Below are 48679 nucleotides of genomic sequence, written 5' to 3'. Positions count from 1 at the left end.
TTTCTGGAGCGATTCAGCACCTTGCCGGAATGTCGAATTCGAAAGTGATTGTGGCGATCAACAAAGACCCGGAAGCTCCGATCTTTGAAGTAGCGGATTATGGCATCGTCGGTGATCTCTTTGAAGTAATTCCTAAGCTGACAGAAGAATTTAAAAAAGTAACAACGTAAAGCAGTTTTAACAGAAGGAGCCATCCCAAAAGCAGCCTGAGTCATAGGATGGCTCTTTTTTTGTACTGTAGGAAAGTATAACTTTTATATTGGTAAACAGTATAAGCAAAACTACGGCATTCTCATAAGGACTCGGCGATATGCCGTAGTTTTCTAATATGGAACGGAACGAGACGAATCCGGCTTTAAATATTTCCTCGTTTTGCGCAGTACACGTTTCTCAATTTTATCAGCATAGACAAACTGCCGTTTCTGGTACCCTTCCTTTCTCATAAGGTAAGACATACCAAACTGTAGAAAGGAAGGGATAGCATGTTTGGTTACAAAATGATACAAACCGTGCGTTCAAACGGTGCAAAATTAGATCGGCCGTTAAAAGATGAAATTTTGCAATTGTATGAACCTTTTAAAAGTATGCCTTGTTTTCTGCATAACCTCACTGAAAAATATATAAGTAAATGGAAGCAGATGTCAGTAATCATTGAATTTGGTCAGGATCATTATCAAACGGGCTATGATGAAGTTTGCCGATTAATTAATGGAAAAAGACGATGCGGAGTAAGAAAAGAATTTTCCATTGTATCTTGCTGCAGTGCGGATGTGACCCCGGGAATCATGGCTGAAATGCTAGAGACGTGCAATCATATTAAAAAAGTATATTTAAATCGTAAAGTGACAGCTTTATTAGATACCGCGGTAACAGCTGCAAATGCAAGAAGAATAAATAGAAATGATAAAGAACTAACAGGGAAAGGGACAACAGTAGCCGTTGTAGATACAGGAATATATCCGCACACGGATCTGGCCGGTCGCATTATCGGCTTTGTTGATTTTATCGGAGAAAAATCAGATCCCTGTGATGATAATGGACATGGAACACATTGTGCCGGCTGTGTGGCAGGCAATGGGTCGGCGTCCTTAGGCCAATATAAAGGACCCGCTCCAGAAGCGAATCTCATTGGAGTAAAAGTGCTTGATAAGGCAGGATCTGGTACTCTGGAAACAGTTATGCAAGGAATTCAATGGTGTATTGATTACAACAAAGAAGAAGGAAATTTCATTGATATTATAAGCATGTCTTTAGGAAGTGCTGCTCAGAGACATGAAAGTGAAAAAGATGACCCAATGGTTAAAATGGTAGATAAAGCCTGGGATTCTGGCATTGTTGTCGTTGCTGCTGCCGGTAATGAAGGACCTGAAGAGCAGACAATCGCAAGTCCTGGTATCAGCGGAACCATTATAACCGTTGGAGCGTTAGATGACCAGGAAACAGAATTAAGAGATGACGATGAGGCAGCTGATTTTTCCAGTAGAGGGCCTACCATATATGGGAAGTCAAAGCCAGATATTTTAGCACCTGGAGTTAATATTACTTCGTTACGTTCTCCAAACTCTTTTATTGATAAAACGCAAAAAGCTAATCGTGAAGGAGAAGATTATTTTATTCTATCTGGCACCTCTATGGCGGCTCCAATCTGTGCAGGTGTGATTGCTTTACTGTTAGAATATGATCCACAGCTTACTCCCAACAGAATAAAAAACGCATTAAAAGAGGGAACGGATCTGTGGATTGACAGAGACCCGAATATATATGGAGCAGGTTATATAAACGCCAAAAACACAATTTCAAGTATTTAAAAGAAGGCTGGTACATCCTGCTAATTTTTTTGAAAGCACTTATTTAAAAGAACAGACGTTTACAATTAGAATAGGCAGGGTACATTAATCAAAGCAATATATTAGCAACGAATTATCCCAAATGCTATAATAGCTATGAAAGATTGAATGCAAGCTTAAAGGAGGACTTTTTTAATGGCAATTGTAAACGTATCAGATCAAAATTTTGCTGATGAAACATCCCAAGGTGTTGTGCTTGCTGACTTTTGGGCGCCATGGTGCGGACCTTGTAAAATGATTGCTCCTGTATTGGAAGAAATCGATTCCGAAATGGGAGAGCAAATCAAAATTGCGAAACTTGATGTTGATGAAAACCAAGAAACAGCAGGTAAATACGGGGTAATGAGCATCCCGACACTGCTTGTTTTTAAAGACGGTGAAGTAGTAGAGCAAGTAGTAGGATTCCAGCCAAAAGAACAGCTGGTTGAGCTTTTAAATAAGCATCTTTAAAAAGGATGAAAAACTGCTGAACATAGAGTCAGCAGTTTTTTTATGAAAAGCATATCTTTTTTGATGGGAAACAGTATAAGCATAACTACGGCATTCAACGTACAGGACGTACTTCCACACGATGTGGTGACTTCTGCGTTGCACACTCGTCGCCAAAAACGCCACGTCCTGTGTGTCATTGGCGACATTAGCACATCCTGTGCGTCGACGTTCGCGAATGTAGCATAAGTTCCTTTAACTTAGGCGGTTTCCTTTAAATTGCGATATACCGAGTTTTTCTTCTACAAACAGAAAAGTAAAACGAGTGTCACAAAGGCATAAACTTCTAATTCTAATGGAATCGCGAGGGAAGATATATGGCGGTTGTGATTAAACGTATATATGAAAACAACTCAAAGGAAGACGGCAAACGAGTATTAGTAGACCGAATTTGGCCCCGCGGCATTTCTAAAGAACAAGCAGCTCTGGATGACTGGGTAAAAGAGGCTGCTCCGAGTTCAGAATTACGTAAATGGTTTAATCACGACAAAGAAAAATATGAATTATTTGCCAAAAAATATAAAAACGAACTACAATCAAACAATAAAAGCAAAGAAGCTTACAATGAACTTGTAAACTTGGCTTTTTGTGGAAAAGTTACACTTTTATATGCATCAAAAAATGAAACATATAACCATGCCGTGTTATTAAGAGACTGGATAAATGATGATATCAGAAAAAAGCAGACAAAACGTGAGGTGTAAGGGTTGAGTCAAATAAAAGAAAAGTTATCCGTTCTCCCTGCCCAGCCTGGTTGTTATTTGATGAAAAACAAACACGGCACCATTATTTATGTGGGGAAAGCAAAAGTATTAAAAAACAGGGTGCGTTCTTATTTCACAGGCACTCATGACGGGAAAACCCAGCGGCTCGTTAGTGAAATCCAGGATTTTGAATATATTATTACGTCATCAAACGTAGAAGCTCTTATATTAGAAATGAATCTTATAAAAAAGCATGAACCGAAATATAATGTTCTTTTAAAAGATGATAAATCTTATCCTTATTTGAAAATTACCAATGAAACGCATCCCCGTCTAATTACTACGAGAAAAGTGAAAAAGGATGGCGGAAAATATTTTGGCCCTTATCCGAATGCAGGAGCTGCCAATGAAACAAAAAAACTGCTTGACCGTCTTTATCCGCTTCGAAAATGCCGTACCCTTCCAGACCGAGTCTGTCTTTATTATCATATAGGACAGTGTCTTGCTCCTTGTGAATTCGAAGTGACACAAGAGACCAATAAAAATCTAGTGGGCGAAATGGTTCGTTTTTTAAACAACGGTCATCAAGACGTGAAAAAAGAGCTTCAGAAAAAAATGGAAGAAGCCTCAGAGGAGTTAAATTTTGAACGGGCAAAAGAGATGAGGGATCAAATACAGCATATCGATGCGGTCATGGAAAAACAAAAGATGACTATTAATGACCAGGTCAGCAGAGATGTCTTTGCTTACACTTATGATAAGGGCTGGATGTGCGTTCAAGTATTTTTTGTAAGGCAGGGCAAGTTAATTGAAAGAGACGTATCTATTTTTCCTTTTTATCAAGCTCCAGAAGAGGATTTCCTTACATTTTTAGGGCAGTTTTATTTAAAAGAAGAACATATAAAACCAAAAGAAGTTCTTCTTCCAGAAGGTTTAGATCTGAAATTAGCGGAGCATTTACTTGAAACAAAAGCGATACAGCCGAAAAAAGGAAAGAAGCGGGAGCTGGTACGTCTTGCCGAAAAGAATGCAGTACAGGCTCTGAAAGAACGTTTTGAGCTGATTGAAAGAGATGAGAAGCGTACAATTAAAGCAATCGAAGATCTTGGCGAAGCGCTTGGAATTGATGTGCCCCACCGTATTGAAGCATTTGATAATTCGAATATACAAGGTACTGATCCGGTAGCTGCAATGGTTAGCTTTATGGATGGCAAGCCTTTTAAAAAGGATTATCGAAAATACAAAGTGAAAAATGTTCAAGGTCCTGATGATTATGCTTCTATGAAGGAAGTTATCCGCCGGCGGTACGTTCGGCTGCTAAAAGAAGGTTCCCCCCTGCCGGACTTAATATTAGTCGATGGAGGAAAGGGCCAGCTGAGCGCAGCAAAAAGTGTTTTAGAGGATGAACTGGGTTTATCTGTTCCCGTTGCAGGGATGGCAAAGGATGAAAAGCACAAAACATCTGAGCTAATTATGGGGGATCCGGCGCAAATTGTTCCTCTCAAACGAAACAGCCATGCCTTTTACCTACTGCAGCGTATTCAGGATGAAGTCCACCGTTTTGCGATTACTTTTCACCGCCAGACGAGAAAAAAGAATATGTTTACCTCTGTACTTGATGAAGTACAAGGCATTGGAGAAAAAAGAAAACGGCTTCTGCTCAGACATTTCGGATCCATGAAAAAAATAAAAGAAGCATCATTAGAGGATTTCCGAAAGATTTCTCTTCCGGACCAGGTGTCAGCAGAACTTATAAAACGATTAAATGAAACTGAATAAAGCATCCGCTTTGAGCGATTGTTTCAAAGTGGATGCTTTTTCTTTGCACAGTTAGAATATAAATATTTTATTAGTGAACAGTATAAGTAAAATTAACGGCTTTTCAACCGTACAGGACGTACTAATGCCATGCTGCAGCCGGACGCGTGGCCTGTTTAGAAAGTTTCTTTTTAAAATGCAATAAGCAAAGTTTTTCTATTAATTTAGAACGGAAGTATATTGTTATCTGTCCCAATGGACTTCAAAGGTTATTTGTTTCTTTTTTTCCATTATGTATGTTTCTGCTGTTTTTCCTTTTAATTTCTCGATTTGCTCTGCTAGAAATCCTGCTTCCAGATGCCGGTCCATTTCTTGGTGCTCCTTCGCTTGTGGAAGCTTCAAATCAAAGTGAAATTCTCTTCTCTTTTCTTTTGCTGCTGTAAGTTCTCCCCATCCTGCTTTTTGAAAAAAAGTAAGAATATCTTCTATGTTTTCTGCTGGATATTTTCTTGCTATCGTTTTGCCGCCCCAGTACAAAATGTCAGCTTCTTCCTGTCCTAATAGCTCAGGGATTAATGTGTTGCGAAGCAGTGTATAGCTGAAATTAGAATTATTGTTTTCTTTTTCTTCCATTCTAACCGTCCTTTCCCCAATAGTATTATACCGTTTAAAATTAGAAATCTCTATAGCTTCCGCATAATAGAAATGATATACTAAAGCCCGAATTCTTTCGGAGGTAAGCGATATGAAAAAGGGATTAGAACATTTTATGACTCCTTTTAGGATGATCATTGGTTCATACATACTATCTATGTTTCTGTTCAGCTTTTTGCTGTGGCTCCCTTTTTCCCAGCAAAGCGGAGTGAACTTAACATATATGGAAGCACTATTTACGTCCGTTTCAGCCGTAAGCGTTACTGGTTTAACGGTGATTAATGTGTCTGAGACACTAAGTTATACAGGCGTTTTTTTTCTGGCTCTTGCTATGCAGCTGGGCGGAATTGGGATAATGTCTCTTGGTACCTTTGTTTGGATGTTATTTGGACGAAAAATCAATTTATCCAAACGTCTTTTAATCATGGTAGACCAAAATCAATACCAGTTTTCCGGAATGGTTAAACTGATGCGGGGGATTATTCTCCTTGCATTAGCTATAGAAACCGTAGGAGCTCTTATTTTGGGAACCTACTATCTTCAATATTTTGATACTCCGGCGGAAGCTTATTACCAGGGGGCCTTTGGAGCATTAAGTGCTTTTACAAACGCAGGCTTTGATGTTACCGGGCAGTCATTAATTCCGTTTGCAAACGATTATTATGTTCAATTTATCATTCTGCTTCTTATTTTTGCGGGTGCGATTGGCTTTCCTGTTTTAATGGAAGTTAGAGAATACTTCATGACAAAAGGAAATCACTTTAAATTCAGCTTATTTACTAAAGTAACCGTAACAACGTACTTTTTAATATTTATTCTTGGAGCGGTAGGAATATGGGTGCTTGAAAGAAATTTATTTTATGATGAAATGGCCTGGCACCAGCAGTTTTTCTATTCTATTTTTAATTCTGCAACTGCAAGAAGTGCAGGCTTAGTGACGATGGATGTGGCGGATTATACGCTCCCAACGATGTTGTTTATCTCTTCTTTAATGATTATCGGAGCGAGCCCATCCAGTGTAGGCGGCGGGATCCGGACCACTACTCTTGCCGTGATGTTTCTTGCTATTAGAAGCTTTGCACTGGGAAAAAGTGATGTGAAGGTTTTTGGACGAGAAATTCATCCTGAAGATAAGCAGAAAGCGTTTATGGTTCTTTCATTTTTCTTGTTTGGATTATTTGCGGCAGTAACGATGATAAGTGCTTTTGAACAAGGAAATAAAAATGTAGAATTAATTGAAATCATATTCGAGGCCAGCTCAGCCTTTGGTACGTGTGGATTATCGACCGGTGTGACGCCGGATTTGTCGCACAGGAGTCATGTTTTGTTAATGGCATTAATGTTTATCGGACGTGTTGGTATATTGGTTTTCTTGTTTTCTGTTAAGAAAAAAGAGACAAAATCACATTATAAATATCCGACTGAGCGTATGATTATTGGATAATAAAAAATAAAAGCAATAAGCCGGTTTCTTATGTCAGAGGCATAGGATGCCGGTTTTTTGGTTTGAAAAGCTGTATCCGTTTTCTTGACTAGCCATGAAACTGGGAGTACAATAAATTTGTCGGATTTATGAAAAGAAAGGGGAACAATGCTGATTCGTCAGACTAATCAGTCTCATTCACTTTTCTTTTTTTCATATTCTTTCTGTATAAATACAGAAGGGACGCAGATATCAGGATTAACTCCAAAGGTAAGGTGCGTTTTCTATACATATGCCAATTGTGGAAAAGAAAACAGTCTGTTCTGCATCGTTGATAAACAGCTGTTTTTCTTTTGTAATGATTTTTACGGGAATGCATAAGCCAAGCCTTTGGAAAAACGGGAGGTTGTTTGATCGGATAAAGGTAAGAGAAAAGCAATCACATCACAGGAAAATTTGGAAAAAAACTTTGGGGAGGAACATTAGCATGGCTGAAAACCGTGAATTTATGAATCGCAGGCTCCATTCCCTGCTGGGTGTTATTCCAATCGGAGTTTATCTAGTCCAGCACTTAACGGTAAACTTTTTCGCAACACGTGGAGCTGAAGCGTTTAACGCAGCTGCTCACTTTATGGAAAACTTGCCGTTTCGACTTTTTCTGGAAATTTTTATTATTTATCTTCCAATTTTGTTTCATGCTATTTATGGGCTTTATATTGTTTTTCAGGGGAAAAGCAATACAAAAAGGTATGGATACTTTCGAAACTGGATGTTTTTAGTACAAAGAATAACAGGAGTATACTTAGTCGTTTTTATTGCATGGCACGTCTGGGAAACACGTGTGCAGGCTGCTATGGGTGCAGAAGTAAATTATGATATGATGGCAGATATACTAAGCAGTAATTTTATGTTGATCTTTTATATAATCGGGGTTTTATCTGCTACCTTCCACTTTTCAAACGGACTATGGTCTTTCCTTGTGTCCTGGGGTATTACTGTTAGTCCTCGTTCACAGCAAATTGCCACTTATGCAACGGTTGCTATCTTTATAGCACTGTCTTTTGTAGGGATGGGAGCATTGCTTGCTTTCATCAATCCTGATTTAGCCAATATTTAAGGAGTGGGTCTTAAATGAGCAATGGTAAAATTATCGTAGTCGGCGGAGGCCTGGCAGGGCTTATGGCGACGATAAAAGCAGCGGAGGCAGGCAAGCAGGTAGACCTTTTCTCTGTCGTTCCGGTAAAACGGTCTCACTCTGTTTGTGCCCAGGGCGGCATTAACGGAGCAGTTAATACGAAAGGGGAAGGTGACTCCCCGTGGGAACACTTTGATGATACGGTTTACGGCGGTGATTTTCTTGCCAATCAGCCGCCAGTTAAAGCGATGACAGAAGCAGCTCCTGGTATCATCCATTTAATGGACCGCATGGGGGTTATGTTTAACCGCACAGCAGAGGGCTTGCTTGATTTCCGTCGTTTTGGTGGAACACAGCATCACCGTACCGCATTTGCAGGTGCGACTACAGGTCAGCAGCTTCTTTATGCTTTAGATGAACAAGTACGCCGTTACGAAGTAGCTGGTCTTGTAAATAAATATGAAGGCTGGGAGTTTACTTCAGCTGTTCTGGATGAAGAAGGACGCTGCCGCGGTATTTCTGCTCAAAATCTTCGTTCTATGGAGATAGAAAGCTTCCGGGCAGACGCAGTTATCATGGCAACAGGCGGACCGGGGATTATTTTTGGTAAATCTACAAACTCTGTTATCAACACAGGCTTTGCTGCTTCCAAGCTATATGAGCAGGGCGTTTACTATGCTAACGGAGAATTCATTCAAATTCACCCAACAGCGATTCCGGGGGATGACAAGCTTCGTCTCATGAGTGAATCTGCCCGTGGAGAAGGCGGTCGTGTCTGGACATATAAAGACGGTAAGCCTTGGTATTTCCTTGAAGAAAAGTATCCAGCTTATGGTAACTTGGTGCCGCGTGACATTGCCACACGCGAAATATTTGATGTATGTGTAGAACAGAAGCTTGGTATTAATGGCGAAAACATGGTTTACTTGGATTTGTCTCATAAAGATCCGAAAGAGTTAGATATTAAACTCGGTGGAATTATGGAAATTTATGAGAAGTTCATGGGGGATGACCCTCGAAAAGTTCCAATGAAGATTTTCCCTGCCGTTCACTATTCTATGGGCGGTATGTGGGTTGATTACGATCAAATGACTAACATCCCTGGCCTCTTTGCTGCAGGTGAGTGTGATTATTCTCAGCATGGTGCTAATAGACTTGGGGCAAACTCACTCGTATCTGCTATTTATGGCGGTATGGTGGCAGGTCCAAAAGCAGTTGAATATATAAGCGGATTAGAAAAAGCTTCAGAAGATCTTTCTTCTTCCTTATATGAAAATGAGAAGAAAAAAGAGCAGGAAAACTTTGAAAGCATTATGAAGATGGAAGGTAAAGAAAATGCTTACGTTCTTCATAAAGAGCTTGGTGAATGGATGACAGATAACGTAACGGTTGTACGTGAAAATGAAAAGCTCCTTCAAACAGATGAAAAAATTCAAGAGCTGATGGAGCGCTGGAAAGATATTAATATGACTGACACTGCGAGATGGAGCAACCAGGCTGCTTCCTTTACCCGTCAGCTGAAAGGTATGCTTAACCTGGCACGGGTAATTACGCTTGGAGCTTATAACCGTAATGAAAGCCGCGGAGCACATTATAAACCTGAATTCCCTGAACGTAATGATGAAGAATTCTTAAAAACAACCAAAGCGAAATATAATCCTGCAAAACATGGGCCTGACTTTGAATACGAGGACGTTGATGTTTCTTTAATTAAACCTCGTAAACGCGATTACTCGAAAAGTAAAACAGGGTCCAAGCAAGGAGCTGGTAACAAATGAGTGAAGATAAAAAGGTCCGTTTTATAATTACTCGTCAGGAAGGACCGGAAAGCAATTCCTATGTGCAGGAATTTGAGCTTGACCACCGTCCTAACATGAACGTTATTTCTGCATTGATGGAAATCCGCCGAAATCCGGTGGATGCAAATGGTAAAGAAACAACGCCGGTCATTTGGGATATGAACTGTCTTGAAGAGGTTTGCGGAGCTTGTTCCATGGTTATTAACGGTAAGCCGCGCCAATCTTGTACGGCGCTGGTAGATCAGCTGGAACAGCCGATACGTCTTGAGCCGATGAAAACATTTCCGGTTATTAGAGATCTGATGGTAGACCGAAGCAGAATGTTTGATTCACTGAAAAAAGTGAAAGCCTGGATTCCGATTGATGGTACGTATGACCTTGGTCCTGGCCCTCGGATGGCTGAAAACAAACGGCAGTGGGCGTATGAACTGTCTAAGTGTATGACTTGCGGTGTATGCCTTGAAGCCTGCCCTAACGTCAATGATAATTCTGACTTTATCGGCCCGGCTCCGCTGTCTCAAGTTCGTTTGTTTAATGCTCATCCAACAGGAGAAATGAATAAAGCGGAACGCCTGGAAACGATTATGGGCGATGGAGGACTTGCTAACTGTGGTAACTCCCAAAACTGTGTGCAGTCATGCCCGAAAGGCATTCCGCTCACGACTTCCATTGCAGCTTTAAATCGTGACACTGCTCTGCAATCATTCAAGAATTTCTTTGGAAGCGACAAAATGTAATATACTAAAACGATCCTGCAACGGTTCCTGTCGTTGCGGGATCGTTTTTTTTTAAGATTTATGATAAGAACGGATCGGGGAATCTTTCATATAATAAAAGTCCTCGGCTTTATTTGTTGTGCTAAGCCTGCCCTTTCACATTTTTAATTTTGAGCCTTTACATAAGGACTGATGGTAAAACAAGCTTCATTAATAAAATTAATAAAACAAATGATTAAAATCCCGTAATAGCAACATATGCCCGTAACAGTCTGTCTGCAGCTGGCATAAAATATGCTGACTATATTCTTTCCATACTCCGACCCTTTCGCCGAAAGGTAAAGGACGGGGGCAGCCTTGTCAGAAAGGGTGAAGCCATTGAGGGAGATGGACAGAGGCCACCGTACTTTGCTTACCAAGCGGGAACGGGAAGTCTTTGAATTGCTTGTCCAAGATAAAACCACAAGAGAAATAGCTGCCCAGTTATTTATCAGCGAAAAAACAGTCCGCAACCATATCTCAAATACTATGCAAAAACTGGGTGTGAAGGGGCGTTCTCAAGCTGTGATTGAATTAATCAGGATGGGAGAACTTACTATCTAGCCATTTACCGGCTTTTCATTTGAGGAAGGCCGGTATTTTTTCAGTACCACGTAAAAGGATTTTAAAAAATATGCTTGCTGATGATACAGGTAAATGTTATAATCTCCATGTAATTATGTACGCTGTTTTGTTTTAACATTTGCATGAAACCATAAACATTTACGTGTTACTGACACGATCAGGCATGAGTAAATGCAGGAGGAGGAAATAAGTACAATCTATTTGTATTTTTTCCCCGCCCTTTTGCATTTGCTCATGTTTTTTTATACTGTTAAGAAGTATAAAATATTATTGGTTAACTGTTTTAGAAAAATACCGGCACCTAATTATAAGCATTCGGGGAAAAACCGAGTTTTTCTAATGTATGCTTTACAGGTTAAAACAAAGCAGAAAGTGGTAACGTAAGATTAATACGTTGGTTTGACCTGGCGTATCGTTACTTAGTATGTTTATGTAAGCGATATAATAAATTGAAAAGGGGTAATGAACATGCAGGAAAAAACTTTCACCATCACAAACGATACAGGGATTCACGCTCGTCCGGCTACTCAGCTTGTCAACAAAGCAGGACAATTTTCTTCAGATATTACGCTCGAGTATAACGGTAAATCTGTTAACTTAAAGTCCATCATGGGTGTAATGTCCCTTGGCGTAGGTAAAGGAGCAGAAGTTTCCATTAAAGCAGAAGGCGGAGACGAAGAGGAAGCAATGCAAGCAATTGAAGAAGTAGTAAAAGAAGGGCTTGGAGAGTAATGATAAACACTTTGAAGGGCATTGCCGCTTCAAAAGGAATTGCGATTGCAAAAGCTTTTGTCCTTGAGCAACCGAACATGGACATTCAAAAAAAGACGGTGGATGATGCAGAAGCAGAAACCACCCGTTTTGATGAAGCGGTGAGAAAAGCAAAAAACGAACTTCAGTTTATTAAGGAAAAGACTCTAAAGGAAATGGGCGAAGATAAAGCTGAAATTTTTTCCGCTCACCTTCTCGTACTAGAAGACCCGGAAATTTTAGATGGGGTAACAGCTAAAATTAAAGAAGAGAAGTTAAATGCAGAGTATGCGATGAAAGAAATATCAGACATGTACGTGACCATGTTTGAAGGCATGGATAATGAATACATGAAAGAGCGTGCAGCAGATATCCGTGACGTATCCCAACGTGTACTATTGCACCTTCTCGGAATGGAAAATACGAGTCTTGCTACGATTCAAGATGAAACGGTTGTTATCGCAGAAGACTTAACTCCTTCTGATACGGCACAATTAAACTTAGATTATGTGCTTGGGTTTGCTACAGATATTGGCGGACGCACTTCACATTCAGCAATCATGGCACGTTCCATGGAGATTCCAGCAGTAGTTGGAACGAAAGAAGCGACTGCGTCTATTTCTACGGGAGATACGATCGTCATTGATGGTATGGAAGGGGAAGTACTTATTAACCCTGATGGAAATGTTATAGAGACATACAGGGAGAAATTAAATGACTATCTTCGTCAAAAAGAAGAATGGGCTAAGCTGGTTAATGAGCCATCCATAACAACTGATAAACAACAGGTAGAGCTTGCTGCAAACATTGGTACTCCAGAAGATATGGAAGGCGTACTCTCAAATGGGGCGGAAGGAATCGGCCTGTATCGCACAGAATTTCTCTATATGGGCAGAAACGAACTGCCAAAAGAAGAAGAACAGTTTGAAGCATATAAAGAAGTACTAGAACGTATGGAAGGAAAACCAGTAGTTATTAGGACGCTCGATATTGGCGGGGACAAAGAACTTCCTTATTTAGATTTGCCCAAAGAGCTCAATCCCTTTCTAGGGTTTCGTGCGATCCGTCTCTGTTTAGAAGAAACGGATATGTTCCGTACTCAGCTTCGTGCATTACTTCGCGCTAGTGCCTTTGGTACATTAAAAATTATGTTTCCAATGGTAGCAACAGTAGAAGAAGTCCGGGAAGCGAAAGCTATTTTAGAAGATGTAAAGCAGGAGCTTCTTACAGAAGGACATGCTGTATCCGATAACGTAGAAGTAGGTATTATGGTTGAAATCCCTTCTACTGCTGTAGCTGCTGATATTTTTGCAAAAGAAGTAGACTTTTTCAGTATCGGTACTAATGATTTAATTCAATATACATTAGCTGCTGATCGCATGAGTGAGAAAGTTTCTCACTTGTACCAGCCTTATCATCCTGCCATTTTGAGGCTCGTTAAAAATGTTATTGATGCAGCACATAAAGAAGGAAAATGGGCAGGAATGTGCGGAGAAATGGCTGGAGAAGAAACAGCTGTACCGCTTCTTCTTGGACTTGGCCTGGATGAATTCAGCATGAGTGCAACTTCTGTACTGCCGGTCAGAAGCCAAATCCGCCGCCTTTCTAAAAAAGAGGCAGAGTCCTTAGCTAAAGAAGCAATTCACTTATCGACTGCTGATGAAGTAGCAGAATTAGTAAATAAAAAAGGATTTATTGTGTCGTGAAATAACACCATGAATTTTTTTCTGCCGTGCTGGGGCTTCCTTGGCCGGCAGTTTTTTCATCTAAAATTAAAGGAAACACCTATATTTTCATGGGTAGTAGCGGATCATGGTCATTACCATAAACTAATAGAAGAAGACTTATGAACAACTTATGACGTTTCCCTTTCCGTACCTTGCAATGCTATTGAAAAAAAGAGAAAATAAAAGCATGAAGGATAACAGGGAGGAAAATCATGATTGATAACACCCAGGTAGCGGGGATTGAAAAATCTTTAAGGCATGTATCATATATTGTTAAACAAAAAGGACGGGAAATTTTGAACCAATTTCCAATCACTCCGCCTCAGTTTGTTGCACTGCAATGGCTGCAGGAAGACGGTGATATGACTATTGGTGAATTGTCTAACAAGATGTACCTTGCCTGCAGTACAACAACGGATTTAGTGGACCGGATGGAGAATAATCAATTAGTAGAAAGAATAAAGGATGAAAAAGACCGAAGAGTCGTCCAAATTCACCTTCTTGAAAAAGGTGAAAGTATTATCCGTGAAGTTGTAAAAGAACGACAAAATTATCTGCAGAATGTATTATGTCATTTTACCGCAGAAGAAGTGGAAAATATTGAAAAAAGTATGACGCTTCTACATGATAATATGACAAAAGAAGAACAGAATATTTAACCATCAAGAAATTCTAAAAGAAATTGAGGGACGTTTGGTGAATCGACCAATTGGTATTATTGACTCAGGTGTAGGGGGTTTAACGGTTGCAAGAGAAATTGCACGCCAGCTCCCAAAAGAAGAAATGATATATATAGGTGATACGGCGCGGTGTCCATATGGACCAAGGCCGGTTTCAGAAGTAAGGCAGTATACATGGGAAATGATTGATCGTCTTCTAGAAGAAAACATAAAAATGCTGGTAATTGCTTGCAATACCGCTACTGCTGTTGTGTTAGAGGAAGTGAGGTCACAGCTTCCTATTCCAGTAGTAGGAGTAGTACAGCCCGGTGCGATTACAGCCTTGAAAATAACCTCAAATGATTATGTAGCAGTCATTGGAACAGAATGTACCATAGCCAGCGGAGCTTATGTGAAAGCATTGCACACCATCAATGAAAATGTCACTGTAGACTGCTTAGCTTGCCCTCCATTCGTACCGCTTGTTGAACAAGGTATTTGTGAAGGCGAAGAAGCACTTTCGATTGTGAAACAAACATTAAGACCGCTGAAATCAAAACCTTTTGATACGCTTATTTTGGGCTGCACTCATTATCCTCTGCTTTATGATGTCATTCAAAAAGCAGTTGGAAGACATATTTCCTTAATATCTTCTGGAGACGAAACAGCAAGAGAAGTAAGTACATTACTACACTATAAAGGTATGCTTTCAACAATGAATATGCCTCCGAAGCATACTTTTTATACAACTGGTTCTGCACAGCGCTTTAAAGACGTAGCCAACCGCTGGCTCGACGGGAAGGCTGCTAATGTACAATCCATACAATTAGGGCAGGTTATATAGAAAATTTTTTAATTTTGTTTGCTTCACAAAGCAGGACATGCCAGTGTTTTTTCTTAAAAAATAAAAAGCCGGTCCATCTATGAAATATTTTGATATATTCTAAGGTCTATTTCTTTTCAGGGCTCGTATAAATGATAGTACAAACTGCTCTGGGAGGGAATGGAAGATGAAAACGAAATGGTTCATAGGGACAGCGGCATTCCTTACCGTACCCTTTATTTTGCAAGGCTGCGGTTTTGGTAATAATGAGGCATCCAACGAAATGGAGCTTCCTGAAGAAGCAACAGAAGAAATAGAATGGGAAGAATTTGAAGAAGCAGAAGGAGAAGCAGGCGAAACGGATGAAAATAAAGAAGCGCCTGCTGAGGAAGAAAGCCAGGAAGAAAGCCAGGAAGAAGAAAATGCGGCAGATGAAGATGGAACGACAGAGACAGCAGAGCGAGAGCTTTATTTAATTAATGAGGAAGGCATGGTAGTTCCGCATACATTTGAACTCCCGGTTGAAGAAGGGGCATTAAAGCAATCCCTTGAATATCTTGTTCAGGATGGCCCTTTAACCTCTATGATTCCAAATGGATTTCAAGCAGTTCTTCCGCCCGGGACAGAAGTGGATGTGAATTTACAAAAAGATGGTACAGCTGTTGCTGATTTTTCACCGGAATTCAGGGATTATGATCCAAAACATGAACAAGCCATTATACAGGCTGTAACCTGGACGTTAACTCAATTTGAAAACGTTGACCAGGTTAAATTTCAGATTAATGGGTATGATCAGGAAACAATGCCTGCGGAAAACACACCTATTGGTGATGCATACAGCAGAGAAAATGGAATTAACCTTGACAGCGGAAGTGTATCAGATATGACAAATAGTGATAGTGTCACGGTTTACTTTCTATCACAAACAGAAAAACAGTCCTATTATGTTCCTGTGACCCGGAGAGTTGATAGCTTTGAAGAATCAGAAAAACTGGATGTGACCATGCAGGAATTAATAAAAGGTCCATCTTCAAACAGCTCTCTGTACAGTGTACTGCGGGATGGGACATCCTTAGAAGATCAATCTGCTCTTAATGGAGACACCGCTTCTCTTTTCTTTAATGAAGGCCTTTTAACTGAACAAGAAGGTACAGCTGTATCGGATGAAGCCCTTCATGCCATCACTCTATCTGCCACAGAAGTGACAGGGGTGGAAAAAGTAGAGTTAAATGTAGAAGGAGCAGAAGAAGTGATTCAAGTATCAGGGGAGGCCCTGAATGAACCATTAAGCAGACCAGCATCGGTCAACGCAAGTCAATCTTAGCACTGAAAAGAAAAATTTGCTATAATCAATAGCGCTCCTATAAGGCGGCTTTGCTGCCTTCTTTTTATTGGCAGACAATAGGGGTATAATATGTGTGAGTAATCCCCCTCCAGTGCCTTAGTAATAATCATAAATGGCGCTTTAGGTTAACATTATTAAGGAGGATATATATGACAAGAGCAGATGGAAGAGAATTGGATGAACTGCGTCCGGTTACAATTGATACAGAATTTTTAAAGCACCCGGAAGGATCGGTTCTCATTACTGTTGGTGAAACAAAAGTAATTTGTACAGCCAGCATTGAAGACCGGGTGCCGCCTTTTATGCGCGGAAGCAAAAAAGGCTGGATTGCCGCGGAATATTCCATGCTTCCAAGGGCCACAGAACAACGAAATATAAGAGAGGCGGCAAAAGGGAAGCTTAGTGGACGAACCATGGAAATCCAGCGGCTGATCGGCCGTTCTTTGCGTTCAGTGGTTGATCTAACAAAAATCGGCGAGCGGACCATTTGGGTTGATTGTGATGTTATTCAAGCAGATGGAGGCACGCGTACTGCTTCTATTACGGGAGCTTTTGTAGCAATGGTAATGGCTTTGAAACAATACAAGGATGCTGAAAAGATAAAAACATTTCCTATCACAGACTATCTAGCAGCTGTATCAGTGGGAGTTGACCCTGAACAAAAAGAATTGCTAGACTTATGCTATACAGAAGACGCTTCGGCTGAAGTGGACATGAATATTGTGATGACGGGAAACGGAAAGTTCGTAGAGCTGCAGGGAACAGGGGAAGAAGCCTCTTATTCCAGGGAACAACTGAATCGCCTGCTCGATATTGGGGAAAAAGGAATGAAGGAACTTTTCCTCGTACAAAAAGCAGTTCTCGGGGAAACCGCCGAACAAATTGGAAGAAACACAGAAGAAAAGGAAGCTTAACCATGCAAAATATTATTGTAGCTTCAAAAAATCAAGGGAAAGTAAAAGAGTTCAAACACATATTAGGGGATGACATTAGCGTCCAGTCCCTTCTTGATATAACATTTGAGGATATCGCAGAAACAGGCAGTACCTTTGAGGAAAATGCTGCGTTAAAAGCAGAAGCCGTTTTAGAACAACTGGGGAACCCGGCTATTGCTGATGATTCTGGGCTGGAAATTGATGCTTTGAATGGCCGGCCTGGTATTTATTCGGCTCGTTATGCAGGTCCTGATAAAAATGATGAAGATAATATCAACAAAGTGTTAGAAGAGCTTAAAGGCGTGCCTGAAGAAAATAGAACGGCACGATTTGTCTGTGTCATTGCAGTGGCTGTTCCTGAAAAAACATATCTCTATCGCGGGACGTGCGAAGGAAGGATTGCTTTTTTCAAGTCTGGCCACGAAGGATTTGGTTATGATCCTATTTTTTATCTTCCTGAAAAAAACTCAACAATGGCTGAGCTTTCACCTGAAGAAAAAAACAAAATCAGCCACCGCTATGACGCCCTTCAACAGTTACAAAAAGACTGGCATAACATATTCAGCTAATGGATGAAGGAGAGGCTCTAATAATGAAATGCTTGATTTTAAGTGACAGCCATGGAAGTGAAAGAGAAGTAGAAGAAGTAATTTTAAGACATCGGCAAGAAGTGGACGCTGTCATTCATTGTGGAGATTCGGAACTCAAAAAGTCTTCTCCAATCCTGCGGGATACGTATACGGTAGAGGGGAACTGCGATATCCCCGGGGAATTTCCAGAAGACATCACAGAAGAAGTAAACGGAATACGCTTTTACGTGACCCATGGTCATTTATATAATGTGAAAATGTCTCATGTTCCGCTTTCCTACCGTGCAGAGGAGAATTCTTCACGTCTTGCATGTTTTGGGCACAGTCATGTGGCCGCTGCTTTTGAAGAAAACGGAGTCATATTTGTGAATCCCGGAAGCCTGCTGCTTCCTAGAAATCGTCCGGAACAAACATATGCGATGGCCTCTTTTGATAAAGAAGGAGAAGCAAAAGTGCAATTTTTCGAGCGGGCAAGCGGAGAAGAAATCCATACTCTTCACAAAATTTTCCCGGTTGATAAAGCTTAGACCGTGCAGCTAGGGTTTTTTCCTAGCTGATTTCGGATGCTTTTATTGAAAGAATTTTTATCTGAAAAGGCGGTTGACTTAGAACGAAGAATATAATATTATAATATATGTCGCTGAAAGACAGCACAAAATTTAATATGTCCCAGTAGCTCAGCAGGATAGAGCAACGGCCTTCAAGAATAGGAGCCTCTATAAGGAAACGAAACTTATAGAGTGGACGACACTATATCGGTGGAACCTTAACAGATCATGCTGATGGCAACACCGAGGAAACTTACGATCTCCGGAAACGAGTGATCATACCAAAATAAGGGAGATTTAGGGGTTTTAAAGGCTCAAGCTGATTAGATAATATGGCATCAACTATCTACTTGAGGGTAGAAGCCCTAAAGAATAATCAGGCAGCTGATTATCGTGAGGTTCCGTAGAGACTATACGTGTCGCACCTGAAATGGTGAAGATATAGTCCAGACTACAAACAACATATTTGTTGGTGGCGAAAGCCATAGTGGTAAGCTAAGCCGTTGGTCGGGAGTTCGAATCTCTCCTGGGACGCCATACCTTACATAAGCAAAGGATGTCTTCAAGTATGCAGTTACTTGAGGGTATCCTTTTTTTGTTTTAAGTTTCTTGACTTTGAACCCTGGGTAGAGTGCTGGAGCCTTACCGATATTGGTTGCACGAAACGTTCATAGTGCCCGAGCTTCCAGGTAATCGTCTAAGCGCGCAATTATGAAGCTAATATGGATCCCGATCTTTCAATGAATTGTCGTCCGAGGTAAGTAAGAAGGATATATGGATCCCGTTCTGAAAATAATCCATCGAGGAAGGGTATCCAAGGAAGGTTCATAATGCCCGATTGACCGTCACCGCTTTTCCAGCGGTAACCTTATGAATCCCGTTCTAATGATAAGTCGCCAAGAATGGTAACCAACCAGCTTAATGAATCTCGCTTGATCGAAACAGACTCGCCCCGGCAACCAAGGAGAGTTTCTTGAACCCTGCTATCTCATCCCATAGCGTCCGCTCATGCCGGCACTCATGAAACACTGAGGGAGCCAGTCCCACAAAGCAGCCAATAAATCCAACGTATACCATCACATGAATGTCACCTGGTTACGTATCATAAAGAATTGAGCAAACCAGCGTAGTTATTTTTAGGGTTATTTACGTCAGAAGACACTTGATAAGCTGTCATAAGAGAAGAATCAAGAGGAGTTAATAACGAGGTTAATTCCTCTGTATTTTGAACCGCAGGGTCCAGCCATACTTTTTCATTTGCTTTTGAAAGAATCACAGGCATCCGATCATGAATGTCACGCATAAACTCATTTGCTTTTGTCGTAATGATCGTACAGGTAAATACATCCTCTCCTTGATCATTTGTCCATTTCTCCCACAGCCCGGCAAATCCGAAGACTTTTTCATTTTTTAAGTAGATACGATATGGCTGTTTCTTTTTTCCATCATATTTTTTCCATTCGTAAAAGCCATCAGTCGGGATGATACACCGGCGTTTTCTAAAGGCTTGCTTGAAGCTGTTTTTTTGATGAATAGTTTCTCCTCTTGCATTGATCAGCTTATACCCTATTTTTTCATCTTTTGCCCAAACCGGGATGAGTCCCCATTTTAATGTACCAAGACGGTTATGTTTTCCATCGTTTACAATTGCCAATATATGTTGAGAAGGGGCAATGTTAAAGCTCGGTTCATAGTTATCGACGACGGTGTGGTCAACATCGAATCTTTTTTCTATCTCTTTTACGTCTTCCGATAATGTAAATCTTCCACACATAAAATCATCCTCTCCAAAAAAATCTTTCCATGTTTAGTAATATACTTTTTTCATAAGCGTCATACAGTTTAGCAGCAAATTTATAGTGGCTGAATAATCACTCATCTGCCTATTTTAAGAAATTTTAAAATGCTCTTATACCCTGTTTTATCTAAGTGTAAACGCATACATTAATTAGCGCATTAATTTGAATCGTCTAATAATTTTTAAAAAGTGGTTGACCGGAAAAGACAAACGGCGTATTATAAACGTCAAACACGTTTTTGTCGCCAACAGAAACACATTTGCCTTCCTGAAAAAAACATCAAAAATGCAGGCAGGCAGAACAGAGAGAGCTAATTTTAAGAGTACATCAGGGGTGATTAGAAGTGGGTGAGCAATGGATATATTTAAATGGGGAATTTGTAAAAAAAGAAGATGCTAAAATTTCTGTTTATGACCACGGATTCTTATACGGAGATGGAGTATTTGAAGGTATCCGTGTATACAATGGGAATGTCTACAAGCTAGAAGAGCATTTAATACGTCTTTACAATTCAGCTAAATCTATTATGCTCGAAATTCCTCATACGATGGAAGAAATGAGTGAAATCATTGTTGAAACCCTGAAAAAAAATGAACTGAACAATGCATATATCCGTTTGGTCGTTTCTCGAGGAGTAGGCAATCTCGGACTCGATCCTGCTTCCTGTGTCGCACCCCAATTAATAGTGATAGCAGAGGAACTGGCGATTTATCCGAAGGAATTATATGAAAACGGATTGGAGATCATAACGGTTGCGACAAGACGGAACCGGCCGGATGTATTGAGTCCGAAAGTTAAATCGTTAAATTATCTTAATAATATATTAGTAAAAATAGAAGCAAGCCTTGCAGGGGTAAGTGAAGCACTGATGCTTAATAATGAGGGCTATGTTGCCGAAGGCTCTGCAGACAATATTTTTATTCTCAGAGATAGTGTTCTTTATACACCACCTGGATATATAGGAGCTTTAGAAGGCATCACCCGTCAAGCTATTATTGAGCTGGCTGAGGATTTAGGGTATGAATTAAAAGAAGAGCCATTTACCCGTCATGATTTGTACACAGCAGATGAAGTCTTCTTGACTGGGACAGCTGCAGAAGTAATTGCAGTAGTGAAAGTTGACGGCCGTATTATCGGTGACGGCAAGCCGGGAACAGAAACAAAGCGGCTTCTCGATGCTTTCCGCCATAAAGTAGTGGAAGACGGAGTGAAAGTTTATCCTTCCGCTTCAGAAGTAGAAGTAGGATAAAAGAATTAATAAAAACCATGAAATATTGAGCAAAATTTGTTATTATTAAAAAAACACGCAGAAGAGGAAAAGTAATTTTCGGTATCAGGTTTCAACAGAGAGCCGTGTAAGCTGAGATGCGGTGTGACCGCCGGAAATGAACTCACCTCCGAGTGCTTTTGTGAAAGGACAGTCCAGTAGCAAAAGCCGGGTGCAGCTGTACAATCCACCCGTTATCAAAACAAACGGAGCAAAAAGATTCGTTGCTGAGGCGGCTTAACAGCCGTGAAGAAGGGTGGTACCGTGAAAAGCAAATCTTTTCACCCCTTCGGTCAGGTTATCCCTGGCCGAAATGGGTGGAAAGATTTTTTTTTACTTTTAAGAAATACAAAAGCCGTTACCGGTAATAAGGAGGAAGCAGAGATGAGTCCAAAAGTAAAAGAGGTAAATGGACGCGAATTGAAAGTGGAAAATCAAGAAATGACAGGATCAAGCATGCTCATTCAAGCATTGGCAAGGGAAAAAGTGGATGTCATCTTTGGTTATCCAGGGGGAGCCATTCTTCCTACCTACGATGAAATTTATCGGACCGGAATTCGGCATATCCTCGCTCGTCACGAACAAGGAGCAGTTCATGCAGCAGAAGGGTATGCACGGGTATCAGGGAAGCCGGGAGTATGTGTTGTAACTTCAGGGCCTGGAGCTACTAATGTTATAACCGGCATAGCTGATGCAATGATAGATTCCTTGCCAATGGTGGTTATTACCGGTCAAGTTGCCACATCAGTAATTGGAACAGATGCATTTCAGGAAGCTGACGTGGTGGGTGTCACTATGCCAATCACAAAACATAACTTCCAAGTCAGAGATGTTGAAGAGCTTCCAAGAATTATTAAAGAAGCTTTTCATATCGCAACGACAGGGCGTCCAGGGCCAGTGTTGATTGATCTGCCTAAAGATGTTTCCACAGCAAGCGGCTTTTTCAACTATGATCAGGAAGTAGATCTTCCGGGTTATCAGCCGACGGTTATGCCGAATAAACTTCAAATTAAAAAGCTTGCTGAAGCTGTCACGAAAGCAAAAAAACCGGTTATATTAGCCGGGGCTGGTGTTCTTCATGCTGGCGGAGCCAAAGAGCTTCTTAACTACGTTGAACAGCAGAAAATACCGGTAGCAAGCACATTGCTTGGTTTAGGAGCTTTTCCAGGAAATCATAATCTTTCTTTGGGGATGGCTGGAATGCACGGTACTTACGCAGCAAACATGGCCCTGCATGAGGCAGACCTTTTAATCAGTATTGGAGCCCGGTTTGATGACCGTGTCACAGGAAACCTCAAACATTTTGCTCCAGAAGCTAAGATAGCTCATATTGATATTGATCCAGCAGAAATCGGTAAAAATGTAGAAACGGCCATTCCGGTGGTTGGAGACGCTAAAGAAGCCCTTCGCATGCTTTATGATGTGAACGGCACTCCATGTGAGTGTACAGATTGGAAAGAACAGATTAACAAGTGGGAAACAGAATATCCTCTCTGGTATAAAGAAGAAGGAAATTCTTTAAAGCCGCAGAGACTTATCGAAATGATTTACGAAGAGACTCAGGGAGAAGCCGTCGTTACTACAGATGTAGGACAGCATCAAATGTGGGCTGCTCAATACTATAAGTTTGATAAACCAAACTGCTGGGTTACTTCTGGAGGACTCGGCACGATGGGATTTGGTTTTCCATCTGCTATCGGAGCACAATTTGCAGAGCCGGATAAACAGGTTGTAGCTGTCCTTGGAGATGCAGGCTTTCAAATGACAGCTCAGGAAATGTCAGTACTGCAGGAATTAAATCTTCCAGTCAAAATCATTCTTGTTAACAATGCCTCTCTTGGAATGGTTCGGCAATGGCAGCAGCTGTTCTATGAAGAACGGTATTCCAACTCGCTCTTCCCGGTACAGCCGGATTTCGTGAAAATGGCCGAAGCATATAACATCAAGGGTTGGAAGATTGAAGATCCAAATGAAATGCAAGGAGCTTTACGAGAAGCATTAAATTACGAGGGGCCTGTTTTAATGGACTGCCGTGTTCATAAAGATGAAAATGTGTATCCGATGATTGCTCCTGGCAAAGGTCATCATGAAATGGAGGGGATTAAGCCGTGAAGCGAACCATTATAGCGACAGTAAACAACACATCTGGAGTAATGAATAGAATAACTGGATTGTTTGCCCGCAGGCATTTTAACATTGAAAGCATTACCGTTGGAATGACGGAAAACCCAACTGTTTCAAGAATGACATTTGTCGTTAATGTCGATGACCACCGCGGTCTGGACCAGGTTATTAAGCAGTTGAACAAACAAGTAGATGTATTGAAAGTGCGGGATATTACCGATGATGCGATCGTTGCAAGAGAGCTGGCTCTTATAAAAGTTGTAGCTGCTCCGCAGCATCGCGGAGAAATATCCGCTCTCGCAGAACCTTTCCGCGCATCGATTGTTGATGTAGGCAGAGAAAGTGTAACCCTGCAGGTAACTGGTGACCAGCAAAAGGTCGAAGCATTAATAGACCTTCTGAAACCATACGGGATCAAAGAATTAGCCCGTACAGGCATTACCGCCTTTAAACGGGGAACAAAGAAAAGTGTTTTTGAAAGCCCCAAATATTCTATTATCAATTAAAAAATTAATTACATTAAAGGAGAGAGATGAATCATGGCAAAAGTATTTTATAACGGAGACGTAAACGAAGGAGTTTTACAAGGGAAAACAGTAGCTGTCGTAGGTTATGGGTCTCAAGGACACGCACACGCTCAAAACTTGAGAGAAAGCGGCGTAGAAGTAGTTATCGGACTTCGTCAAGGTAAATCCTGGACAAAAGCAGAAGAAGACGGTTTTGAAGTGTTAACAGTTAGAGATGCTACTGCAAAAGCAGACGTTATTATGATTTTGCTTCCGGATGAACTTCAGCCGACTATTTATAAAAATGAAATTGAACCAGAATTATCAGCTGGAAAAGCATTAGTATTTGCGCACGGTTTTAATATTCACTTTAACCAAATCGTACCTCCATCTGATGTGGATGTATTCATGGTAGCTCCTAAAGGTCCGGGACACATTGTTCGACGCACCTTTGAAGATGGCGCTGGTGTACCGGCACTTATCGCCGTTTACCAGGATGCAAGCGGTCAAACAAAAGATGTGGCACTGGCTTACGCAAAACAAATTGGTGCTGGCCGTGCAGGAATTATGGAAACTACATTCCAGGAAGAGACAGAAACAGATTTGTTTGGTGAGCAGGCTGTTCTTTGCGGTGGTACTTCTGCACTTGTGAAAGCAGGTTTTGAAACATTGGTGGAAGCAGGCTATCAGCCGGAAGTTGCTTACTTTGAATGTCTGCATGAATTAAAATTGATTGTTGACCTAATGTACGAAGGCGGTCTCGAAGGCATGCGCTACTCCATCTCTGACACTGCTCAATGGGGTGACTTCCAAGCAGGACCTCGTGTTATCACCGAAGATACAAAGGATGCTATGCGTGATATCCTTACTGATATCCAAACAGGCCGCTTTGCAAAAGGATGGATTCTTGAAAACCAGGCCAACCGTCCAGAATTTAATGCTACAAACGACCGTGAAAACAATCACTTGATCGAAGAAGTAGGCCGTGAATTGCGTGAAATGATGCCGTTTGTCAAAGGAAAATCAAAAGGAGTGGTGGGTAGTGCGAAAAATTAACGTTTTTGACACGACGCTTCGTGATGGGGAACAATCTCCTGGTGTAAATTTGAACCTTGAAGAAAAGCTTCAAATTGCTTCACAGCTGGAATGCCTCGGTGTGGACATCATCGAGGCCGGTTTCCCGGCTGCTTCTGAAGGAGATTTCCAATCGGTGAAAACAATTGCCGAAACGGTAAAAGGAAGCTCTGTTACTGGTCTTTCCCGATCTAAGAAAAATGAAATCGATGCGGCGTGGGAAGCGTTGAAAGGCGGAGAGGAACCAAGACTTCACGTATTTATCGCTACCTCTCCGATCCACATGACTCATAAACTTCGCATGACACCAGATCAAGTAATAGAAAATGCTGTAGATTCGGTTAAATATGCAAAACAAAGATTTCCTCACTTACAATGGTCAGCAGAGGATGCCTGCCGGTCTGATCTTGACTTTTTAGCCAGAATTATCGAAAAAGTCATTGATGCAGGGGCTGAAGTGATAAATCTTCCTGATACAGTCGGGTTTATCACTCAAGAAGAAATCCGCCACATGTTCACGTACTTGAGAGATACAGTTCCAAACATTGATAAGGCGGTTCTTTCAGCGCACTGCCATGATGATCTTGGAATGGCGGTATCCAATTCATTAGCAGCTATAGAATCTGGTGCTGGTCAGGTGGAGTGCACTATTAACGGAATCGGTGAACGAGCAGGAAACGCCTCACTAGAAGAAATAGCTGTCGCATTGAAAATAAGAAACGATTTTTATAAAGCTGAAACTGGATTGACGTTAAATGAAATTAAACGGACCAGCAGCCTTGTTAGTAAACTAACAGGAATGGTTGTTCCAAATAATAAAGCAGTAGTGGGAGAAAATGCTTTCGCCCACGAATCCGGCATTCACCAGGATGGTGTGTTAAAAGAAAAATCCACTTATGAAATTATTACTCCGGATCTCGTTGGAGTAAGCGCCAATCGAATGGTTCTTGGAAAACTTTCCGGGCGTCATGCTTTTAAAGAAAAAGTTCAGGCACTTGGCTATAACGCCACAGAAGAAGAAATTAACAAAGTATTTAAAGCTTTCAAAAGCCTGGCAGATAAAAAGAAAGAAATCACCGATGAAGATATTTTCGCTCTTATGACTGAGGAAAAAGCTGGAGAAGCGGTTAAATACTATGAAGTAGAAGCACTTCAAGTAAATTACGGTACAAACAATATTCCAACCGCTACAGTGACGATCCAGAATCCAGAGGGAGAGATTCTTCAGGAAGCAGCTACAGGATCAGGCAGCGTAGAAGCTGTTTACAATACCATTGAGCGGATTATCGGCGGAGAAATTAAACTTAAAGATTACCGCATTCAGTCCATTACAGGCGGACGTGATGCATTAGCAGAAGTTTATGTTCAGATTGAGTATGACGGAGAAGAAGCTTCCGGCCGCGGTACTGCCAATGATGTGTTAGAAGCTTCGGCACGAGCTTATATTAACTCTGTCAACCGTGTGCTGAATCGCAAAAAATGGCCGCGTCCACAAACAGAAAAAATTCATGTTTAGTTCTACTTACAGCAATCAATGGGAAGCACAAGGGAGAGGAAATAAATGAATAAAACAATTACGGTACTTCCAGGTGACGGAATCGGCCTCGAAGTTGTAAAAGCAACGACTGCCGTACTTGATAAGACAGCGGAATTATATGGTCATCAATTTGAATATGAATACGCAGATATTGGGGGAGCTTCTATTGATAAAAACGATACCCCCCTCCCCCAGGAAACAATTGATACATGCTTAAAAAGCGATGGTGTTTTACTGGGCGCGGTAGGAGGACCCAAGTGGGATAACCTGCCCGGCCACAAACGCCCTGAAAAAGGCCTGCTTGGTCTTCGCAAAGCATTAAATTTGTTTGCCAATCTTCGTCCTGTGACAGGGCATGAAAGTTTAACAGATTCTTCTACTCTTCGAAAAGAAGTAGTTGACAATGTAGATTTAATGATTGTTCGTGAACTGACTGGAGGTCTTTATTTTGGAGAACCCCAGGAGCGTCTAGAAGTAGACGGAGAAGAAGCTGCGGTAGATACATTACAGTATAAAAAATCTGAAATCGAACGTATAGTCCGCCGTGCGTTTGAATTAGCAAAGGTTCGCAGAAAGCAGTTAACATCAGTTGATAAAGCAAATGTATTAGAGTCCAGCAGGTTATGGAGAGAAACAGCAGAAGAAGTAAGCAAAGACTTCCCTGAAGTTGAACTGGAACATATACTGGTAGACAATGCAGCAATGCAATTGATTCGTGATCCTAAACAGTTTGATGTTATTGTGACAGAAAATATGTTTGGTGATATTTTAAGTGACGAAGCATCTATGCTGACTGGTTCATTAGGAATGCTTCCATCTGCGAGCATTGGAAGTGAAGCTCCTGGTCTATATGAACCAGTACACGGTTCTGCTCCAGATATTGCTGGAGAAGGAAAAGCCAATCCGCTTGCTGCAATTTCTTCAGCTGCGATGATGCTTAAATATTCATTTGATATGCATGAAGAAGCTGCAGCGGTCGACAGAGCAGTATCCAAAGTGTTAACGGACGGCCATCGTACTGGAGATATTGCAAAAGAGGGAGAAACTATTCTCTCGACAGACGAAATGCTAGAAAAAGTCTTAGAAGCTTTGAAATAAGAACAGCTTAATGTAAAGCGAGGGAAGAACGATGAAACATCCAAAAACGATTATTGAGAAAATTTGGGAGAATCATACAGTTCACTCAGAGCCAGGTAAACCAGACTTGTTATATATTGATTTGCAAATGGTTCACGAGGTTACTTCTCCCCAGGCCTTTGAAGGTCTGCGTCTTAGCGGAAGAAAAGTCCGCCGTCCGGATTTGACGTTTGCCACAATGGACCATAATGTACCTACAGAAAATCGCGTGTCCATTACTGATGCTATTGCAAAAAAACAAATGGACACCTTGTCTAAAAACTGTGAAGAATTTGGCATTGAAGTAGCTGATTTAGACAGCCCAAACAATGGGATCGTTCATATTATCGGGCCTGAACTCGGCTTGACTCAGCCTGGTAAAACGATCGTGTGCGGCGACAGTCATACTTCTACACACGGCGCTTTTGGTGCACTAGCTTTTGGTATTGGCACAAGTGAAGTAGAACATAGCCTTGCAACTCAAACATTATGGCAGTCGAAGCCGAAAACGATGGAAGTTCGCATCAACGGCCGTTTGGCTCCTGGAGTAACAGCTAAAGATATTATTCTCGCAATTATTGCAAAATATGGTGTGGATTTTGGAACAGGCTACGTTCTTGAATATACTGGCGAAGCAATAAGCGGTCTAACTATGGAAGAAAGAATGACTATATGTAATATGTCTATCGAAGCTGGTGCAAGAGCGGGACTTATCAGTCCAGACCAAGTAACGTTTGATTATCTTGAAGGACGCGAAAAAGTTCCTTCAGGGGAAGCGTTTGAGCAAAAAGTTAAAGAGTGGCAGGAACTTGCTACGGATGAAGGTGCAGAATATGATGCTGTAGTGGAAATTGACAGCAGTGAAATTGAACCAATGGTAACCTGGGGCACAAATCCATCTCAGGGTGTTGGAGTTGGCGGCACTGTTCCTTCTCCCGACGAAGCAGATTCTAATGCCGGCAGAAAAGCTATTGAACAATCCTTAGAATATATGGATTTGAAGCCAGGAACGAAAATGACAGATATTGCTATTCAGCACGTATTTATCGGTTCCTGTACGAACGCTCGTATTAGTGACCTTCGCGCCGCAGCGAAAGTTGCAGAAGGGCGCAAAGTAGCAGACGGAGTGCGGGCGATGGTAGTACCGGGATCCCAAAAAGTCAAGCTGCAAGCAGAAAAAGAAGGCCTTGATAAGATCTTTACAGAAGCAGGGTTTGATTGGCGTGAATCCGGATGCAGCATGTGTTTAAGCATGAATCCTGACTTTGTTCCTGAAGGGGAGCGCTGTGCTTCAACGTCTAACCGAAACTTCGAAGGCCGCCAAGGGAAAGGGGCAAGAACTCACCTTGTAAGTCCTGCTATGGCAGCAGCTGCTGCAGTTAATGGTAAATTCGTTGATATCAGAACCCTAAAAGAACCAGCAGTGAAATAGAAAGCTTCCGCTCCCCGAAAAGCCTTGACAGGTAAATGTTCTTCAGGCAAAAAAGGCCGATCTTTGCCTTTTATGACTGAAACAGAATTAGGATGTTTGACTAAGAGCGTCACCTCCTGTGACAACGTCGAACTGACTTGCCCTGGATGGGCTGACTTCTCGTTGTGAACTCGTCGCCAAAAACGCCGCGTCCTGTGGCATTGGCGACATTAGCACGTCCTGTGCGTCAACGTTCCCCCTTTAGCAGAGGATCCTTTTCTCTTTGGAGCTAAGCTGGACAATAATAGAAAAGCTTCAGCTTCACGGCTTGCCGTGAATAGACTGAAATTCAGACAAAACAAAGAAGGTGAAGAGTGTGGAACCTATCATAAAACACAAAGGAAACACAGGGGTTTTGCCACGTGTTAACGTAGATACAGACCAAATTATTCCAAAGCAATTCTTAAAACGTGTCGAACGCACTGGGTTTGGACAATTTCTTTTTTTCGACTGGCGTTTTCTTGCAAATGGAAACGATAATCCTAATTTTGAGCTGAACCAGCCGCAAGCAGAAAATGCTTCTATTTTAATAGCAGACCATAATTTTGGCTGCGGATCTTCAAGAGAGCATGCTCCTTGGGCTCTGCAGGATTATGGATTTCGTGTTATTATTGCTCCCAGCTTTGCAGATATCTTTTACAATAACTGTTTTAAAAATGGCATTCTTCCGATAAGATTAGATGAAGAGCAGGTTTATAAACTAATGGAAAATGGGAAAGATGAAGTATATGAAGTAACCGTCGATCTTCAAAACCAAAAAATTACGGACGATCGTGGTTTTGAAGCAAGCTTCGAAATAGATCCATACTGGAAAGAAATGCTTTTAAATGGTTGGGATGAGATCAGTCTCACACTCCAGTATGAGGATGAGATTGCCCAGTACGAAGAGAAGATGAATGTATAAACAGGAAGGCGGCCTGTCAAGGGCCGCCTTCTTAATTACAGAACAGTTTGTCGTACTGGAATAAGGAGGACACGGGATGAAGAGGGAAGGCTCCAACAATAATATCGTCCCTTTTCCTGGATCAGCAGACAGACTGGTTAATGAAGGGCTGAAAGAATTAAAAGAAGGGGATAAGCAAAAAGCACTGGAGTATTTCTTAGAAGCTTTACAGCATGATCCGGATCATGAAGAAGCTTCCTATTGTCTGCTGCTTGCTTACGCAGATACCGGCCGTTTTAAGGAAGGCAAGGCATGGGCAGAAAACATGATGCAAAAAGCCTTAGGAGATTATTTTGAAGTATTGCAAGTATATGTTTCCATTCTGGCGCAGCTTGGAGAATATGGGAAAGTTGTTACCGTTTTAGAGGCTGTACAAGCAGAAGATCAATTTCCTGCCCGAATGGCAGAGCAGCTTTTTGAGCTCTTAGAACTTTCTAGGCATATGGCTGATAATGAAACACAGCAACTTGAATTAAAGGAAGAAGACTTACCAGAAACCTCAGAAATCAGCATAGAAGAATGGCAGGAACGACTCCTAAATGGAAGCTCGGAACAGAAGCTTGCAGCACTTGGTGAATTGAGAAAGCATGGGCCGGAACAAGCTTTACCGGTGATAGAGAATTTGCTTGCTGATCAAAAGTCCTCTCCTCTCATGCAGAGTTTTCTGCTACTTTTATTGAAAGATTGGAAAATAGAAAAAAATGTGTGGGTAGAAAAATTAGACCGCAAAGGAGAATTTTCGCCAGCCGCCCTTCTGCCCATAGAGAAAAGCACCTCTTACATAAAGTCATCACAATTATTAGAAGAAGCTCTTGAGCATAAAGACCCAGTTCTGTTAGAAAACGCTGACCATTTGCTAAAGGAAATATTGTTGTATTATTATCCCTTTCCACCTTCTGTGCAGATTGAATCATTGGCTGCAGTTCTTCATTTTGAAGCGGCAGTTCAGACTGGATTTGAGGCTGAAGCCTCTTTTCTTACAGAGCAGTATGGTGTAGCGGAAAATAGTTTTTTTGAGGTATTGGAAGAATATAAAAAATTGAAAACAAAACTATCTGAAGTTTAATATGTTATGAGATGTCATTGAATAGCGGCTATTGTAGCATTTATGTACCCATTTTTCATTGAAATGAGTATGCGATATGTTATAATGTAGTGGTTGTAAAAACGGATATTACCTATGAAACTTGGAGGGAAAAGATAAATGAGCGCCAATTGGGAAAAGCTAGAAGGCAACCAGGGCGTGTTGACTGTCGATGTAGAATCTGAGAAATTCGACAACGCACTGGACGAAGCATTTAAAAAAGTAAGAAAGCAGGTAAACGTTCCTGGTTTTAGAAAAGGAAAAATACCACGCAAGATTTTTGAACAGCGCTTTGGAGTTGAAGCTCTTTATCAAGACGCTATTGATATTATTCTTCCTGAAGCTTATTCAGAAGCAGTAGAAGAAGCAGGGATTGAACCGGTAGATCGCCCGGAAATTGATGTCGAACAGGTCGAAAAAGGGGAAAACTTTGTATTTAAAGCAACTGTTACGGTAAAACCTGAAGTACAGCTTGGAGAATACAAAGGGCTGGAAGTAGAAGAATATGATACTACCGTAACGGCTGAAGAGGTCGAACAAGAATTAAAACAACTTCAAGAAAAGCAGGCAGAGCTTGTTGTTGTCGAAGACGGAGAAGTCGAAAACGGCGATACTGTTGTTTTAGACTTTGAAGGATTTGTTGACGGTGAAGCTTTTGAAGGTGGACAAGCTGAAAATTATTCTCTTGAAATTGGCTCTGGCCAATTCATTCCAGGATTTGAAGAGCAAGTTGTCGGAATGAAAGCTGGAGAAGAAAAAGATGTGGTTGTTACCTTCCCGGAAGAGTATCATTCAGAAGATCTTGCTGGCAAAGAAGCGACATTTAAAGTGAAAGTTCATGATATTAAGCGAAAAGAACTTCCAGAATTGGATGATGAATTTGCTAAAGACGTGGACGAAGATGTAGAAACACTTGATGAATTGAAGAAAAAGCAAGAAGAAAAACTTAAGCATGATAAAGAGCATGCTAAAGAGCATCATGAGCGTGATACAGTTGTCGAAAAAGCATCTGAAAACGCAACAATTGATATCCCGGATGCTATGATCTCTACAGAAATTGAACGTATGATGCAAGAATTCGATCAGCGCCTGCAGGCACAAGGAATGTCTCTAGATATGTACTATCAAGTTGCAGGTACAGATGAAGAAGGCATGAAAGAGCAATTTAAGCCGGAAGCTGAAAAGCGAGTAAGAATGAACCTTACATTAGAGGCGATTGCTGATGCTGAAAATGTAGAAGTAACAGATGAAGACGCAGAAAAAGAACTGGATAAAATGGCTGAAACCTATCAGCGTGATAAAGAAGAAATCCGCAACTTGCTTGCTATGCAAGGTGGTACGGATGCGCTTAAAGGAGATCTTCGCATACAAAAAGCAATTGATTTGCTTGTAGAAGAAAGCAAAACCGTGCCAAAAAAAGAAAAGGATGAAAGTGAAGAATAAATATTAACCACAAGCCCTAAAAGCCGTTATGACTTTTAGGGCTTGTTTTCACCTATGGTAAAACCTGGATTGCCGCCAAAAATTTCTTTTTTTCCTTTTACGGCTGATAAAAAAAGGGTATAGTAGGTAGCATACACAAGGATATTTATTCGCGCTGCTTAGAACCATACATAGGATAATATTTAGACTTTTTGATTAAAAAGGATGTTTTTTTTAAGAACGGGAAGACTAATTGAAGTTTCACAGCTTGGTAAGGCAGGATATTCCTTGCTTTTTATCGTATTATTTCATGTCGAGTCTTTTTGTATGATACAATGCAAACCATGACCTGTTCATCGGATTTGTAAAAAAGTGCACCGCATTTTCCAAAAGAAAAGGGAAAAAAGTTGTTTTAGTGTACTGATTATGAAAGGTTCGTGTACAATATATAAGTAAGGGGTGAAGACCATGTTTAAGTTTAATGAAGAAAAAGGACAATTAAAATGTTCTTTTTGCGGAAAAACACAGGATCAAGTACGTAAACTGGTGGCTGGTCCTGGAGTTTATATATGTGATGAGTGCATTGAGCTATGCACGGAAATCGTAGAGGAAGAACTGGGAACAGAAGAAGAGGTGGAATTAGAGGAAATTCCGAAACCTTATGAAATTAATGAAATTCTAGATGATTATGTTATTGGTCAGGAGCGGGCCAAAAAGTCTTTGTCCGTTGCTGTATATAATCATTATAAACGTGTTAATTCAGCTACAAAACCAGAAGATGTAGAGCTTGCAAAAAGTAACATCTGCTTGATTGGACCTACAGGAAGCGGGAAGACCCTACTAGCACAAACATTGGCTCGCATCTTAAACGTTCCATTTGCTATTGCTGATGCGACTTCATTGACTGAAGCTGGGTATGTAGGAGAAGACGTTGAAAACATTCTGCTTAAACTCATTCAAGCTGCAGACTATGATGTAGAAAAAGCAGAAAAAGGAATCATCTACATCGATGAAATTGATAAAGTAGCAAGAAAATCTGAGAACCCATCCATTACACGGGATGTTTCCGGTGAAGGGGTACAGCAGGCCCTGTTAAAGATCTTAGAAGGGACAACAGCAAGCGTTCCACCACAAGGCGGACGTAAGCATCCTCACCAGGAATTTATACAAATTGACACAAGCAATGTCTTGTTCATTTGCGGCGGGGCATTTGATGGAATTGATCAAATTGTAAAGCAACGCCTTGGTAAAAAAGTAATAGGCTTCGGTTCTGAAATGGAAAAGTCTGATTTAGATAAAGACGAATACATGAGCAAAATTTTGCCGGAGGATTTGCTTCGCTATGGACTGATCCCGGAATTTATCGGTCGTCTGCCTGTTATTTCTAGTCTCTCTCAACTCGATGAGAAAGCATTGGTGGAAATTTTAACCCAGCCAAAAAATGCCCTCGTAAAGCAATACCAAAAATTGCTTGAGATTGATGAAGTAGAATTAGAATTTACAGACGACGCATTAAAAGAAATTTCTCAAAAAGCAATTGAACGGAAAACGGGTGCTCGCGGTCTTCGCTCGATCATCGAAGGAATTATGCTCGATGTAATGTATGACCTACCTTCAAAAGATAATATTGCTACCTGCACAATTACAGCAGAAAGTGTAACAGAAGGGTCATCTCCTGTTTTAAAGACAAAAGACGGTAAAGAAGTTTCGTTGGAACAAGCAGAAACCAAGAAAAGCGAAAGTGCCTAATAGAAAAAGTCAGCACCGCTTTGGCATTCTATGTCAAAGCGGTTTTTTTATTTGGACTTTAGGTAAAATATCCCATTACAATAGAAACGTTAAATAGGTAGCGGGACTTTAAAAACAACATACGTGAAAAAAGAAAAAGTTGAAATTTTCTAATAACATAGCGTTTTTTCTTTAAAAGTACGAGAATGAGTCTTTTCTCACTTCAGAAAAAGCAGTTAACCAAATAATTCCAAAGACTAATTGTTTTTTTAAAATACTTTGATAATCTAAGTATATTACAAAGCCAAGGGGTGAAGATATGAAAAAACAGGGGTTTCATTATATGCTGACCGGGGTACTTACGACAGCTTTGCTTTGGCCGGCTGGTATAGGACAAGCTCATGACAAACTGGGGGACAGTGTTGAAAAAGGGGTCAACTACGATGATCTGGACTATGATTTTGATGGGCCGGTATTAGAAGGAACAAAAAATGTAAAGCATTTAAAAGAAGTGGCAGCAGTAGAGCTTGAAGATCATGAAGATGGCTACAAAACGACCATGGCTGATGTTTATTCTTATAAAGGGCATGCCTATGCTGGAACTCACTTGACAGGAGATCAAGCAAATGGCGGTGTTCATGTATACGATTTAAAAGATCCATCTAATCCAGAAAAAGTATCTTCATTTGCTGATGAAATTCCAGGTACATGGCAGGAAAAAGTAATTGTAAAGCCTGTGAACACAGAGCATTTTAAGGGAGATTTGGCTGTAGTGAGTGTCCAGCAGATAGATAGTGAACATCCAGAAAGCCGGGGCGGATTCTTGCTGTACGATGTGACTGATCCGCATGAGCCTGAAAAGTTAGGGTTTTGGGAAGTAGATAAACGAACAATTGGCACCCATGAATTATACTTAACGATACAGAACGGCCGGCCTCTTGTCTTAACGGCTAATCCGTACGCTGATTACTATACTCACGGAGAATCAAAAGATTTTCAAATTGTAGATGTGGCAGATCCTGCTAATCCAGAGACGATTTATGAATTTGATCCAAGAGAGTTAGAAAACGTACCCGAAGATTTTAATGGATATCATTGGGAAGCGCCAGAAGGAAAAACGCGGCCGGTCTTTAATCACAGCACGATGGCTAATGAACAAGGGACCCGGGCTTATCTTTCTTTCTGGGATTTAGGCACGATTATTCTAGACATATCGGATCCAGAAAACCCGACTTTTTTAAGTCGTACAGAATATGCCTCTGACCAGCAGGGCTCTGCGCATTCGAGCGCCACGGCAAAAGGCGGTAACGTCTTGATTGAAACAAGAGAAGTTTATGACCCTGCAAAAGATGGCTATGAAGAATCGTACGGCTACACTCGTATTTTTGATATAAGTAATCAAAGCGATCCGAAACTGTTAAGTGAATTTAAAACAGATCTTGTTGATAATATTGAAGATGGAGTGACTTTTGCCAATACAGTACATGATCCAAAAGTACGCGGCAATACTTTGTATTTGTCCCATTATGCAGGCGGTGTATACATGGTTGACATTACAGACCCTTCTAATCCTGAACAAATTGGACAGTATCAATCCGAATGGGCAGATGTGTGGGGTGTCTTTGTGGACCGTAACTACATCCTTGCTTCAGACATGCAAAGCGGCTTAAAAGTTCTTCAGAAAAACAATGGAAATGAAAATAAATAAAACGATAGAATTTATAGAGAAAGCCTATCACCCTGCACTGGCGGGACATAGGCTTTCTTTATTTTTCCCCCCTTTTGATCTCGTATGATTTTAAAGAAGATCAACCATACTAAAGACCATATAGACGGATGGAAAAGGGGGAATATCTGATGCATTTCACTACGATTGCACTGCTAGTGCAGCTGATTTTCGGGGTTATCATTGGAATGTATTTTTGGAATTTATTAAAAAACCAGCGTTCACAAAAAGTGACGGTGGATAGAGAATCTAAGAAAGAAATGGAACAGTTAAGGCGATTACGGTCCGTGTCATTATCTGAGCCATTATCAGAGAAAGTGCGTCCTTCCGATTTAAAAGAGGTTATTGGTCAAAAAGAGGGAGTCAAAGCATTAAAAGCAGCCATCTGTGGAGAAAATCCTCAGCATGTGCTGATATATGGTCCGCCTGGGGTAGGAAAAACAGCTGCCGCCAGATTGGTGCTTGAAATCGCCAAAAGCAATCCCCTTTCTCCTTTTAAAAAAGATGCAGCCTTTGTAGAGATGGACGGAGCCACTTCACGCTTTGATGACAGAGGAATTGCCGATCCTCTGATAGGGTCAGTTCATGATCCTATTTACCAGGGGGCAGGAGCGATGGGCCAGGCCGGCATTCCACAGCCGAAACAGGGAGCAGTGACTAAAGCGCACGGGGGAATGCTCTTTATTGATGAAATTGGAGAGCTTCATTCGATTCAATTAAATAAATTGCTAAAAGTGCTTGAAGATAGAAAAGTATTTCTTGAAAGCGCATACTATAGTGAAGAGAACAGACAAATTCCTGCTCATATTCATGATATATTTCAAAATGGCCTGCCGGCAGATTTCCGGCTGGTCGGTGCCACTACACGCAGACCTGAAGAACTCCCGGCAGCTCTGCGTTCCCGCTGTATGGAAATATATTTTCGCGGTCTTGATAAGGATGAAATAAAAACGATTGCCGTACATGCTGCGAATAAAAGTAAAATTAAACTGACTGAAGAAGCTGCAAATCTTGTGTCAGAGTATGCTCATAACGGAAGAGAAGCAGTTAATACGGTACAAATTGCAGCAGGTGTAGCCGTCGAAGAGAATAAACACGAAATAAATAAAGAGGTTATAGAGTGGGTGGTTGCAGCAAGCCGGCTAAGTCCCCGCCTCGAAAAGCAAGTGAGAAAAGAGCCGGAAGTTGGGGTCGTCAATGGTCTCGCTGTTACGGGTGCGGGTAACGGTATGCTGATTGAAATTGAAGCCACAGCTAAGAAAGTGAAAGGAAAAGGCGAGGTAACGGTTACCGGAATTGTAGAAGAAGAAAACCATGGAAGTCCTTCTTATTCCATGAAAAGAAAAAGCCTTGCAAAGAGCTCAGTAGAAAATGTTGTTACTGTTCTTCAATCCTTGCATTTACCTGTAAAAGAATATGATATTCATGTAAACTTCCCAGGAGGCATTCCCATAGATGGGCCGTCTGCTGGTGCAGCAATGGCTCTTGCCATTTACTCTGGTATTAAGCGCTTTGAAGTGAAAGAAAAAGCAGCGGTAACTGGTGAACTCGGTATCCATGGTGATATTAAACCGGTAGGGGGAGTAGCTGCAAAAGTGGAGGCTGCAGTTAAAGCTGGAGCAACTCATATTTTTATCCCTCACGAAAATGACCAGAAGTCTTTTCATAAATACGATGGCGTGAAAGTTCAGCCCATAAAAAGAATGGAAGAACTGTTAAAAGCAGCTTTATCTGCCGATGAAAAAGAAGAGTGGAAAGAATCTGTTCTTCCGCTTCACGAAACCCCTGTTTCTCCTGCAGAACTGTCTTAAAAATAAAGCCGGTCATTAGACAAACGGTTCATTAATAGGATAGAATTGTTAAAGAGTCTGGTACATTGGGTATAAAAGAATAAGAAGGAAAGGCCCGCTTCAAAAAGATGCAGTTTAAAAGCGGGCTTTTTTTTCACAAGAATGAATACATAGAATCATTCAGTACATGTATGATAACCCTACTGTGGTAGTCATACTATGAACAGATTATTGGGGGTGTTGTCTGATGAGTGAACAAACTACGCGTAACATACCTTTGCTTCCGCTTCGAGGATTACTGGTATTTCCTACGATGGTTCTTCATCTTGATGTAGGCAGGGAAAAATCGGTGCAGGCTTTAGAACAGGCAATGGTAGATGACAGCGAAATTTTTCTAACCAGTCAGATTGATTTATCAGTAGATGAACCAGATGAAGAAGATATGTATCATATAGGTACTTTAGCAAAAGTAAAGCAGATGCTGAAGCTTCCAAATGGAACGATACGTGTGCTTGTAGAAGGGCTCGAACGTGGTAAAATTAATCGTTTCCTCGATAGAGAAGATTATTTTGAAATAGAAATGACAGTCTTAAATGAAGACGAAGACGGCAATGGCTCTGAGGAACAGGCTCTAATGAGAAATGTACTGGACCAGTTTGAGCAATATGTGAACATATCAAAAAAAGTTTCCAATGAAACGCTGCAATCTGTACAAGACATAGCTGAACCAAGTCGTCTAGCAGATATTGTTTCCTCTCATCTTCCTCTCAAGGTGTCGGAAAAACAAGCATTGCTTGAAACAGTAAATGTGCGCGAACGGCTCATGAGCATTTTGGAAATATTAAATAATGAAAAAGAAGTGCTAGGGCTCGAACAAAAAATAGGCCAGCGCGTTAAAAAATCGATGGAAAAAACACAGAAAGAATATTATCTCCGTGAGCAGATGAAAGCTATTCAAAAAGAGCTTGGAGATAAAGAAGGTAAAGCTGGCGAAGTCGAGGAACTGCGAGAGAAAATAGAAGAAGCAAACATGCCGGGAAATGTAGAAGAAAAAGCATATAAAGAATTAGACCGCTATGAAAAAATGCCTTCTACTTCCGCTGAAAGTTCTGTTATCCGAAATTATATTGAATGGCTAACGCAGCTTCCGTGGACGGAAGAAACAACCGACCGGCTGGACATTAACAACGCGCAGGAGATTTTGGACGAAGACCACTACGGTTTAGATAAAGTAAAAGAGCGGGTTTTGGAATATTTATCTGTACAAGAACTGACTGAATCTTTAAAAGGCCCTATATTGTGTTTGTCAGGCCCTCCTGGAGTAGGTAAAACTTCACTGGCTCGTTCTGTGGCGCGTGCCCTTGAAAGAAAGTTTGTGCGAATCTCACTAGGCGGCGTAAGAGATGAAGCAGAAATACGCGGTCACCGCCGTACGTATGTAGGAGCGATGCCTGGACGTATTATTCAGGGCATGAAAAAAGCAGGCTCAGTCAATCCGGTTTTTTTACTTGATGAAATTGATAAAATGGCAAGCGACTTCCGCGGGGATCCGTCATCTGCCATGCTGGAAGTATTAGACCCGGAACAGAACAATTCTTTTAGCGATCATTATATCGAAGAAACGTATGATCTTTCTAAAGTAATGTTTATTACAACGGCGAATAATGTCTCTGCTATTCCTGAACCATTGTTGGACCGCATGGAAATTATATCGATTGCGGGCTATACAGAAATTGAAAAGCAGGGGATTGCGAAAGGATATCTATTGCCAAAGCAAATTAAAGAGCATGGTTTGACCAAAGGTAAAATTCAAGTGAAAGATGACGCCCTGCTTAAACTCATCCGTTATTACACCAGAGAAGCAGGGGTGAGAAGCTTAGAAAGAGAAATAGCAACCGTCTGCCGCAAAGCTGCGAAAAAAATTGTGTCAGGTGAAAGAAAAAGAGTCATTGTCACGCCGAATACAGTAGAAGAAATGCTGGGGAAACCTAAATTCCGTTACGGTCAGGCAGAGGATGAAGACCAAATTGGCGCGGCAACAGGTCTTGCCTATACTACCGGCGGAGGCAATACGTTATCTATTGAAGTGTCGATTGCAAAAGGAAAAGGTGAGTTGACGTTAACAGGTAAGCTCGGCGATGTGATGAAAGAGTCTGCGCAGGCTGCTTTCAGCTACATCCGCTCCCGCTCAGATGACTTAAACATTGAACCGGACTTTCATGAAAAATATGATATTCATATACACGTGCCAGAAGGAGCAACTCCTAAAGATGGTCCGTCTGCAGGGATTACGATGGCAACTGCTCTTATTTCAGCTTTGACCGGCCGCAGAGTGAAAAAAGAAGTAGGCATGACCGGAGAGATTACTCTAAGAGGAAGAGTCCTTCCAATTGGAGGGTTGAAAGAAAAAAGCATGAGTGCTCACAGAGCAGGACTGGAAAAAGTCATTATTCCAAAAGAAAATGAAAAAGACCTCGAAGACATTCCGGAAAGTGTTAGAGAAGACCTTACCTTTATTACGGTTTCACACTTAGATGAAGTATTAAAACATGCATTGGGGGAGGAACATGAAGGTAAATAAGGCGGAGCTAATCATCAGCGCCGTAAAAACAGAACAATACCCAAATAACCGCCTGCCGGAAATTGCCCTGGCAGGACGGTCAAATGTAGGGAAATCTACATTTATCAATACATTGTTAACCAGAAAGAATTTAGCCCATACGTCTTCGAAACCAGGAAAAACACGGACATTAAATTTTTATAACATTAATGATGAGCTTATATTTGTGGACGTGCCAGGTTATGGCTATGCGAAAGTTTCAAAAACCGAAAGAGCTTCCTGGGGAAAGATGATTGAAACGTATCTTTCTGAACGGGAAGAGCTTTGCGGGGTTGTGCAGATAGTAGACATCAGACATAAACCGAGCGCTGAGGACGTTCAAATGTACGAGTATTTGAAGTATTTTGAGGTTCCGGTCATTGTTATTGCTACAAAAGCCGATAAAGTAACCAAAAATAAACGGCCAAAACACTTAAAACAAGTAAAAGAAACATTAGAATTGGAAAAAGATGATAAAATCATTTTATTTTCCTCAGAATCAGGCCAAGGTAAAGAAGAGGCGTGGAAAGAAATAAAAAACCTTACCTCATAAAGGCAAGGAAAAAATATCCAGTTTATCTTTTTTTAAAAACAGCTAAATAAATACCAATCCCTAATAGAACAAACGGAGCAAAACGAAAAGCCTGTGATAATATCGTACTCCCGGTTATGCGGTAGAGCTCTTCATCAAAAAAGTAAGCAGATCCTGCTGCTAATAGTAATAAACCGCTGAACCATCCGGAAGATTTTGTTTTTAAGTAATCCATTAAAATAGCAACACCTACAAACGCACCGTACATCCCAGGATGGTCAGGCCATTCAGAAAATAGTCTGGTAAGGTGCAAATGAATACCGATCATCAATAATAATATTCCGGGCAGGAATGAAAGCGAAGCACGGGAAGTCAGGGCTTCAGCAGTAAAGGCCAGTCCTATAATCAACAGGATGGTCGGCCATTCCAGCCATTGTGCCGGCACGGAGAGGTTCCACGTTTGAATGAACAGAAGAAGACCGATACCAGCCAAAAGTATACCGTAGAAGATGCTTTGTTTTTTCATGATGGGCCTCCGTCAGCTTATGGTTATTATCGATTACTCATCTTATCATAGATGTCAGGGACTGTTCACATTTAATTTTTGAGACTGTTAATGTGCATGGTATAATGAAAATGGTATAACTATGTGTAGTAAACTTAAAAATGATAAAATGTACAAAATAAGTAATTGGGGTTCAATAAGCGGTATACATCAAATTGATCGCAGCGGCTTAGAGCGCATCCGCTTTTTGAAGTAAAATTAGTGGGGGTGACACATCATGCATATATTAGCAGCCGGGCTAGATTATAAAACAACCCCTGTAGAAATAAGAGAACAATTGGCGTTTCAGGAAGATACCCTTCCGGATGCGCTTCATCAGCTACGCGGCATGAAAAGCATTTTAGAGTGCACGATTGTTTCTACATGCAATCGGACAGAGATTTATGCCGTTGCTGATCAGCTGCACACCGGACGCCATTTTATAAAAAAGTTTTTATCCGAATGGTTCGAAATGCCAGTAGAAGACTTTGGCTCTTATTTAAACATCCGTGAGAATGATGCAGCTATTCAGCATTTATTCCGGGTTGTGACCGGCCTTGACTCTATGGTGTTAGGTGAGACTCAGATTCTAGGCCAGGTAAAAGACAGCTTTCTTCTAGCTCAGGCGGAAGGAGCTACCGGCACAGTATTTAATGAATTATTTAAACAGGCGGTAACGTTTGCGAAAAAGGCTCACAACGAAACAGAAATTAACGACAATGCGATATCTGTGAGTTATGCAGCGGTGGAGCTGGGTAAGAAAATTTTGGGTGATTTTAAGGACAAGCATGTGATGGTGCTTGGTGCAGGAAAGATGAGTGAGCTTACTGCTAAGCATCTTCATTCAAGCGGTGCAGCAGAAATAACGGTTTTGAACCGTACGTATGCTAAAGCTGCTGAACTTGCTGAAAAATTTCTTGGAAAAGCCGAAAGTATGGATCATCTTCAGTCCAGTATTGCTGAAGCTGATATTATTATTTCTTCCACAGGCTCCGGAGACTACGTTATTAATAAAAAGATGGTAGAGAAAGTGTTGAAACAGCGAAAAGGCCGGCCGTTGTTTATGGTTGATATTGCTGTTCCAAGAGACCTCGATCCGGCGATTGACAGCCTCGACAACATTTTCTTGTACGATATTGATGATTTACAAGGCATTGTAGCTGCCAATTTAGAAGAACGGAAACAAGAAGCTGAAAAAATAGAAGAAATGGTTCAAGTAGAGCTGGCTCGATTTAAAGATTGGGTTCATACCCTTGGAGTAGTTCCTGTCATTTCTGCTTTGCGTACAAAAGCGTTAAATATTCAAGCAGAAACGATGGAAAGTATTGAACGGAAGCTTCCTGACTTGAGTGAGCGGGAAAAAAAAGTGTTGCGTAAACATACAAAAAGCATTATCAACCAGATGCTTCGGGATCCGATCACAAGAGCAAAAGAACTTGCTGCGGAGCCGGATGCAGATGAAACGCTTGCTTTGTTTACGGAGATATTTGCATTAGAAGAAGAAGTGGAACTGGCGAAGGAAGCGGAAGAACAGCAGGCAAAAGTAGAGGAAGCAGAAACGGAATGGAAAAGTAAAAAGAAACGTTCTCTCCTCCCTTACGCCTATGGTAAAGACGTGAAAGTCCGCTCCTAAGAGAGGAGTTTTAACATATGGTTGCTGCAGCCGGTGTTATTTATGTTGTGACCATTGTGTTATACAGCCTTAGTGTATTAGGATATTTTATTGACTTTTTGCAGAACAACCGGAAGGTGAACCGTATCGCCTTCTGGTTGCTTTCTATTGTCTGGGTGCTGCAAACAATCTTTTTCTTCATCCGGGCGCTGCAATTCGACAGACCGCCCGTTATTACACCGTTTGAAGGGCTGTTTTTTTATGCCTGGCTGCTTGTCACTTTATCTTTGGTAATTAATCGGTTTTTCCGTATGGATTTTCTCGTTTTTTTTACCAATGTAGTTGGATTTGTCATCATGGCATTCAGCCTATTTACACCGGATGGAGACGTGCCGGCCGAGTTAAATGATTTGCTTATATCTGAATTATTGGTTGTTCATGTGACGCTCATTTTATTATCCTATGCAGCTTTTACCATGGCTTTTGTTTTTGCAGCAATGTATACCCTGCAGCATCAGTTATTAAAAAGGAAACAATGGGGAAAAAAGTTATTAAGGCTTGAAAACCTGCCAAAAATGGAACGGCTGTCCTTTCTCATGTCATTATTTGGAGTGCCGTGTATGCTGCTAGGCTTAATTTTAGGATTTGTATGGGCATCTATTCAGCTCGAGGAACTGCCATTGCTGGATGCAAAGGTATTAGGATCGGGGGCAGTATTGATTGTTTACAGTGTATATCTATATCTATGGGCTGTTAGACAACGCAGAGGTTACAATATGACATTATTAAACCTGGCAGGGTTTTTATTAGTGTTAATTAATTACTTTTTATCTGGAGAACTGACAGATTTTCACTTCTGGTATTTTTAAACCGTTATTAACGTCTTTGGAGGTAAATCATGCGTACCATTGTATTAGGAACTAGAAAAAGCAACTTAGCGATGAAACAGACAGAATGGGTTATCAGTGAATTAAAAACACTTGGCCTTCCGTATAATTATGAGATCAAAAAAATAGTAACCAAAGGAGATAAAATTCTTGATGTCACCCTTTCTAAAGTGGGAGGAAAAGGGTTGTTCGTTAAAGAAATTGAGCAGGCCATGCAGGATAAGGAAATTGATATTGCGGTGCACAGCATGAAAGATATGCCGGGTGAACTGCAGGATGGATTTACGATCGGAGCGATCACAAACCGGGTGGATCCTCGGGATGCTTACATTGCTAACGATCATATACGTTTAGAAGACCTCCCAGCTGGATCCATCGTAGGCACAAGCAGTTTGCGCCGTTCCGCACAGCTTCTTTCATACCGTCCGGATTTAAAAGTGCAATGGATACGCGGAAACATCGAAACGAGACTTCGTAAATTGAGAGAAGAAAATTTCGATGCGATTATTTTAGCTTCTGCCGGCTTGGAACGAATGGGCTGGGGTGGTGATCTTGTAACACAGTATCTCGAACCTGATGTGTGTCTTCCAGCTGTAGGCCAGGGAGCTTTAGGGCTTGAGTGTAGGGAAGATGATAAGGAAGTGCTTGAACTGCTGGCTCAGTTAAATGATGAAGCTGTTAGAAAAAGAGTAACAGCAGAACGGGCATTTTTACAGTCCGTAGAAGGTGGATGCCAGGTGCCAATTGGCGGTTATGCAATTTTAGAAGAGGATGGAGAAGTGGAATTAACCGCTCTTGTCGGTTCTCCGGATGGGAAAGTGATATTAAAAGAAACTTTGCGCGGTGCAGACCCTGAACAGGTCGGCCGTGACGCAGCTCATATTCTTTTAGAGCAAGGTGCCAAAGAAATATTAGATAAAGTAAAAGCGGAGCTTGATAACCAATGAGTCTGCCGCTTTCCGGGTACACTGTACTTGTCACAAGGCCGGCCCGGCAAGCAGCTGGTTTAGCTCGGTTAATTGAAGAAAGGGGAGGAACAGCTGAAGTTCTTCCCTTAATTCACCCCGTACGCTTGCAAGAAGAATGGAATCAGCAGCTGCGAATATTGAAAGAGCTCACTTATGATTGGGTTGTTTTTACCAGCGCCAATGCGGTACGTTTTTTTCAAGAAGCTCTCGAAGAAAGCAACACTGCATTATTAAAAAATGTGCGCATCGCAGCAGTCGGCAGGAAAACAGCAAAATCACTTCAAAAAGCAGGATGGGAAATTGACCTGATGCCTGATGATTTTTATGCGGAAGAGTTAGCAAAGCTTTTACGTAAGAAGGTGAAAGCTGGAGAGCGGGTGTTATTTCCAAAAAGCGCACGTGCTAGAAATGTGATCCCAGCTGTGTTAAATGAAGCAGGAGTTCTTGTTACAGAGATGCCTTTGTACACGAGTGCTCCGCTCTATGAAAATAAATACACCTTACAACAACTTGTAAGGGAAAAACGCTTAGATGTGCTAACCTTTGCAAGCCCATCGTCGGTTAAAGTTTTTTGCGGTTTTCTTAAAGACATGGAGACCTCTATGTGGGAAAACATCCCCGTTATCTGTATTGGTCCGATTACACAAAATGAAACAGATCGATTTGGATTTAAGAATATAAGATCAGCTAAACCATACACAGTAGAGGGAATGGTTGATGCATTAGTGGCAATGGTTAAGTGCTGAATGTTGAAAAATGAAGCTAAGTATTGAAAGTTTTTCATAGAGGAGGAACGAGTATGAGTGATATGGAGTTTCACAGACATCGACGGCTGCGCCGGTCTTCTGGTCTTCGTGCGATGGTAAGAGAAAATGTTCTTCGGAAAGAGGACTTGATTTACCCGATTTTTGTGGTAGAAGGGGAAAAAGTGAAAAATGAAGTACCTTCTATGCCGGGTGTTCATCAAGTCTCTTTGGATTTTTTAAAAGAGGAAATGGATACGCTTGAAGAACATGGCATTCTTTCTGTTATTGTTTTTGGGGTTCCGGCCCACAAAGATGATTGCGGCACAGAAGCTTATGCAGAGAACGGTATTGTCCAAAAGGCCATTCGTCAGATTAAAGAAGAAAATCCAAGTTTAACTGTAATTGCTGATACGTGTCTTTGCCAGTACACAGATCACGGCCACTGCGGCATTATTGAAAATGGAGTTATTTTAAATGACCCTTCTCTTGAACTGTTAACAAAAACGGCAGTTTCACAAGCAGAAGCCGGGGCAGATATTATCGCTCCTTCTAACATGATGGACGGCTTTACTGCTGCTATACGTAAAGGACTTGATGAAGCAGGCTACAGTGATATTCCTGTGATGTCCTATGCGGTAAAATACGCATCTGCCTTTTACGGTCCATTTCGTGATGCCGCTCATAGCTCTCCTTCTTTTGGTGATCGCAAAACGTATCAAATGGATCCGCCTAATCGTTTAGAAGCACTGCGAGAAGCAAAATCTGACGTGAAGGAAGGCGCAGACTTTTTAATCGTTAAACCGGCTCTGTCCTATTTAGATATTGTTCGGGATGTTAAAAATGAAACAGGCCTTCCAGTGGTTGCTTATAATGTGTCTGGCGAATATGCCATGATTAAAGCTGCTGCGCAGAATGGTTGGATTGATGAAAAAGAAGTAGTTATGGAAAAACTAACGAGCATGAAGCGTGCTGGTGCTGATTTAATCGTTACCTATTTTGCTATAGACGCTGCAAAATGGATAGAAGAAGACAAATAGGAGATAACAACTGCCCTCAGGTTTTACTGAAGGGCAGTTATTTGAATGAACGTTGGACAGGACAAACACGTTACATATTTGATACCCTAGAAGTGGTGAAATAAGTGATAAACGTATGCATGCAAAAGGAGTGCTTGTGATGAGATCTTTCGAAAAATCCCAGGCTGCTTATGACAAAGCGGAACCTTTAATGCCTGGAGGTGTAAACAGCCCAGTAAGAGCTTATAAATCAGTTGATCATGCCCCTGTTTATATGACGGAAGGAAAAGGGTCTAAAATTAAAGACCTTGATGAAAATGAGTACATTGATTATGTTCTTTCCTGGGGACCGCTAATTCGCGGCCACGCTGATGATCATGTAGTGGAGCAGTTGAAAAAAGTGACCGAAAAAGGAACAAGCTTTGGGTCGTCACATGAGATGGAAACAAAATTAGCCGAACTTGTGATTGATCGGGTTCCGTCTGTAGAAGTCGTTCGTATGGTGAATTCAGGTACGGAAGCTACGATGAGCGCACTTCGTTTAGCCCGGGGATTTACCGGCCGCGACAAAATAGTAAAAATGGAAGGATGCTACCACGGCCACGGTGATTCCTTGCTTATTAAAGCTGGATCTGGAGTAGCGACACTAGGCCTTCCAGACAGCCCTGGTGTACCGGGATCGATTGCACAAAATACTTTAACAGTACCTTATAATGATCTTGATAGTTTGAAGCTTGCTTTTGAGAAATACGGAGAAGAAATCTCAGCCGTAATAATGGAACCTGTTGCAGGGAATATGGGAGTAGTCCCTCCTGAAGAAGGATTTCTTCAAAACGTACGTCAAATTACAGAACAAAGTGGCAGCCTGCTTATCTTCGATGAAGTTATGACAGGATTTCGTACAGGATATAACTGTGCACAGGGCGTATACGGTGTAACTCCTGATTTAACGTGTCTCGGGAAAGTGATCGGCGGCGGCCTGCCAGTCGGTGCTTACGGAGGCAGAAGAGAAATTATGGAACAAATTGCACCGAGCGGTCCAATTTATCAGGCGGGAACATTGTCTGGGAATCCACTTGCTATGACAGCTGGTTACGAAACACTCAATCAAATAACTCCTGAACACTACGATGAATTTGAAAAGCTAGGGAAGCAACTGGCAGACGGGCTGGACGAAGCAGCTTCTAAGTATGGCATTCCACACCATATAAACAGAGCTGGTTCGATGATTGGCTTTTTCTTTACTGATGAGAAAGTTGTTAACTTTGATTCGGCCAAAACGTCCGACCTTGGCTTGTTTGGAAAGTATTATAGAGAAATGATGCAGCAAGGCATTTCACTGCCGCCTTCTCAATTTGAAGGTATGTTCCTTTCTACGGCCCATACGGCAGAAGATATTGCAGCCACAATAGAAGCTGCAGAAAAAGCTTTTTCAAAAATAAAATAAGAAATGGGGCTGGCCTAAAGATGGCAGCCCCTTTATTTTTTTATGGGAAAGCTTTATATTGTAGGGTATTAAAAAAACTTTATTAAAATGGCTCTATTATAATTGTTGGGGTATGAAAAAATTTAGACATAAAAAAACACGCAAGCTCCAAAATCCTTTACACTTGAATTGTCCAAGAAACAAGAAAAAGATTGGAGTTGCGTGTAGATGCATTT

General features: G+C 41.2%; 41 protein-coding genes, 1 pseudogene and 1 other annotated feature. Of the genes and pseudogenes, 39 read left to right on the top strand and 3 right to left on the bottom strand.

The features are described 5' to 3' along the window. The 5 genes and pseudogenes from ACE1TI_RS16820 to uvrC form a co-directional block, all read left to right on the top strand. Positions 1 to 170: pseudogene (locus ACE1TI_RS16820) on the top strand (electron transfer flavoprotein subunit alpha/FixB family protein); the annotation flags it as partial. A gap of 312 nt (positions 171 to 482) precedes the next feature. Beyond that, the gene (locus ACE1TI_RS16815) at positions 483 to 1808 is read left to right on the top strand and encodes a S8 family peptidase (protein WP_375008714.1); all 1326 of its coding nucleotides are present in this window, start codon (positions 483 to 485) and stop codon (positions 1806 to 1808) included. Between the two features lie 174 nt (positions 1809 to 1982). Then, on the top strand, positions 1983 to 2297 hold the full coding sequence (gene trxA / locus ACE1TI_RS16810) for a thioredoxin (protein WP_375008713.1): 315 nt from the start codon (positions 1983 to 1985) through the stop codon (positions 2295 to 2297). 356 nt (positions 2298 to 2653) lie between these two features. Next, on the top strand, positions 2654 to 3040 hold the full coding sequence (locus ACE1TI_RS16805; protein WP_375008712.1) for a DUF488 domain-containing protein: 387 nt from the start codon (positions 2654 to 2656) through the stop codon (positions 3038 to 3040). 60 nt (positions 3041 to 3100) lie between these two features. Next, positions 3101 to 4819: an excinuclease ABC subunit UvrC gene (gene uvrC / locus ACE1TI_RS16800; protein ID WP_375008717.1), complete on the top strand. Its 1719-nt coding sequence runs from the start codon at positions 3101 to 3103 to the stop codon at positions 4817 to 4819. A gap of 222 nt (positions 4820 to 5041) precedes the next feature. Here uvrC and ACE1TI_RS16795 read toward each other — a convergent pair whose 3' ends face one another. Further along, a complete protein-coding gene (locus tag ACE1TI_RS16795; RefSeq protein WP_375008711.1) occupies positions 5042 to 5431 on the bottom strand; it encodes a DUF2507 domain-containing protein in 390 nt (129 codons plus the stop codon). A gap of 112 nt (positions 5432 to 5543) precedes the next feature. Between ACE1TI_RS16795 and ACE1TI_RS16790 the strand changes: the two genes are divergently transcribed. The 13 genes from ACE1TI_RS16790 (at position 5544) to ACE1TI_RS16730 (ending at position 18505) form a co-directional block, all read left to right on the top strand. Continuing rightward, the gene (locus tag ACE1TI_RS16790; protein ID WP_375008710.1) at positions 5544 to 6896 is read left to right on the top strand and encodes a TrkH family potassium uptake protein; all 1353 of its coding nucleotides are present in this window, start codon (positions 5544 to 5546) and stop codon (positions 6894 to 6896) included. A 466-nt stretch (positions 6897 to 7362) separates the two neighbouring features. Beyond that, complete coding sequence (locus tag ACE1TI_RS16785; protein WP_375008709.1) at positions 7363 to 7992, top strand: succinate dehydrogenase cytochrome b558 subunit; 630 nt, start codon at positions 7363 to 7365, stop codon at positions 7990 to 7992. A 14-nt stretch (positions 7993 to 8006) separates the two neighbouring features. Next, a complete protein-coding gene (gene sdhA, locus ACE1TI_RS16780; protein WP_375008708.1) occupies positions 8007 to 9788 on the top strand; it encodes a succinate dehydrogenase flavoprotein subunit in 1782 nt (593 codons plus the stop codon). After that, the gene (gene sdhB, locus ACE1TI_RS16775; protein ID WP_375008707.1) at positions 9785 to 10546 is read left to right on the top strand and encodes a succinate dehydrogenase iron-sulfur subunit; all 762 of its coding nucleotides are present in this window, start codon (positions 9785 to 9787) and stop codon (positions 10544 to 10546) included. Before sdhA ends, sdhB begins: the two co-directional genes overlap by 4 nt. Before the next feature lie 366 nt (positions 10547 to 10912). Beyond that, positions 10913 to 11128, top strand: a complete 216-nt coding sequence (locus tag ACE1TI_RS16770) for a helix-turn-helix domain-containing protein (RefSeq protein WP_375008716.1) — start codon at positions 10913 to 10915, stop codon at positions 11126 to 11128. A gap of 489 nt (positions 11129 to 11617) precedes the next feature. Further along, on the top strand, positions 11618 to 11881 hold the full coding sequence (locus ACE1TI_RS16765; RefSeq protein ID WP_375008706.1) for a phosphocarrier protein HPr: 264 nt from the start codon (positions 11618 to 11620) through the stop codon (positions 11879 to 11881). Between the two features lie 2 nt (positions 11882 to 11883). Then, positions 11884 to 13605, top strand: coding sequence for a phosphoenolpyruvate--protein phosphotransferase (gene ptsP / locus ACE1TI_RS16760; RefSeq protein ID WP_375008715.1), 1722 nt, complete (start codon positions 11884 to 11886; stop codon positions 13603 to 13605). Positions 13606 to 13838: 233 nt separating this feature from the next. Further along, complete coding sequence (locus ACE1TI_RS16755) at positions 13839 to 14285, top strand: MarR family winged helix-turn-helix transcriptional regulator (RefSeq protein ID WP_375008705.1); 447 nt, start codon at positions 13839 to 13841, stop codon at positions 14283 to 14285. 37 nt (positions 14286 to 14322) lie between these two features. Beyond that, the gene (gene racE, locus ACE1TI_RS16750) at positions 14323 to 15129 is read left to right on the top strand and encodes a glutamate racemase (RefSeq protein ID WP_375008704.1); all 807 of its coding nucleotides are present in this window, start codon (positions 14323 to 14325) and stop codon (positions 15127 to 15129) included. Between the two features lie 166 nt (positions 15130 to 15295). Next, positions 15296 to 16432, top strand: coding sequence for a GerMN domain-containing protein (locus ACE1TI_RS16745; RefSeq protein WP_375008703.1), 1137 nt, complete (start codon positions 15296 to 15298; stop codon positions 16430 to 16432). A 170-nt stretch (positions 16433 to 16602) separates the two neighbouring features. Continuing rightward, positions 16603 to 17367, top strand: coding sequence for a ribonuclease PH (rph, locus tag ACE1TI_RS16740; protein WP_375008702.1), 765 nt, complete (start codon positions 16603 to 16605; stop codon positions 17365 to 17367). 2 nt (positions 17368 to 17369) lie between these two features. After that, the gene (locus ACE1TI_RS16735) at positions 17370 to 17957 is read left to right on the top strand and encodes an XTP/dITP diphosphatase (RefSeq protein ID WP_375008701.1); all 588 of its coding nucleotides are present in this window, start codon (positions 17370 to 17372) and stop codon (positions 17955 to 17957) included. A gap of 23 nt (positions 17958 to 17980) precedes the next feature. Next, entirely contained in the window at positions 17981 to 18505 is a 525-nt protein-coding gene (locus ACE1TI_RS16730) for a metallophosphoesterase family protein (RefSeq protein WP_375008700.1), read from the top strand. 1123 nt (positions 18506 to 19628) lie between these two features. On the opposite strand, the gene ACE1TI_RS16725 is transcribed toward ACE1TI_RS16730, so the two are convergent. Continuing rightward, complete coding sequence (locus ACE1TI_RS16725) at positions 19629 to 20300, bottom strand: SOS response-associated peptidase (protein WP_375008699.1); 672 nt, start codon at positions 20298 to 20300, stop codon at positions 19629 to 19631. A gap of 368 nt (positions 20301 to 20668) precedes the next feature. On the opposite strand from ACE1TI_RS16725, the gene ilvE reads away from it, so the two are divergent. The 15 genes from ilvE (at position 20669) to yihA (ending at position 41265) form a co-directional block, all read left to right on the top strand. Then, the gene (ilvE, locus tag ACE1TI_RS16720; RefSeq protein ID WP_375008698.1) at positions 20669 to 21574 is read left to right on the top strand and encodes a branched-chain-amino-acid transaminase; all 906 of its coding nucleotides are present in this window, start codon (positions 20669 to 20671) and stop codon (positions 21572 to 21574) included. Positions 21575 to 21623: 49 nt separating this feature from the next. Next, positions 21624 to 21884: a binding site (T-box leader), on the top strand. 92 nt (positions 21885 to 21976) lie between these two features. After that, a complete protein-coding gene (gene ilvB, locus ACE1TI_RS16715; RefSeq protein ID WP_375008697.1) occupies positions 21977 to 23704 on the top strand; it encodes an acetolactate synthase large subunit in 1728 nt (575 codons plus the stop codon). Then, on the top strand, positions 23701 to 24222 hold the full coding sequence (gene ilvN, locus ACE1TI_RS16710) for an acetolactate synthase small subunit (protein WP_375008696.1): 522 nt from the start codon (positions 23701 to 23703) through the stop codon (positions 24220 to 24222). Before ilvB ends, ilvN begins: the two co-directional genes overlap by 4 nt. A gap of 33 nt (positions 24223 to 24255) precedes the next feature. Further along, positions 24256 to 25278 carry a ketol-acid reductoisomerase gene (gene ilvC, locus ACE1TI_RS16705; protein ID WP_375008695.1) on the top strand — a complete coding sequence of 341 codons (1023 nt, stop codon included), beginning with the start codon at positions 24256 to 24258 and terminating at the stop codon, positions 25276 to 25278. Further along, positions 25265 to 26812 (top strand): 2-isopropylmalate synthase, encoded by a 1548-nt coding sequence (locus tag ACE1TI_RS16700; protein WP_375008694.1) that lies wholly within the window; start codon positions 25265 to 25267, stop codon positions 26810 to 26812. Before ilvC ends, ACE1TI_RS16700 begins: the two co-directional genes overlap by 14 nt. Before the next feature lie 45 nt (positions 26813 to 26857). Next, complete coding sequence (leuB, locus tag ACE1TI_RS16695) at positions 26858 to 27931, top strand: 3-isopropylmalate dehydrogenase (RefSeq protein ID WP_375008693.1); 1074 nt, start codon at positions 26858 to 26860, stop codon at positions 27929 to 27931. Between the two features lie 31 nt (positions 27932 to 27962). Continuing rightward, entirely contained in the window at positions 27963 to 29381 is a 1419-nt protein-coding gene (gene leuC / locus ACE1TI_RS16690; RefSeq protein WP_375008692.1) for a 3-isopropylmalate dehydratase large subunit, read from the top strand. Between the two features lie 355 nt (positions 29382 to 29736). Beyond that, the gene (leuD, locus tag ACE1TI_RS16685) at positions 29737 to 30324 is read left to right on the top strand and encodes a 3-isopropylmalate dehydratase small subunit (RefSeq protein WP_375008691.1); all 588 of its coding nucleotides are present in this window, start codon (positions 29737 to 29739) and stop codon (positions 30322 to 30324) included. Between the two features lie 76 nt (positions 30325 to 30400). Next, positions 30401 to 31429 (top strand): DUF3196 family protein, encoded by a 1029-nt coding sequence (locus ACE1TI_RS16680; protein ID WP_375008690.1) that lies wholly within the window; start codon positions 30401 to 30403, stop codon positions 31427 to 31429. Between the two features lie 138 nt (positions 31430 to 31567). Further along, positions 31568 to 32890 carry a trigger factor gene (gene tig / locus ACE1TI_RS16675; protein WP_375008689.1) on the top strand — a complete coding sequence of 441 codons (1323 nt, stop codon included), beginning with the start codon at positions 31568 to 31570 and terminating at the stop codon, positions 32888 to 32890. 447 nt (positions 32891 to 33337) lie between these two features. After that, positions 33338 to 34618 carry an ATP-dependent protease ATP-binding subunit ClpX gene (gene clpX / locus ACE1TI_RS16670; RefSeq protein ID WP_375008688.1) on the top strand — a complete coding sequence of 427 codons (1281 nt, stop codon included), beginning with the start codon at positions 33338 to 33340 and terminating at the stop codon, positions 34616 to 34618. A 298-nt stretch (positions 34619 to 34916) separates the two neighbouring features. Continuing rightward, the gene (locus ACE1TI_RS16665; protein ID WP_375008687.1) at positions 34917 to 36305 is read left to right on the top strand and encodes an LVIVD repeat-containing protein; all 1389 of its coding nucleotides are present in this window, start codon (positions 34917 to 34919) and stop codon (positions 36303 to 36305) included. Positions 36306 to 36454: 149 nt separating this feature from the next. Beyond that, entirely contained in the window at positions 36455 to 38134 is a 1680-nt protein-coding gene (lonB, locus tag ACE1TI_RS16660; protein WP_375008686.1) for an ATP-dependent protease LonB, read from the top strand. A 226-nt stretch (positions 38135 to 38360) separates the two neighbouring features. Next, positions 38361 to 40694, top strand: coding sequence for an endopeptidase La (lon, locus tag ACE1TI_RS16655; protein ID WP_375008685.1), 2334 nt, complete (start codon positions 38361 to 38363; stop codon positions 40692 to 40694). Beyond that, positions 40681 to 41265, top strand: a complete 585-nt coding sequence (gene yihA, locus ACE1TI_RS16650; protein WP_375008684.1) for a ribosome biogenesis GTP-binding protein YihA/YsxC — start codon at positions 40681 to 40683, stop codon at positions 41263 to 41265. The genes lon and yihA overlap by 14 nt, the downstream gene beginning before the upstream one ends. A gap of 22 nt (positions 41266 to 41287) precedes the next feature. Here yihA and ACE1TI_RS16645 read toward each other — a convergent pair whose 3' ends face one another. Beyond that, positions 41288 to 41770: a hypothetical protein gene (locus ACE1TI_RS16645; protein WP_375008683.1), complete on the bottom strand. Its 483-nt coding sequence runs from the start codon at positions 41768 to 41770 to the stop codon at positions 41288 to 41290. A gap of 256 nt (positions 41771 to 42026) precedes the next feature. Here ACE1TI_RS16645 and hemA point away from each other — a divergent pair, with 256 nt between their 5' ends. The 6 genes from hemA to hemL all read left to right on the top strand — a co-directional run bounded on the left by hemA (position 42027) and on the right by hemL (position 48464). Next, positions 42027 to 43421 carry a glutamyl-tRNA reductase gene (gene hemA / locus ACE1TI_RS16640; RefSeq protein WP_375008682.1) on the top strand — a complete coding sequence of 465 codons (1395 nt, stop codon included), beginning with the start codon at positions 42027 to 42029 and terminating at the stop codon, positions 43419 to 43421. A 17-nt stretch (positions 43422 to 43438) separates the two neighbouring features. After that, entirely contained in the window at positions 43439 to 44269 is an 831-nt protein-coding gene (locus ACE1TI_RS16635; RefSeq protein WP_375008681.1) for a cytochrome C assembly family protein, read from the top strand. A 29-nt stretch (positions 44270 to 44298) separates the two neighbouring features. After that, complete coding sequence (gene hemC, locus ACE1TI_RS16630; RefSeq protein WP_375008680.1) at positions 44299 to 45234, top strand: hydroxymethylbilane synthase; 936 nt, start codon at positions 44299 to 44301, stop codon at positions 45232 to 45234. Continuing rightward, the gene (locus tag ACE1TI_RS16625) at positions 45231 to 46001 is read left to right on the top strand and encodes a uroporphyrinogen-III synthase (RefSeq protein WP_375008679.1); all 771 of its coding nucleotides are present in this window, start codon (positions 45231 to 45233) and stop codon (positions 45999 to 46001) included. The genes hemC and ACE1TI_RS16625 overlap by 4 nt, the downstream gene beginning before the upstream one ends. Positions 46002 to 46054: 53 nt before the next feature. Next, positions 46055 to 47038, top strand: coding sequence for a porphobilinogen synthase (hemB, locus tag ACE1TI_RS16620; RefSeq protein ID WP_375008678.1), 984 nt, complete (start codon positions 46055 to 46057; stop codon positions 47036 to 47038). A gap of 139 nt (positions 47039 to 47177) precedes the next feature. Continuing rightward, positions 47178 to 48464, top strand: coding sequence for a glutamate-1-semialdehyde 2,1-aminomutase (gene hemL, locus ACE1TI_RS16615; protein ID WP_375008677.1), 1287 nt, complete (start codon positions 47178 to 47180; stop codon positions 48462 to 48464). The last annotated feature ends 215 nt before the right edge of the window (positions 48465 to 48679 follow it).

Source organism: Alteribacillus sp. JSM 102045 (assembly GCF_041949975.1).
Lineage (GTDB): Bacteria > Bacillota > Bacilli > Bacillales > Marinococcaceae > Alteribacillus.
This window is presented reverse-complemented; position numbering and strand designations above follow the sequence as displayed.

Bases quoted from the DNA above. Each gene is read 5' to 3' on its own strand.
- ACE1TI_RS16665 (WP_375008687.1), top strand. From the start codon at position 34,917: ATGAAAAAACAGGGGTTTCATTATATGCTGACCGGGGTACTTACGACA.
- trxA (WP_375008713.1), top strand. From the start codon at position 1,983: ATGGCAATTGTAAACGTATCAGATCAAAATTTTGCTGATGAAACATCC.
- lon (WP_375008685.1), top strand. From the start codon at position 38,361: ATGAGTGAACAAACTACGCGTAACATACCTTTGCTTCCGCTTCGAGGA.
- clpX (WP_375008688.1), top strand. From the start codon at position 33,338: ATGTTTAAGTTTAATGAAGAAAAAGGACAATTAAAATGTTCTTTTTGC.
- ACE1TI_RS16785 (WP_375008709.1), top strand. From the start codon at position 7,363: ATGGCTGAAAACCGTGAATTTATGAATCGCAGGCTCCATTCCCTGCTG.
- leuB (WP_375008693.1), top strand. From the start codon at position 26,858: ATGAATAAAACAATTACGGTACTTCCAGGTGACGGAATCGGCCTCGAA.
- yihA (WP_375008684.1), top strand. From the start codon at position 40,681: ATGAAGGTAAATAAGGCGGAGCTAATCATCAGCGCCGTAAAAACAGAA.
- lonB (WP_375008686.1), top strand. From the start codon at position 36,455: ATGCATTTCACTACGATTGCACTGCTAGTGCAGCTGATTTTCGGGGTT.
- ACE1TI_RS16745 (WP_375008703.1), top strand. From the start codon at position 15,296: ATGAAAACGAAATGGTTCATAGGGACAGCGGCATTCCTTACCGTACCC.
- ACE1TI_RS16765 (WP_375008706.1), top strand. From the start codon at position 11,618: ATGCAGGAAAAAACTTTCACCATCACAAACGATACAGGGATTCACGCT.
- ACE1TI_RS16735 (WP_375008701.1), top strand. From the start codon at position 17,370: ATGCAAAATATTATTGTAGCTTCAAAAAATCAAGGGAAAGTAAAAGAG.
- ACE1TI_RS16755 (WP_375008705.1), top strand. From the start codon at position 13,839: ATGATTGATAACACCCAGGTAGCGGGGATTGAAAAATCTTTAAGGCAT.
- ACE1TI_RS16795 (WP_375008711.1), bottom strand. From the start codon at position 5,431: ATGGAAGAAAAAGAAAACAATAATTCTAATTTCAGCTATACACTGCTT.
- ACE1TI_RS16645 (WP_375008683.1), bottom strand. From the start codon at position 41,770: ATGAAAAAACAAAGCATCTTCTACGGTATACTTTTGGCTGGTATCGGT.
- ACE1TI_RS16790 (WP_375008710.1), top strand. From the start codon at position 5,544: ATGAAAAAGGGATTAGAACATTTTATGACTCCTTTTAGGATGATCATT.
- ACE1TI_RS16770 (WP_375008716.1), top strand. From the start codon at position 10,913: ATGGACAGAGGCCACCGTACTTTGCTTACCAAGCGGGAACGGGAAGTC.
- sdhB (WP_375008707.1), top strand. From the start codon at position 9,785: ATGAGTGAAGATAAAAAGGTCCGTTTTATAATTACTCGTCAGGAAGGA.
- ACE1TI_RS16815 (WP_375008714.1), top strand. From the start codon at position 483: ATGTTTGGTTACAAAATGATACAAACCGTGCGTTCAAACGGTGCAAAA.
- ACE1TI_RS16635 (WP_375008681.1), top strand. From the start codon at position 43,439: ATGGTTGCTGCAGCCGGTGTTATTTATGTTGTGACCATTGTGTTATAC.
- ACE1TI_RS16805 (WP_375008712.1), top strand. From the start codon at position 2,654: ATGGCGGTTGTGATTAAACGTATATATGAAAACAACTCAAAGGAAGAC.
- uvrC (WP_375008717.1), top strand. From the start codon at position 3,101: ATGAAAAACAAACACGGCACCATTATTTATGTGGGGAAAGCAAAAGTA.
- ACE1TI_RS16680 (WP_375008690.1), top strand. From the start codon at position 30,401: ATGAAGAGGGAAGGCTCCAACAATAATATCGTCCCTTTTCCTGGATCA.
- hemB (WP_375008678.1), top strand. From the start codon at position 46,055: ATGAGTGATATGGAGTTTCACAGACATCGACGGCTGCGCCGGTCTTCT.
- sdhA (WP_375008708.1), top strand. From the start codon at position 8,007: ATGAGCAATGGTAAAATTATCGTAGTCGGCGGAGGCCTGGCAGGGCTT.
- hemL (WP_375008677.1), top strand. From the start codon at position 47,178: ATGAGATCTTTCGAAAAATCCCAGGCTGCTTATGACAAAGCGGAACCT.
- ilvB (WP_375008697.1), top strand. From the start codon at position 21,977: ATGAGTCCAAAAGTAAAAGAGGTAAATGGACGCGAATTGAAAGTGGAA.
- leuC (WP_375008692.1), top strand. From the start codon at position 27,963: ATGAAACATCCAAAAACGATTATTGAGAAAATTTGGGAGAATCATACA.
- hemC (WP_375008680.1), top strand. From the start codon at position 44,299: ATGCGTACCATTGTATTAGGAACTAGAAAAAGCAACTTAGCGATGAAA.
- ilvC (WP_375008695.1), top strand. From the start codon at position 24,256: ATGGCAAAAGTATTTTATAACGGAGACGTAAACGAAGGAGTTTTACAA.
- tig (WP_375008689.1), top strand. From the start codon at position 31,568: ATGAGCGCCAATTGGGAAAAGCTAGAAGGCAACCAGGGCGTGTTGACT.
- rph (WP_375008702.1), top strand. From the start codon at position 16,603: ATGACAAGAGCAGATGGAAGAGAATTGGATGAACTGCGTCCGGTTACA.
- ACE1TI_RS16730 (WP_375008700.1), top strand. From the start codon at position 17,981: ATGAAATGCTTGATTTTAAGTGACAGCCATGGAAGTGAAAGAGAAGTA.
- hemA (WP_375008682.1), top strand. From the start codon at position 42,027: ATGCATATATTAGCAGCCGGGCTAGATTATAAAACAACCCCTGTAGAA.
- ACE1TI_RS16625 (WP_375008679.1), top strand. From the start codon at position 45,231: ATGAGTCTGCCGCTTTCCGGGTACACTGTACTTGTCACAAGGCCGGCC.
- ACE1TI_RS16725 (WP_375008699.1), bottom strand. From the start codon at position 20,300: ATGTGTGGAAGATTTACATTATCGGAAGACGTAAAAGAGATAGAAAAA.